The following is a 57,671-nucleotide window of genomic DNA, read 5'->3' as shown; positions in this document are numbered from 1 at the left end:
ATATTTGCTCCGCCGCCACAGCCGACGTCCAGAACTTCAGCATCAGACTTCGCGGAGATATTTGAGAATCCCCATTGCGATAATTTGGCGTGACCGCTGTTCATCATCTTCGTCATCAACTTTCCGCCGAAGCCTTGTGGCTTACGGGTATTTTCAAAAAATCTCATTACAGAATTCCTCCTCCACAAATACCGGTTTTCTTAATTCGACAAACCGGTATTGCTCAATCGTTTTTCTCCGTTAGGAGAATATACAATCCATAGATAAAAAGAACAAGGAATAAAACCGTAGGAATCAATAATCCATTTTCTAAAATACTTATAATCATTCTTCCAGGTGGCGTTACCCATGCAGTTGCTGGATTTTGCATTGCCGCTATTATCATTCCTACAATACCAACAACACTACTTAAGGTTAAAAAACCACCTTTTATATTTCTACTCATAATCATTACCTCCTCGTTAAATACCGATTTTAATGTCTCTATTATACCATAATGATACTATTATAAAAAAGGAAAAAGAGCTCCTTCGAGCTCTTTTGATTCAGTTCTGTAAACTTGAAGTTATAGTGCAATCTTTTTCCATTTTCTAATCTTGGTTCTAAAGGTTCCGAACGGAGCAACTGTATTAACATGTATGAATTTGTATACTTCCCAGACAGCTGTTTTAGTTGCTTCGTCAGCCCATTTTCTCATATGTGGTTTAAATAATTCTTCCTCACTCAGAGAATCAATCATTGCATAAATAGAGTTGATATTCTCATTCAATCTGTCTTTCAATTCTTGCAGTGACAGCTGAGCATATGTATCTGTGAACCATTGATATAATTCGCCAAGCTGATTCCACTTAAAATTATCCGAAGGAGTTTTAACAGGAATACCCTTTCTTTCGTCTGATTCCCATTTAATAACAAGAGTTGTCCAGCCAACCTGATAAGCAAGATTTTCTGCCGGAGTTCGATCGATCTCATCAATTCTCTTATCTTTTAAATGCTCCGGAATATCATTAAATTCTGAAATATATTTTGCAAAGCTTTTATTTATCTCGTTTTTAAGCTCGTCTTTATTCTCATATGTTCTCAATAGTCTATCTCCTCAGCTTCCGATTTTCCAGTTTCAAAAACAGGAATTTATCGTCTTGTTCCATTCTTATCAAAATTCTTTTTTAATGCTATTTCTGTTGGGAGAATAGATCCAATTAAAGGAATAAGTTGAACACCACAGATAATTCCTCCTATACTCCCAACACAATCTTCATTTTTTCCAATTACTAAAAGCATGAATATTACTGTTATCGGCAACATAACCATTCCACAGACATACCAAACTTTACCACAATATTTATGAGCAAATTCCCATGTGTCTTTGTTCTTCATAGACATCGAAGTCCGATATCCAAATACTGAATTTATTTCCTTTGGAGCCTTTTTCATAAAATATCTTCCAAAACCAATCATCGTAAATGGAAGAAGCAAATCCATAATCAACATAAAAATCCAAAACCCCATTGTAAACCTCCTTTACTACAACTTTCGATTTTACTTTGTAACTATGACTTTTCCTTCTGAATCCAGAAGAGGTGTAATAGCCGCTCCATATCCAGATTTCCAACAAAGATAGTTAACCCCAGTCTCCTTATCTACAAGGATTTGGCGAACTCCTTCATCCTTAAGCTGACTTCCGTCTCTAAATGTAACTTCAAATCTTTCTTCTTTCTTTGCCATGTTTATTTCTCCTTTTTTCAAGCGTTAAATTTAAATTTTCCAATTTAACAAACTTGAATTGAGATTTCATATATTCAAAGGGATTTAATAACTGTTATATTTTATTGTCAAATATCTCTCAATCCCTTGAAAACACTAAGTTTGTCGCAGGTGAGCTTTCCCTTATTGTTTCCCTTGTATTATATTGTCCCATGAGTGTTTACGAACTCTGATAAGGGAAAAAACAAGAGAAAGAAAATCTTATAAAACAGTATAACACAAAATAAAAGTGACATGGTGAACTGATTGAAATGCTTCTGATTTTTGCAACAAATGATTGATTGAACGATAAGGAGATTTGATACGATGAGAACGATATTTGCAGAATACAATCCACAACGCGACAGCATTGATGTTTATTCTTCTGCTGGCTATATGCTCCGCATTGACTGCTGGGAAGCGGAGAAGAATTTAACAACTACTCCCGGATCTGACTGTGCATTAAACGCACTTGCCATTGATGAACCACTTGAGTATGCAAGATTGTATCTTGATGGAACGATGCAAATGTGGATAGATGCGAAAGATTCCTTCTAGGTATACGCAAGAAACGGCGGCTCTGATTTTTCAAAACCGCCGTTAGGATAATAACTTAAAATAGGCGCGCAAATCACCTACCCCAGCCAGCGGTTTTTTTCTTTCCCCGTAGTTGGGGCAGGTTCATGCGCTATGCAATTATTCTTCTTTAGCTTCTATCAAGCCGATATTTTTTGCTCTGCGTTCCACATAGCAGCATATTTTCCGCCTTTAGCCAGCAATTCATCGTGAGTACCAGCTTCAGCAATCTTTCCGTCAGATACCACAAGGATTTGATCTGCATTTTTGACGATGGAAAGGGTATGAGCAATCATTACCACAGTCTTTTTCTCTTTCAGCAGATTGGCGATGGCCTGCTTTACTGCCAGTTCGTTCTCGATGTCAAGGGACGCTGTTGCTTCATCCAAAAGCAGGATGGGGCTATTTTTCAGGATGGCGCGGGCTATTGAAATTCGCTGACGCTCACCGCCAGAGAGAAGATTTCCATTCTCGCCAGTCGGCGTATCGTATCCCTTTTCCATCTTACGGATGAAGCTGTCACAGTTAGCCTCCCGGCAGGCAGCCTCGATTTCCGTGTCCGTAGCATTAGGACGAGCGTGTCGGATATTATCCCGGATGGTATCGTCAAAAAGAAATATGTCCTGGTCTACCATAGAAACTTGCTCCAGTACACGCTCTGCGGCAACATGGTTAATGGGTTTACCGCCAATAGAAATCGTCCCGCCCGTTGCTTCATAATATTTTGCAATCAGGTTCAAAATAGTAGATTTGCCGGAGCCAGAGTCTCCGACAATGGCCGTGAGCTTTTGATCTGGCACCGTAAAGGTGGCGTGTTTTAGTACCGGTTCACCGGGAACATATGCAAAATCTACATTGTCAAATGTGATTTCATGGGTAGCTGTGTGAAGCGGCTCCATGCTGCCAGTTTCCTCCGGCTCATTCATTACACTCAAGATTTTGTTTTTCGAGATCATCAGGTTCTTATAACTGGTAAGGTCTACAAAAATCGAGTTAGCCAGCTTTGCACAGAACAGGGGCAGCATACAAATCAAAAGGTAGTCCACCATGTTCAGTGTCCCTGCGACCCAGGGTGCATAGGCCAGCAAGATAACCAGCGGGCAAGACAGCCAACTCAAAATACCAAAGACCGCACCAATAGGAAGCACTTTTGATTCGTACACAAAGCTGATCCGGGAAAACTCCCGCATGGCGTTGATAACAGTTTTGTTCTTCATACCGCCTACACCATAAGCTCGGAAAGTCTGAATACCAGAAACATACTCAACAATGCTGCTGACGTTCTCCGCACAAATATCGTTCTTTTCTTTTCCATATTTCCGTACCATGCGGAAAGAAAGCCATAGGCCGGGGATTAAAAGAAGATCGGCTATCAGCAGGATAATTCCTGCCGGAACATAGAGCGTCATAACAAAGACAATCAACATCAATGACAGGGCAAAATTCTTTGCGAAATCTCCGACTTTATGGGTCAGGATTTTTTCGTAGTTGTTTACGTCGCTTGTAATGGTGTTGATATAATCGCCGGTCTGCCCCTGCGTAAAGCGGGACAGTGGGATGCGCTTCAAATGGTCACCCATAAAAAGCCGAATATTCTTACTGACCTCCGCACCGCCAATCTGCGCTTTGGTATAACCGTAGCTGTAAATCAGGATACGGAGAAGAAAAACCACTGCAATAATACCGGTCAGAGCCAGAACGCGGTTCATGTCAAATTGACCCGACCACAAAAACTGCATAACAGAGTAAAGCAGCATAAATAGGCTGCCGGAGAGAAGTCCTTCCAGAACAGTACCGCCAACACCAATATAGAAATTGTGATTCTTTTTTAATACATCGTGCTCATTCATACTGCTCGCCTCCCTCCAACTGATAAGTGATATTCCGGGCTGTTTCGTAGTCATCCCACGCTTTTCGATAGTAGGCGTTGGTCTTCCGAACTTCCTCATGGGTGCCAACATTGGTAATTGTATGGTTTTCCACTACAGCCACCCGGTTGCACATTTTCAAAGCACTCAAACGGTGTGCTACTACAATGACTGTTTTGCCTTTGCATAGATTTTGAATAGCTTTATCAATCTCCATCTGATTTTCCGGGTCAGAGGCACTTGTGGCCTCGTCCAAAATCAAGATAGGTGCATTTTTCAGAATTGCGCGGGCAATCGCGATCCGCTGTTTTTCTCCGCCAGAAAAACGGGAGCCGAAACTGCCCACTTTTGTTTCATATCCATCTGGCAGGGACATGATAAAGTCATCAATCTGTGCCTCTTTTGCAGCAGCCCGCACTTCTTCCAGAGTAGCGTTACTACCCATGCGGATATTTTCCAGCACGCTGTCACGGGTGAGGAAAGTCTTTTGAAATACGATGGCTATATTTTTCAGAATGGTATCGTAGTCAAGTTCCTTGACATTTTTGCCGCCAATCAGCACTTCGCCTTCCTGCACATCGTAGAACCGGGAAATCAGTTCAATCACAGTGCTTTTACCAGCACCAGATCTGCCCACAAGAGCCATGCGCTCACCATCATTGATTTTGAGGTTGACACCATGCAGTACATCGGTTTTGCCGTCATAAGAAAATCGGACATTCTGAAGTTCAATATCATGTTTTTGGGGGAAGTCTGTTCCACCCTCATAAATCGGAATATTCAGTATCTCTTTGGTCTTGGTAATAGCGTTCAGTACATTTGCAAAGTTTGTACCCAATTCCTGTAAAGGCCGAATTTCCGTCAGATACATAGAACCGACATAAACAAACAGCAGAAGCGCACTGGCTGTCAGTGAACCTTTCAGGAAAAACATCCCGCCTATCGGAACCATCAGCAGCATTCCACATTCAATGATAACGACAAACGCTGCATACGGAGGCCCCATACGTCGGGAAGTCTCATTCCACATGGCATTTTCCTCATGGATTGCGCCGGAAAATTTCTGGAAGGACTTGCTCCCCATGTTATAGGCTTTAATCAATTTCATTCCGCCGATATATTCGATCATAACAGAATTTAGTGTGGTAATGGATTGGTTGGCCCGTTCCATCAAATCATCGGTATTGCGGAACATCGCCCCCATTACAACTACAGCCAGAACCAGCGGAACAAGAGAAATCAACGCCAGTGGAACATTAACGGTCATCAAATAAATAAAGATGACCACCGGCCCAACCAGATAGCACACAAGGTCAGGAAGATTATGCGCCAGAAATAGTTCCAGTTTTTCAATATCTTCATTCAGAACCGTTTTAATATCCCCTGTGCACCGTTCATTTAGGGCACCCAAAGGCGCTCTGGCCATGTGTTCCGCCACCATACAGCGCACTTTGAACAGTGCACCATACGCCCCTTTATGGGCAGCCACGCCGGAACATCCGAACAGTACAAAACGCAGGGTGACAGCAGCGGCAATCATTGCCACAGTCTGCACCACAAGTTCTTTTGTGCAGGCATTGTTGAATGTGGCATCCATCAACCTGTAAATCCCAATGTATGGGACAATAATACACAGCCCGCTGCACATGGACAGCAGGATTGCCAGAAACAACCAAAATTTTTGTTCTCCTGCCCAATGCAGCAGCAATGCTACACTGTTTTCTTTTTTCTGCTTCATAGACTACCTCTCCTTTCCATCTGAACGGCCCAGGCCGCCCTCTCTGTCCCCTGCGGAGACATTCACCTTGACAGAGAAAAGCTCTCTCAATTTTGGGAGGGCATCCATTGTAACTAATACATCATCGGGTATTTCGCCTTCGTCAAAATGTAAGACACGGGAACAGGTGCGGCAGACAAACTCAAAATCATGGGTGACAATAAAAATGACTTTTCCCATATTGGATAATCGCCGGATCAGTCCCGCCACCTGCGTCATACTGTCAAAGTCAAGACCGCTGGTCGGTTCATCGAATACAAGCAAGTCTTTCCCACAAATCATGCTGACAGCCACTGCTACTCGTTGCTTTTGACCGCCGGAAAGCGTGTTTGGATGGCGCTTCCGGTATGGGGCAAGGCCCAATTCCTCCAAAGTTGCATTTACCAGTGTTTGATCTGGATTGCGTATACCAAAGGAACACTCTGCCTCCACACTGTCAGCGAAAAGTTCATAATTCACATCCTGCATAACCATGTAGGAGCGTTTTAGCCTTGCCTTACGCTCAATCGGCTTTCTTTCCCACAAGAATTGTCCATCACAGTCTTTGTGAAGCCCACAGAGAGCGCGGGAAAATGTAGTTTTTCCAGCTCCGTTATGTCCAACTACGCCAATCACTTCGCCCCTTCCGGCGGATAGCTCAATGTCATGCAAAATTGTTTGCTTCTTGTAACGGAGCGTCACATTCCGCAGCTCCAATACAGGGGTAGGCGCAGGCAAGTGGGCTTTTTGCGGGAATACCGCCTGTAGATCAACAGCTCGCAGCCCCATGTGTTCACGATCAGGTTCAGATAGCTGCCAAAATTCTTCCGGGGTGTATATTCCTTTGATTTCTCCTTTTTCCAGATAAACAATTCGGTCAGCCAACTCCATCAGGTAGTACAGACGATGTTCCGCTATCAAAACTGTTTTGCCCTGTTTTTTTATCAGCCGCAAATGTTCCTTTAGTTCCTGGATCGAAGTCATATCCAGATTAGAGGATGGTTCATCCAATAGATAAATCTGTGGGTTCATGGCATAAACAGAAGCAAAGGCGATTTTCTGCTTTTCTCCGCCGGACAACTCAAAAATATTTCTGTTTCGCAGCTTTTGAATATGCAAATCTTCAGTTGTCTGCTCTACTCGCTCAGCCAATTTCTCAGGAGGGCGAGCTTCATTTTCAATTCCAAAGGCAATCTCACTGTCTGTATCAACATTGAAAAACTGCGTCCGTGGATTTTGGAAAACGGAGCCAACCTTAGCGGCAATCTGATACATGGGGATATTGCTGATTTCCTGACCATCTACCAGCACACGGCCATGAAGTTCCCCCTGATAAAACTGAGGGATCAGTCCATTCACCAGCCTTGTAATCGTTGTTTTTCCGCACCCGCTGCGGCCACAGAACAGGACGAATTCTCCGTCCGAAATTTTCAAATTGATGTCGCGCAGCCCACCATGTTCCTGCCCCGTATAGGAAAACGATACATTTTCAAACTCAATCAACCGATCACACCTCCTCGCACACATAATTCAAAAATCAGATAAGCAACGGCAACGGCCATGACGCCCCAATCGGCAGCTCCGCATTTTATCTGGACAAGACAGGTGCGTGGATTGGGATTTTCAATTCCACGAGTGACAGAAGCAACAGAAAGATCATCCGCTGCTTTTGAAGCTGCCATTAACAAAGGCACATAAATACACTCAACCGTCATGCCTGGATGGGCTAAAAAGCCCGCCAGAGAAGGGGAAACATCTCTCATCCGCATAGCGTCCTTGATGTAGCGCCAGTCCTCTTGAATAGTTGGAATGTACCGCAGCATAACCGCCATAGGAATTACTAACTTTTTGGGTGCGTGGACACGATTCATAGCAGACAGGAACTCATTGACTTTTGTAGTAGTCAGAACAATCCCAGCCAAGATTCCGCACGCATAGACCTTATGAAACAATCCTAAAAAGGCAATAAACATTGTCCGCAGCGTGCCTGTCATTTCTGCCATGATCCAAACTGTCAGGGCACAGATGACCGCATAAAAGCATACAGCCTTAATGACATATTTCCACTTTCCAAAGAAAGCCCCCAATATCGCAATCAGCATAACAAGGAAAAATTGATATGCAAGTGAGGGAGCAAACATGGACGATAAAACACACATAAGAATAAGAAAGAGCTTTGCCCGTGGGTCGAGCCAAAGCCCTTTCTTGTGGCGTTTACCGCTCATGCTGTAATACCTGCTTTTTCAAACTGCTTTTTCAGCATTTTGCAGCCTACAAAAGCGCTGATCGCAGATGTAATGATAACAGCAGCAAACATGGCAATCAGGATGCCGGTATTTGCAGTTGCCTGCATGGTGTCGATGTAGCTCTGTTCAGTTCCATTTCCCAACATGGTCTGCGCCCAGCCGTTTGGGTCAACAAAGAACACGATATACGAACCAGTGCCGCCGAGAGAAAACAGTATATAAGACAGGCTGTTGAGTTTTTTGCTTTTGTACTGCCCTGCACCAGCAACAAAGTCCGCGACAATCGCCATGATCAGGTAGCCCAATGCAAAAGCCCAGTGCATACCAGTCACGAACCAAATAATACCCATGATAACGCCCATTATAGAAAGGCTCCAACGCTTATGCACTTTTGCAATCAGCAAAAGATAAATGGGGCCAGCAAGCAGCCCACCTCCTGCTGGCATGAAAAAAGTAAGTACAGGATTCGTTGCAAAAAAGACACCGCCCACCAATACAAAAACAAATAACAGTGCAGTAAAAATACCTGTTGTTACAAGGTCTTTCACTGTCAGACCTTTGTTCATAGAATTTACTTGATTACTCATTTTGACCTCCTACCTTTCATTGTCTTGACTCGACAAGTGGTTTGTGATATTCTTCGGTTAGATAGCTCTAATCTTCGTCTAATACAATACGCATTTATCAGACAACATTCAATAGGTTCCGGCGTTGTTCGTCTGTTCCTTTCAAAAGTTCGTCTAATCGTTGCAAAAAGGAGGCGGTCTGTTTTCATGTCTGAAATTATTGACCAGTTTTATACACCGCTACTGATTGAACACGGTTTTATCCGTGACCCAGACAACCAGCAATATGGGGCATTAGGTGACTGCTGGAAACTTTCTCCCGAAGTTGGAGAAGGCACCTACTGGACTTATGGACAGAAAGACTTATATGATATTAAAATCCATAACTTTTCCTTCCACGAAGATTTCATGTTGGAATGCTCCATGCCGGAATGTCTGAGTATCACTCGGTATGACTCTATTTCCGGGGAGGAATTATCTCCATACCGTAGGCTGTCTGCCGGTTGTATCAAAACATTTATTGGAGGCTACGCTCCATACAAGGCTTTGATACATAAAAATATTCCAATCCGTTCGGTTGGGATTGAGATTGCACCGGCATATTATGAGGACTACCTGAAAAAACTGTACCCGGAGGCACAGATCAATCCTGTGGATGCATTTCGGAAGATCGACCAAACTTCCGACTTTTCAGAAATGTCACGGTTACTCACAGAAATCAAAGACTATCGCGGGGAAGGGATTGCAGCAAAACTTTTTTATGAGGGTAAAGTCGCAGAAGCTGTTTCAATGGTGGTGGAATATCAGAAGAAACATCCTGATAAACCAGCCCATAAGCTCTCTCAACAGGATATTGAAAATCTCCAAATAGTTGCCGCTTATCTTAGCGACCACTATGCTTTTGATATTCCTCTGGATCGGCTAACACAGATTGCCTGTATGGGAACGACAAAGCTCAAAAGCTGTTTTAAGAAATACTACGACTGCACTATCACGGAATATGTTCAACAGCGGCGCATGAGCCAAGCAGAATATCTGCTGGCATATACAGAGCTAACAGTCGGACAAGTTGCCCAAACAGTAGGCTATTCCACTTCAAGCCGATTTGCAGAATTATTCCGAAAAAGCACGGGATTGTTGCCATTAGAGTACAGAAAAAACGCACAGCGAAAGTAAAATGAGCGCCAGAGGGAACTCTGGCGCTTGTAAAATTTTTCACCCACATTCTAGTCAAGCTTAGCCATGTGTTGTGGAATATATACGGAATGCATCGTCAATATTTCACTGCAGCTTGCGGTTGTTACCAAGATAGTGAGAGCTCATCTGAACACAAAGTTTCCATTGCCCTTTTTGTGACATCATTTCTTTCACTAATTCATAATTACTTTTTCAGTATTGATTGGAAATAAAATAATGTGCTTTCAGATTTGTCTTTAACCATATGTCAGCAACTCTATCGATATCTCCGTTCAGTAATTTTCTAATCATAACAAATATTCTCCACAACTACATCCTTTATGCTTTTCTCTTTTTTCCATTCTATCACAAGCTCACCATTATCATCAATTTTTTGATATTTTTTCTTTCCCCCCACTGTAAAACAGCCTCTGAGCGTTTCGTTATATAGAGGGGTACAAATAAGAGCAAGATCCACCCATGTTTAACAGTATTGCCGTTTGGCATCCTGTCATCCTATGGGATTTATCTTGATGGGGATCTCCCCATACCCTCTCAATAACAGACGTTTCACTCGTCTGTTGGTTCCACCTGAAGGTGTTCACAGCACTATTTCTAATATCGGAAGGGACAGCCGATATTGAAATACGTGGACTCCCGGTGGGAGGAATAGTCTCAGCGGAAGGAGGAGTATGAGAACAAAAAACAAAGATAAAGAACTGAATCACAGACATTTTATAGGATTACGTCTTACAGATGTCGAACTGGATTTATTAGACCAAGGCGCTGCTTGTTTATCTGTTAGCCGATCAGAATATCTGAGGAAACTTCTATTGGAAAAGCAAATCCATCATCAGATTGAAGTTGTTGCAGACATGAATGATCTCAGAAAACTGGTCAGTGAATATGGAAAAATCGGATCGAATCTCAATCAGATCGCCAAGCATTTTAACAGTGGTGGCAGTCAGTCTCGTGCTATAGAAAATGAAATCCATCAGTGCATCACGGACTTATTCCTATTGAGAAAAGAGGTACTGAAACTGGCAGGTGGTATGAATGGCAATCGTAAAACACATTAAAAGCAGAAATGCAAATTACTCGGCTGCTATCAATTACCTTCTATTTGAACATGATGAAAAAACCGGGGAAAAGATTGTAGATGAATCCGGACGAAGCATCCTACGAAAAGAGTTTTATATGGATGGACTGAACTGTGATCCGATGTCTTTTGACAAGGAATGTGAACTGACAAATGCTCATTTTCACAAAAATAAGAAACGTGAAGATATCAAAAGTCACCACTACATTATCAGCTACGATCCAGCCGATGTTACAGAAAACGGTCTTACCGGAGAGAGAGCACAGGCAATCAGTTTGGACCTTGCAAAGCAGATGTTTCCCGGATATCAGGCACTGGTGGTTACTCATACTGATGGTCACAATGAATCCGGAAATATCCATACTCATATCGTCATCAACAGTGTGCGAAAGACTGCAGTGGAAAGGCGGCCTTATATGGATAAACCACATGAGGAAGCCGCCGGTTACAAACATCGATCCACTGATAAATTCATGAACACTTTTAAGAAAACCGTCATGGATCGGTGCCAACAGGAAGGACTTCACCAAATAGATCTTCTTGCACCGGCTGAGAAAAAAATCACTCAGAAAGAGTATATAGCACAGAAACATGGCCAACAAAAACTGGATGAGATCAACCAGAAAATCATCGAAGATGGTCTCAAGCCAACATCCACCGTGTTCCTTACACAGAAAGAATATTTGCGAAATGCAATTGATGAATGTGCTGCCACATCCAATAGTTTTGATGAATTCCAATCCAAACTTCTGGAACAATTTCAAATCTCTGTGATTGAGCATCGTGGCAGATACAGCTATCTTCATCCTGATCGACAGAAGCGGATTACTGAACGTGCACTGGGAACACGATATGGAAAAGAATACCTGGAACAGACCTTCTTACGCAAGGATCCATTGGCCATTCTCTACATCAGATCTCACCTGCGCCTGGTTGTAAATCTCCAGACAAATGTGAAAGCAATGCAGAGCCCGGCTTATGCTCATCGGGTAAAACTTTCTAACCTGCAGCAAATGGCAAATACCATTATCTATGTGCAGGAACATGGATTTGATACGCAGTCAGATCTGAAAAACACACTGCTTGCCTCAAAGCAGGAACTAAAAGAAATGCAGACACAGGTTGCTCAGCATCGTTCCGATCTAAGGATCCTCAATGATCAGATTCGTTATACCGGACAGTATTATGCAAACAAGGAAATTTATTTCCAATTTTCAAATGCAAAGTACAAAGGAAAGTACCGAAAAGAACATGCTAAGGAAATTCAGAAATATGAAGAAGCCAGAGATTGGCTGAGATCCTTTTATCAGGATGGAAAGATGACAAGCCTAAAAACTCTGACTTTACAAAAAGAAAAACTGCAACAGCAGATAGCTTCCGAAGAAGAAGCAATAAGCAGCTTGAAAGAAAAATTAAAAGATCTGGATACTGCCGATCAGAATGTTGATGCCATTCTTCAGATGCAGATTCCGGAACCAGTGAGATCAAAAACCAAAGATCTCGAACGATAATTATCACATAACAAAGGAGGAACTATCACATGACACAAGAAGAATTTAATGTTGTATTTGAACTTCAGATGAGAAAATGTGCCGATATTCTGGCACATAAAAAGAAAGAATATACCGGTGACAATATTGACCGCCTCAGCGCATTCAAGATTGCTGCCGCATTACAGAACTGCGATCCAAAAGCAGCACTGGCCGGTATGATGTCGAAACATGTCGTATCCCTTTACGATATGTGTTATTCCACTCTGTTACATTTTGACATGGAACAGTGGGATGAAAAGATTACAGACTGCATCAACTATCTGATTCTTTTAAAAGCTCTGGTAAAGGAGGAACAGGCCTATGGATCACATTGAAACAGCTATCTTAAACTGCTATGGGATCCGGGAAGCAGAACAAAATATGGTCTTTGCTGCCAGACTCACACAACACGGTCATACGATCCAGAACATGGCAGATCTGATGGAGCTTTACCATCAGTCCTACAGTCAGAACACCGTAGAAAACATTGCAGGACTTCCCCATCCGACAGTACAGAAATTCATGGTCATTACCGTGGCTGTTGTCGGTGCAAGCAGACGCTTCCTGGCACAGATCACAAGGCATCAGAACGAAGTAAAGTACATGAGTGCATCTCTGCAGTACAGTAATTATTCCGGTCACGCTGCATTTGCTATTCCATATGGAATCATGAAAGCAAATAAAGAAATCCAGGATATTTACAAGAAAAGCTGTCAGTCAGATCTGGATCGTTATGCAGAGCTTTGTGAATTAGGTATTGATCATGATTCAGCCGGATATGCTACACCTCAGGGACTTCGAAACGTATTGATCATCAGCGCGACACCTTACCAGTGGAAGCATATGATTGGCCAAAGAACCTGCCGAAGAAATACGGATGAAACAAGGATTGTGATGCTACAGATCTGGCAAAGATTGTACAAATTAAGCCCAATCCTTTTTGCACCGGATCTTACCGGTCCATTCTGTCAGAGAGGAAGCTGCATGGAAAAACAGATGTCCTGCCAGAATCCCATTTCAAAGCTTTGGATACCGTCAGATATCTTAAAAGCAGATTATCCATTGCTCATCAGGAAGGAGGTGAGCAACCATAAAGATTAAACTGATTGACTTTGGTCTGAAAGCAGATCATCATCCCTTCCGGCCACATGAAAATGATGCCGGTGCTGATGTATTCATGCCTTATGATTGCGTATTAAAACCAGGTGAGGTTGCAAGAATTCCACTTGGATTTGGTCTCATCATCCCCGATGGATTTGCCGGATATGTCTTTCCACGAAGCAGCATGGCAGCAAAAGGACTGGTATGCGAGCTTCCACCGATCGACTCCGGTTACCGTGGTGAGATCCATGCCATTATCAGCAACGTAAGCACATCTTCTCAGACCATTCATAAAGACACACGCGTCGGTCAGCTGGTGATTACACCGGTCGTGATCGCAGATTTTGTTCTGGACCTTGGTAATGAACGAGGAACCGGGGCTTTTGGAAGTACAGGAGAATAATACTATGATTACATTTGGAAGAAAATTAAAACACTTAAGACAGAAAAATCATCTCACCCAGAAAGAACTTGGCATAGCTGTTGGATTTCCCGACAGCTGTGCTGATGTCCGGATTGCTCAATATGAAGGCGATGTCCGAACACCAAAAGAGGATCTTATGAAACTCTTCGCATCAACACTCGGTGTTCCGGTTGAACTCTTTACCGTACCAGTACTCTCAGAACCTAGAGAGTATGAAGCGGCAGAATATTGGAGGTATGAGTTAGGGGCGGAACTAGATTAATTGTCATAATACTGAAATGAGGCAACGGATTTTCCGCTGCCTCGCTTTTATCATTTTGAGGGTAATTGAAAATATCCTCCTGTGTTGAGCAATCCTCTTTTTCTGCGCTTTATCTGCATATCTATATATTTCATTTTATTTCTGTTCCATCGATAAAAAGCACATATTTATCCGGATTATGAACAAGATCATAATCTTTTCCATATTCAATTGGTCTAAATTCTATCTGCATAATGGATTCGCCATTTTCGATATCTTCTTTCCAAGAATATACGGTCATATCAAGGCTGGTTGCATATCCATGATCTGTAGAAAATTTTATTGAATGAAATGAATTCTCTTTATACATTTTTAAAAGCAGTCTTGCAAATGCTTCTTTATCAGAAATATTTTTTCTGTTAGCAACTACTGTAAGATTTTCATCTCTATTCATAGAAAAACTGCCAACTACATCTGGATTACCTTCTTTATACTTTAATAAGCTTTTTCCAATTATCATTCCAACAATAATCGAAAAAACGATAGCAACAAATACAAGTGTTATATTATTTTTCTTCATTTTATCAAGTTCCTCAGAATTATATATAAGTCTTTAGAACTACTATATCATATTTTCACGTTAAACCAAATAAAAAAGAAGAGCAATAAGCCCTTCCATCTTCTTATTCACGTATTTATTCCACCAATGCTCTCACTGCATTGATAATTCTCTGTTGCTTTTCTTTAGGTAGTTTCTCTATCATTTCAGATAATTCATTCGTAACGCCGCTAACCGAATGTGTCACAACATCAATCAATAGTGTATCTGCTGAAACATCTAATGCATTTGCAATCGCAATAAAAGTATCAAGTTTTGTTACTTTCAGTCCTCTCTCTATAACACTTACATGAGTTGGACTCAAGTTTACCAGTCCTGCCAATTCTTCTTGTGTAAGATTCTTAGCTTCCCTTGCAGCTTTTATTCTCTGACCAACCGCCTTTAAATCCATTGTGACACCTCCTTTAGAACGATAATTCGGTCTAAAATTAGTATAACGATTGATCTTTAAAACATACAGAATCTACAGATTGTTAACTTGTTCTTTAGAACTATTTTAAATTAAAAAGGCCCAAAAGGGCACTTTCCCTTTTGAGCCTATACACTTTATCAGCTAACGTATTTTGCTTTCATTTTTTCTCATGGTCATGAGGCTTTTTTCTCTTAAATCGCATTCTATGAATCCTTCGATTGCTCTTTCTGTTCTTCAATAATTCGTTCGGTTGCTTTATGAATTCTATCCTTGGAATAGGGTGGTCTTAAATTCAATGATAACCGCCCTTTTTTAATCATATACGTTTCACTACCATCCTCCGAAGATCCTTTCAACCAGCAATCATCCGGATACTTCTCCGCAAAAGACCTCAACCGTTTCTGCAAGCTCTGATTGAAGGTATACACATCATAGAATCCATCATCTTCATTAGTCAGAATAATCGTTTCTTTTTCACACTTTAACCTTCGCATATTCTATCCCCGCTTTCTTTCCATTTCCTGATCCAGGTACTTTGGTATCGGCTTTCCGGACCGGCGAGCAATGGCAATCTGTTTCTGATGCAGTCGTTTGATTACGGACCTTCGTTTCTTAGGTTTATTATTTTGTTGATTTCGGGACGTCTGTTTGTTGTTGCGTGCATCAGAAATTTTTTCCAGGTTCTTCTTCTGATTATTCACCAGACCGTCCACCATATCATAGTTAGCTTCTGTACCAGATTCTCTGCTTCGTTCATAAGTGCCGTTCTGGTAGAATTTCTGGTAATGTTCCAGACGGATTTTACCATCTTGTTTTAGCTGTTCGACCGGATTTAGCGGTACCTGCTGTTGGATGTAATCATGAATCTTTTGTTTTGTCTTTTCATCGAATTTCTTACATTCTTCGACAACCATTTTTCCATAAGCATCCAGGATAACACCCTGGGCCTGATCTCGGTATACCTGATGTTCCATCAAATAAAACTGTTTTCCATCAATAATGACGGTGTCTGTTGCAATCCAGTTCCCCTTTTTCCCATCAATCTGATAATTCTCAGTTTCCATAGTGATCAGTGCACCGGATGTGTTGATACGAATAAATCCGGCCAGATACTGTGGATAGTTCTCATCTACATAGTAGCAGCTGATTTCTCCATTCTTGTTCAATACGAGCACGTCACTGACTTCGCATTGATTTTTCGTCCGTTTCCAGATGTCAGCGACTTTTTCATTTTCCTGCATTTCATGAATCGAGATTAATCGGTAATTTTCGACAGTAATCGACACATTCTGCTGTCTTGCCTCTTGATATGGCAGATGCCACAGTGCTTTTCCTGCTGTCTGCTGATCTACTCGGTAGACTGCAAATTGATTAAGCTTCATAGGCATCATCCTCCAAGTTATTCAGATAATAATTCAGATCCAGAGAATAGTAGTATTTGTCTTCGATCTGCTGTAATTTTCCAACTGTAGAATTGATGATCTCAATTATTTCATCATTCTCAGGATCACTTTCTTCCTGTTCCAAAACTTCCAAAGCTTCTTTCAGTGTTTGGATTGTTTCTTCCTTTGTGTGCTGCTGGAAGATAGCAGTAATAGTCAGTTCGTTTTCTTCCAGGTTTACATTTCTCATAGGCTCATTTCCCCCCTTTTCTTTTTCGGTATTGGTTTCATCTGTATATTCAGCTCCTTCTCGTTTTTTTCTTCGCTTATATTTTTTTCGTTATCCACTTTCTTATTGGATTCCAGAGGATTTTCCACATTTGGATGTCTTTCTTCCAAGTATTTTTCCACACGACTGATTGCATTTTGCACATAAGAATTTTCTCTAAATCCAGGAATCGAATTCAAAAATTCTTTCTGTATTTTTCCTTCAATCATCAGACTCTGCATTCCTTCATAATCACTTCCGTCTTTCAGATCAAAGCCAACACATTTCAGTCCATGCATACGTTCTGATGGGATTTTCTCATAAGCTTCCAAGGCTTCTGGTAATGTCAGGTCATAATGTACTTCACCCATTACAGGAAATTCAGCACATTCAGCCGCATAAAAGCTGATACATGTAAGATCATTTTCATAATCCACATTTTCTATTTCCGGGACAATATCGAGTATTTTTTCTCTTTGTGCTGCAAAGTCTGGAAGTTCTGCAAATCCAAATCGATCCACGTAATATGCCTGCATATCCCCACCACGGTTTGTAATGATAACATCACTGACCGACATAGAATGTGCTTTATAATCTGCCGGTGGATTATCGTTGAACATAGCGTACAAATCATCCAGCTTTTCATTTTCATGTAATCTGCCAGAATAGACACATTTATAATTTTCTGCATCGATTGTAATTCCATCTTCTTTGACCATTGCCATATTCATAAATAAATGTTGTTTTCCCGGTGTGTCTTCATCCACATGATAAATCGCATAGAGGTCACCATTACCTCTGAACATTTCTTCCTCTAGGGTATAATCATACTTAAATGGGTACATAGCCCGATCAACTCTCTCCGAAACATCCGTCCCTTCTGCAATCGTATCTTCCAGCCAGTCTTTGATATCTCCCCATGATTCAAACTGCAAATACCCGGCAATTTCATGTGTCCCATCCGGTGCCAGTACAATATGTCCCGGTTCGCTTTCCCGATAATCATAACGGTATCCGGCTGCTTCCAGTGCATCTACCAGAATGCCGTATTTTTCATGTAATTCTGTTTTCTGTTTTTCTTCAAGAATGATTTCCAGTTCTTCTGTAAGCTGATCGATCATTTCACCGGCTGTCTTGCGGATCACATCCATAGATGCTTTCATTTCCTTCATTTCCCGGCTGCTGCTCCACCCTGCAATATAAGGAAAACTGTAATCCGATGTATCCAAACCAAAGGAAGAACACACACAGTAAGCAACAGATTCTGCTTCAACCTCTTTTGTCAGACGGTCTTTTTCTACACCCAGGCTTTCCATGATTTCCTTGTCATGCAGTTTAGCATGGACAGTTTCATGAATAGCAGTCTTTAAGGTCTGGCTTTCACTGAGTCCTTTTTTGATCACGATTTCCTTATCTGCATTGTGATAATATCCATTGGCATTGCCATCGATCTCATCGAATCGTATCGGCACTGGGGATATTTTCTGAATAGCCTGCATGAAAGAATCAAAATCCTGTACAGCTGCAGTCAGTAATTCCGGTGCCAGTGTCTGGATTGGTTCCCCGGATGTCTGAGCAATATCAAAGACGGTAACTGCTTTAAAATGCGGAACTGTAACTTCCACCTGTTCAGTCTTAGGTTTTCCATCGGTTCCCATGATCGGTCGCTGATTTTCATCCAGAACCTCTTTTTCCTTCATTTTCTTATATGGTGCCGGTGCAATGATTGTAATTCCTTTTTCGCCTTTCATGACCTGTCTACCCATGGACTGCCAGTTTTTGTAGCTGGTAACAAGTGTGGCATCCGGTCGCTGCATGGCGATCAGCATTGTATTATTAAAGGAATAATTGTGAAACTTTGCCATGGTTTTAAGAAATTCCTGATAGCGGTTACTTGTAAAAAGTTCTTCCACACCGGATTCCAGTGACTGCATAATGCTGTCCATATCTTTTCCCTGAACCGGTAATGGAATTGTTGCTGTCTGCACTGTTGGAATATCTCTTACGTCACCCTTTTCTTTTGTATCTGTTACTTCTTCATAGGGTGCGGTGGCTTCAGTCACCATTCCTTTAGTCAGATCAATATCTTCAACACGAGTAGAAAAACGAACCCTGCTATCTGGAAATTCTCCTTTATCTCGAAAGGAATAGTAATTCCCATTCCGTCCTGTAATGATGTGATCAACCAATGAAATCCCCATCAATTCCCCTAATTCCTGCATTCTTGCTGTAGTCTGGATATCCGATGTAGATGGTGTCAGATTTCCGGACGGATGATTATGAATGAGCATCATTGAATGAGCATTCGAAAGAATTGCACTCTTAAATATTTCTCTTGGATTAATTAATGCTTCATTCAGCGATCCTACAGATACGATATTCATATTGATCGGTGTTAAATCTGCCTGTAAATTAACAATACAAAAGAGTTCCCGATCCATCTGGGAAAGAAATTCATTCATAACACGAATTGCTACATCTGGATTATTCATAGGTTCATTACTATAAAGTGGTGGCTGTTCCACCATACGAATTGCTACCTGTTCTAATTTATCTGCCATCAGCAACACCTCCAATCGGCACATTTATAATAAATTCCTGATCATGTAACGTCTCAATTTGCTTCTTCAATTTTTTAAACGAAAATGTGTGTGATAATCTTTTTCGATACTGGCTGTATCTTAAGCTTGTATTTGTTTTAATGTTCTCTTTCGTCATAATCTTCTCCTTTTCAAAATGCCCCACGACATTTCCTTATGCCGCAGGGCGTTTGCTCATTTAACGGGTTTCATGCTTGATATTAGAGTTCCATATCGTGCTTCTTTGTTTTCGGTTTCTGATCCGGCTGTTCTTTTCCTGCTTTCTCTGTTTTTGCAGCCTGCGCTTCTTTTTCTTTCTGACGTTCTGTAAATCTGCCGGCTTTTTCAAAGACGTGATCCTTTGTGTCAAAGTGATATACATCATTGGTAAGGCGTTCTGCTGGTGCTACCTGAGTCGCATTGACTTCTTTTACCATATCTCTTAACATTTCTGCATCCACTTGCCCGTCATCTGGCAAGACCAGCATTTCATGGATGGATGATGGCAAAATGAAGAAATCATTTCCAAGAAGTTCCCCCATGCTATCCATGAATTCCGGATAAAAGATCACACCGGCTCCATCAATTCTGTCTGTATTCGTAACAACAAAGAATGTCGGCATCTCGCTTGATTCCTGCAATGTTTCCTGCAGCATTTCACGTTCATCCGGTGTCAGCATGAGAATATTTTTCTGGTACATTTCATCTATCAATGCACCTATACTTGATACCTCCGGAGCCATGACACGCGGTGAACTTTTCATCGCATCTTCATGAAGCTGTTCTGCAGAGATTCCATACTGTTCAAGCAGATCATTCTTGATAAACATGGAACTTAATCCATCCTGATCCTTGCCTACTGCCACATGATAGGTGATTGCGAGATCTTCCTTCAGATGGTGTGGCGCATTTTCGAGGACTTCCTTATTTGCTTCGGCTGATGATACACGGATAAACAGCTTGTCCTTCACATCTTCATAATTTAAAATGGATTTCAGATCAACCTGTATCGGTGCCTCAATGACTATATCTGCAATCTTTCTACATACAGTTTCCATTGTTACGCCAGGCTGTGCTTTATATGCTTCATACAGTTGGTTAAGATTAATTGTTGGAGTAAGCATCTCCCCTTCTTTTCTCACCATCAATCCCGTATAGGCACGGTTCAGTTTCTGACACTCCATCGTTGACACCTCGGCATTCTCATAATCCTTCGGTAAAAAGAGTCTGATATTGTCCTTTACTTCATTTACAAATTCATTAAAATTCATTCTTCGTTTCCTCCTCTAATCTGTTTTCTTATTTCTTTTTGCTTTTGTTTTTTGGTTTCTTTTTGGGAAAGGATAAAGAAAAATTCACCCTTCCGGTTTCATCTGCATCCATATGAAGATCTGCCTCAAAGTACATATTCTTCTTTCTGGAATACAGGTCTTTTACATGCACACATCCACTTTTCAGAAGTTCTGCAGCCATCTTTTTATCCATGGTTTTTTCCATGCTCTGCAGATAGCGGTTATCTTTCCAGAGAGCAAAGTGACAATCGTGGTTGCTACAATAGAAGTTGGTTTTGCTTTCATATACCAGGCTTCCACATACCGGACATGTTCCAATGCTTTCTCTGGTCTGAAATCTTCTTGTTTCTTCTTCGGAAATCGCATCGCATCCATTCAGCATCATGGTCAGCATGTTTTTGATCTCGGTCATAAACTGTTCCGGTGCAATCTCTCCATGCTCCATCAAGAGCAGCTGATTTTCCCATTCTGCAGTCATACTTGCAGATTTCAGAAAGTCTGGCAGGATCTCCACAAGGACTTTTCCATCATCTGTTGGAAGGATCTGTTTCCCTTTTCGGGTGGCATACTGGGAATAGATCAGTTTTTCGATGATACCAGCTCTTGTTGCCGGAGTTCCTAATCCTTTCTTTTCTGTGTCTTCATCGAATTCCTTATTTCCAGCAGTTTCCATTGCTGCAAGGAGAGTATCTTCACTGTATGGTTTTGGTGGCGATGTAAAATGTTCTGTCTTTTCTGCAGCTACAGCATAGAAAGTCTGTCCCTGGGTTACTTTCGGCATCCTCTCTTTCATTTCCTGATCCGGATCTACGATTGCCATGCGATCCTTATTCTTGAAGCAGTTTTCAAAGAGTTTCCATCCATCCTGCAACACAGTTCTTCCTTTTGCTTTGAAGATTTCTCCCTGGCATTCCACTTCAATCTCTGTTTCCTGGTAAATGTGATCCTTACTCATTGCCATGACCGTATGGACTGCAATCAGGAAAAGAATCTTTTCTTCCCAGGATTTCAATTCATCCAGATGGCAGGATGCAAGTTCCATCGTTGGAATGATTGCATGGTGATCTGTCACCTTGCTGTTATTCATGACTTTCTTCACATCTGGCTGCTCCGGCTGATCAAACGGACCTGTCAGTTGATATTTCTCATAAATCTGACGAACCACATTTCTTGCTGTCTGCTCCATATCTTCGGTCAGATACTGGCTGTCCGTTCTTGGATAAGTGATCAGTTTCTTTTCATACAGGCTCTGAGCGGTATCCAGTGTCTGTTTGGCTGTCATTCCGTAGATACGGTTTGCTTCTCTCTGCAGTGTGGTCAGATCATAAAGCTTTGGTGCTTTTACTTTCTTTTCCGTTTCTTTTACTGCTGTGACAATAGCTTCACTTCCCTGGCATCTACTTCTTAACTGTTCCGCCTCATCCGGATCAAAGATTTTTGGCTTTACAGCCGGAATTCCATCACAATCGAGTTCCACATTGAAATACTTTTCTTTCTGGAAATTGCTGATCTGTCCGGCACGTTCCACCAACATGGCAAGTGTCGGTGTCTGAACCCTTCCAACGGTCAGCTTTTTGAAGTACTTTGTGGTGTAAGCTCTGGTTGCATTCATTCCTACCAGCCAGTCAGCCTGAGAACGGCATACAGCAGCTTCGGCCAGATGTCGGTATTCCTCTGCGGATCTCAGATGCTGCATTCCATCAAGGATTGCTGAATCTTCCAGAGAACTGATCCATAATCGTTTCACCGGCTTTTTACTTCCGGATAAGTCATAGACATGTTTGAAGATTAATTCTCCTTCACGTCCGGCATCACAGGCATTTACGACGTATTCAATTTCCGGACTGTTGAGCAGTCTTTTTAAGATATAGAACTGATCTTTCTTATCTTCTGAGACTGTAACTTTCCAGTCTTTCGGGATGATCGGGAGATCTTCATATCTCCACTGGTTAAATTTCTCATCGTAAGCATCCGGTGAAACATATTCGGCCAGATGTCCGAAGCACCAGCTGACCATACAGTCGGTTCCTTGTAAATATCCGTCTTCTCGTTCCTGTGCTCCAATCACTTCTGCGATTGCTCTTGATACACTTGGTTTTTCTGCAATTACTAAATACATTATGTATTACCTCCTTCATATAACGAAACGGAGAGAGCATGTTTTACAGCCCCCTCCACTAAAAAAGTTTATTTATTTTTCATTTTCTTCAAAATCTTCGTCTTCAGACTCTTCCTCATCCGGAACTTCTTCCAGTCCACCTGTTTCCAAACCTTCCGGCTGATCATCCTCATCTTCCTCTTTTTTAGGTTTATAGATCTTGAAGTAGTAGTAAGCTGCCACACCGCCGAGAGCCAAAATCAGGATTGTTGCCATTGCACCCATATTGGTTTTTGCAGATGCTGTTTTCTCCGGATCAATGGTAGCTTCCTTGTCTACATCCTCATTATTTGTTTCATCCAGCACTACCTTTGATTTATCTGGCTGTGGTGTTACGACAGTAGCAGTGCTGTCTTTATCCAGAAATTCGGACAGATCATTCTCATCAATCTGGGATAACATATAGACATTCTGTGATGTGGCACTACGGTCGATCACGATATAGAAGGTGTTGTTATTTTTCGTTGTAACCGTAAGAAATTCCTTTGTGGAATCATCGGTAATGTCATCCTTGACTTCACCATTGCCAGGTGTCGTAAATGCAGTTCCCTTGTCTGTTCCATCTTCCGGCAGCACCTCGTTTGTGTTTGTCGCCTCGTCCTTTTTCTCTTCTTTGTCTGTTGACTGTTCCGTCTGAGTTGTCTCTACTTTGGATGCCTCTGCCGATTCATCCACATAGGCAAATGCTGTGGTTGATGCTGTAAAAAGCATCATGACTCCCAACAGCAGTCCTGCCATTTTCTTATTCATTTTCTTCCATTTCACCATTCTGATATTCCTCCTTATTTTCTTCTGTGAATACAAAGGAGCCTGAACCTTCATCGTCAGACTCCCTGCTTACCTGAAATTTAACTTTTCCACTCTGGATACCATCCAAAAGATCATATAACTGATCATTATCCATCTTCATACCACGGATGCACCTGATCATCTCATTGTCCTCTTCCTGCTTTAATGCAGCCTGGACACCCCTAAGATATTGCTGCAGATCCGCGATCTTTTTCTCTGTCTTGGCAATCTCATCCAGATATTTTTTAATCTTTTTATTCAAACTTTCACCTCCCTTCGTTCACCCCTTTATGGCAGTCTTCCAAAGCACATGAAATGTTGCTGCCAGTAGGATGTGCTGATATTTGAGTAATGGATCGGATCCCCGCAATGGATCATCATATTGTTACCGACATAGATACCCACATGGCTTGCACCGGATGTGTTATACGTTCCCTGGAAGAAGATCAGATCTCCTGGTTTTGCTTCTTGCGGTGATACATAAGTACATACGCCTCTTAATCCATCTGCGGTCAATCGTCCATAGTTCCAGCCATTACCACAGTGGTTAATGACATAAGATACGAATCCTGAACAGTCAAATCCGGACGGAGAGTAACCACCCCATACATAAGGTACTCCCAGATATTTTTCCGCTTCTCGGATCATCCGGGCAAATTCTTCATCCTGCAGTGCTTCCGGTGGAATCTCATAGCTCATTCCATTACCGCCTGATCCACTGGTCACATTGTTTACATCCCACAGATAATTTCTGTTTCCATAGGTCGTATTTAACGCATTGTAAATAATCAGCTGTTCTGCATTCAGATTGGCTCTTGCCACAGCATCAAAACTTCCATTTGTCAGTGTCACATACAGAATCTTCTTGGTGCTTGTACTGGTAACGGTTACTTCCTGACTGCCATTGTCATCTGCGATATAAGCTTCCCAGGTCTGGTGTCCATGAGCAGAGGCTGCAGCATGGTTATCATAGTAAACGTCAAACTGGACACCATATCGTGCAAAGGCTCCGGTATCCTCAACTGTGTATTCCACACCATTCATTACTACCTTAGTGCCAATCGGCACAAATGGATTGGAAGCATCTACAGCAATGGTATGGTTTGCAGTTGGATATGCACCACTGGCAGTTGGACCTCCGGACCATACACCACAACAGATTCGACAATTACAATATCCGCTTGTCACTACCTGTCCCAATGATTCTCCAACGCGAACATTTCTGGTTTCTGTCACCGTTTCTGTTCGACCTTCTGTATTCAGATGATATTGTGCTTCAAAAAGAGATTGCAGCTCGTTTTCAACATCTGAGTACGTCCAGTCCCCGTATTTTGCGGTAAGATACGAGATAAGATGGTATGGATTATGACCAATCTCAGCAATGTTGTACTGATACTCGTCATAATTTGGATGTCTTCGTTCCATCTCATTGATCTGCTGATTCAAGGCACTTTCCAAAGCGGCATATCTGTTTTCGGCAGCATAGATATCCTCGTCTGAACTTGGATACGTTGTAATACCGATCACAGATCCAGCACCCTCAATAGAGGCACTGCAGCTCCCCAGAGATACTGCTATGACAAGAAAAAGAAGCGCAAAAATACCGATGCCTGCGAACATGGCACGATTACGCTTTATAATCTCTTTCAAGGCAATCTTTGCTTTCACCGTCATGTTCTCGACACCGGTAATGGTTGTCGCTCCACCTAGACTGCCAGCGGATTTTCCGGCTCTGGCTGCCCGGTATGCATCCTTATATCGTTTTTTCTGAAAGAAGCGGTTATAGAAATGTCTCTTTTGCTCAGCGTTCTTTACCGATTCTGCATGTTTGACTCCTTCCATACTTTCTGCAGAACCAAATTTCAGTTTCTTTTCTACAGTAGCCTCACGATAACCTCTGCGATGGGTTTTCACATCCGTTCGTTTGCTGCGGATCTGAGCATGACGTAGGCCACGTAACGCAGCTTCTGTTTCACGCTCTGCAAGTCTGGCACTTTCCACACCTGCATTTTCATCTGTTTCTTCCTCTTCGGAAGTGACTGCTTTCATGCCAGATATACCAGCTTGTGTAGCAATGTATTTCCCGGCTGTCCCTCCCGGTTTCATGCCAGCACCTTTCACCATCTGATTTCCTTCATCATCAAAGGATAATCTTCCGGCTTTTGCCTGTTCTTTGGTCATCTGTTTTTGCAGCTGCTTCTTCCGAATGGATTTCTTTTGGCTGTTCAGATTGTTATCATCATCCGGGATTTTTTCATGGCGATGCAGTTTCTTTCGATATCTAGATACTTTTTCTTCCGGTGTAACTTCAACTGTATCCTCAACAGCTTCCTGCCGGACAGATGATTTCCGGATCTTTTCCATCTGCAGTCGTTTCCCTTTTCCCGATTTTGAATCTTCATTCCCAGCCTTTTTTCGTTCCCGTTCCGGAACAAATTCTTCTTTATTTTCCGGTCGCCCTCGGCTCCTGTGACTGATGTCTTTTACACTACCATCACGGAGATTTTCTTCTGTCAGACCATCTCTGGTCATCTTTGCGACCTTTTTATCTTTGCCTTTAAATTCTTTTCCGGCTATAGGTCATCACCTCCTGGCACAACTTTTCTTTCTGTACTCATTTAGTTCCTGGCGTCCAATAATCGGGATACCAGGATAACCATCTGCCTGTGTCCTGATTGCTGGAGAGCTCGCCTGGATATGAAATACCCAGTTCAATTCACTCGGATCTCTCGGCCAGAAACCATTGATCAGCATAGCCTCCTTGAACTGATTGTTGTGCAGATGGATCTGGGTACGTTTATACAAAACTTCTTTCAGATCATCACTGGTAAGATGCGGATAGATTTTCTGTGCCGGATAAAAATTCCAGAATACCCAGTCAAGGATAATGTTCTGTGTTTCCAGCGGAAGTTCATACAGATGATGATCATCATTGACTGTATGAACACGGTATCCAGGCTGTGCATTTTCCAGATTTTTCATCTGAATGTAAGGATTATCCTGGTTCCACTGCCTGATTCGGATCTTATCGATTTCCTTCATGCTTTTCCGCCTCCATTTCTTTCTCTCGTTTTTCAACTTCTTCCGGTTTTGTAGTCATCAAACTGTACAGCTTCAAGTTCTTATCGAACTTGTCCTTAAATGGAATAATTGTTGTTCCATAGAAAAGAAGTCCTTCTCCTTCCCTGGAATTCGTCACATAAGACAACTGATATGGGGAAATATTCAACTGTTTTGCAAGGATCTGTCTGTCACCTGCAGCCTGGTTCAGCATCAGGATAAAATCACTGTTCTCAAAGATATTTTCAATTTCCCTGCTGGCAAGAAGATCTTTGATATTCTGGGTGATACCACTTGGAATACCACCCCATTTTCTGAATCTCTTCCAGATTTCTACAGAATAAGCTGCTGTCTGTTCTTCTTTGAGCAGAAGGTGGAATTCATCGATATAGTACCTGGTAGATTTGATGCCACGGTTGATCGTAACTCTGTTCCATACCTGATCCTGGACGATGAGCATTCCGATTTTCTTCAGCTGCTTTCCAAGTTCCTTAATATCAAAGCAGACAATACGGTTATTCAGTTCCACATTGGTTCTATGGTTGAATACTTTCAGTGATCCATTTACATAGATTTCCAGTGCTGTTGCAATTCTCTGGGCCTGGGGTTCTTTCTGCTTTCTGAGGCAATCATACAGGTCACCAAGGACCGGCATATTTTCCGGTTTTGGATCTGCAAAGTACTTCTGATACACCAGTGGAAGACAACGGTCGATTACTGATTTTTCCTCTGCTTCAATACCATCCCTGCTTCCCATGATCAGCTCACATAAGGACAGGACAAAATCGGATTTTACACCAAGTGGATTGTCATCATCGGAATAATCCATATTGATATCCATCGGATTGATATAATCCTTACTGGTCGGTGAAATGTGTACTACCTGTCCGCCAAGTGCATGGACCAGTGGATAATACTCTCCCTCCGGATCTCCGATGATAATGTCATCCTTCGTAACAAAGAAAGCGTTGGTGATTTCTCTTTTTGCAGCAAAGGATTTACCGGATCCAGGTGTACCAAGGATTAGTCCATTCGGGTTTTTCAGCTTTTTACGATCCACCATAATCATGTTGTTGCTGAGTGCATTTAATCCGTAATACAGGGATTCTCCTGCCATAAAAAGTTCCTGTGTCGTAAACGGAACAAAGATTGCTGTACTGGTAGTCGTAAGAGCCCGCTTGATTGGGATATGATTTACTCCCAACGGAACACTGCTCATCAATCCTTCTTCCTGCTGATAATCCAGACGTTTCAGCACACAGTTATATTTCTGTGCAATACCGGCCGTCTGGAAGATGGCATTATCCAGTGCCTGTTTTGTCTTTGCAGTATTTAAAAAGAGCGCTGTTACAAGGAACATACGCTCATTTCGTGACTGCAGGTCTTCTAACAGACGCTTAGCTTCTCCGCCATACGTGTTCAGATCCGATGGAATGATATCCATATCGTATCCGGCCCGGACTGCTTTTTTCTGTTCTTCGATTTTCATACGGTTGATATCCGTCACTTTGCTTTTTACCAGCTTGATTGCCTTCATCTGATCCACAGACTGGACATGCAGGTTGACGATGAGATTCTTATCAATATCCAGAAATTCTGCCAGCATTTTATCTGTAAGCTCCGGTGCCAGGATCTGTAAATAAGAGACTGCTCCGATGGTATTTCCCATACGAAATGTATTTCTGTCCTTGAATACAAAACTGGTCGGTGCCACATAATCTTTGGTATTGAGTCCAGTACGGATCATGGAACCATAATCAAACTGGAAGTCTGTCATGATATCCGGATTGAAAGTCTCATACAAAATCTGCAATCTTTCCACTCCATTCAATGGATAGGCTGGAACTCCAAGGATCTTGAAGTTGTTCAGGATATCTGATTCAATACGTTCCAGCTTTGGCTTTGCTTCCCGGATATTATCCGCTTCGATGGAAAAGGTGATATATTTTGACTTCACCAGACCGTTGTTTCCTTTTGCCAGCTGCTGTTTCAACATCTTTGCGTATTCCATACGGACATCATCAAAAGCATCCTCCTGTGGTCGGATCCGGATGACCTGCTCAAACTCCTTCATGCTGCTCTTATGGTTGATAAAGCTCAGCTGAAAATGGATACTGGCATCAAAGTAATTGAGGAAATCACACCAGTTTTCAAAGATTGCATTTTTATCTTCGTTCTGAGCCAGCTGGTAGTTGATGTCATAGAAGCGGATGCACTTAGAATACGTTTTTCCCTGTACCCTGCAGATTCCATCTCTTCCCATTTCCTTATAAGCGATCGACTGCTGAACAGACAGTTTTTTCTGCCTGCGTTTTTCCTCCTGCTTTTCCTTTTTCTTTTTCTCTTTTCTGTCTACTTTTTTGTATCCGGTATCTGCGACAGTTTTCTTATTTTTCTTTTTTCGCAACCGTTTTTCCTCCTTTCAGTTTTCCTGTATCCGGAGACTGCTTGATCTGTTCCGGATCTGTCTCATAATAGTTTTCAGTTTCATATTTTCTAACGGGTGGACGAAGAAACTTCACCCGGATCATATGCATCAGAACATCTTCCAGATGCATCCCGTCTTTTTCGTACATGGCAAATAAAAATGCCGGTAACATCAAAAGCACCATGACCGTTGCTGCATTACTGTTTCCCATCACATTACGCAAGAGGAAATAGCTTGGAATTCCCATTGCAGCACCTATCCCGATACAGATTAGCTGTCTTTTGGTCAGGTTAAATGCTACTTTATTCTTTACCTTTGTTAAATCTTTCGGTACGCTGACATATGCCATGATTTTCACTCCTTCCTGTAATTTAGTGCGCGTTAAATATCGACTTACTTAAGGATGCCGTCTTAAAGAGGCTGTAACATAAGATCACTGTGTAAGCCATAACGCCAAATAATGAAGAACTCAGATTATCTGAATACTGGATACCTGCAACAAGCACTGCATAGATTGCAACGCATACCATCATCAGAAATGCCTGGAAAGCCAGGGCAAAGAGTCCTCTGAAATAATTCGTGCCGATCTGTCCCCATTCTCTGTTACTCATAGTTGCGAATGGAATCGGCGCAACTGAGGTATATAGGTAAATCTCTATCATACGTCCATACATGATCACTGTGATTAGTACAGACAGGATTCTCATACAGAAGCCGGCGATAAGGGTTTCCAGCGCCAATACAACAAGTTCTCCGATTTCCATACTTTCCAGTGTTGCGGAAAGATCCGTCAATGCCGAAGAAATATCAATGGCGGTACTTCCTGTGATAACACCGGCCGCAGAATTAACTACGTGCTGGCCCACATCGAATACCGCCATTGTGATCGTAAATGTGTTACTCACCAGATATACAGCGATCCACATTTTTACGAAGTACTTGAAAAACATCCAGGTATCAATATCATGCATGTTGTTGCGCTCGGTCAGCATAGAAATCAATTCGTAGCAGAGTACGAGTGTGATAATAATACCTGCGATCGGCATGATCACGGAATCCGATAAGTTCCGGATCATACTGAATATGCTGCCGTTCCACCCTTGCGGGGTCTGTCCAACCTGGGTAGCGATCTCACCAGTCTTTTGATTGACATCAGTAAACATCGTGTCCAAGTTGGAAGTGATCATCCCGGTTAAGAGTTCCCTCATCCATTCCTCAATCGCATCAAAAATCTGACTGAACATGGATCTCTACTCCTTTCTCTTAACCAAATAATCCACTCAGAAGCGGGATCAGTTGTGTTCCGATCAGGATAACACCACCACCGCTCATCAGCTGCTTAATTCCCTGGGATTTTGCACCCGGGTTGTCGTTTCCATAACCTTCCATCAGGTTGATTACGCCCCAGACACCAAGACCGGCACCGATTGCAACGACCAGTGTCTGAAGGATATTGATTGCACTGCTAAAAAAAGCCATAATCAAATGTATGAACAAACGCTTTTTCTTATGGTCTGTAAGCGTTTGGCTCTACTCCTTTCCCTTTTATTCAGACCTTTTTGTACCCTTATCAGTAGTAGCAGGGTGCTCGAATTCTTTCTTTCATATCAGTCCTCACCTTCCTCAGCTTCAATCGCTGATACATCTTCTTGTGTTACAGTTACTTCATACATTTCAAATTCTGTATCTTTCGACATCACCAGTCGGTGTGCCAGATATTTTTCGACATCAAACGCATTATTCTTATTGAAATCGGCAAGCTCTTTGTACCGTTTGTGCTTTGTGATGTCATATTTGTTGCTTAAAAACGGCCGGACTCCACGAAGCTGTAAGATACATTTTTCTCCATCCATGACCGCCAGCTCATCTCTACTCATCAGTTCTTTTCCAGTCTTTTGATAGTTCAGTCCATAGGACCGGTTGCTGCCTCTGGTGTCTGATGTGTTATAAAGATCAATGGTTTCCTTTCCCAGGGTTTCTGATATTTCTTTCAGTGTGGAGCTTTCCTTTCCGCCCAGGAAAAGAACGGTGTCATGAGGTAAGCTTCAGCTCATCCTTCGAAAAGGACTTGCATCCACTCCCTCCCAAACCGCACGTACACCTCTCGATGTATACGGCTTTCCGCTTATCATTTGCGGTGTTACGAATGAATTAAATTATGGCATTCGGGGCATACCACGAGTGTTTTCCTTCTCCTTTTTCGCATGAGAAGTACCCACTCTGTATTTCCCTTTAAATCTTTGAGTTTCTTAACTTGGTGTATTACCAGATTTCTACAGTCTTTTTGGCATAATTCACAAGTATGACGTTCCACTCTCTGTTTGAGAGTGTTAGTCTTGGCATATTTTGAAAACTGCGGAAGCTCGCTTACATTATCAAACTTTGTAGCACATTCCTTCCGTTTATAACCATCCCTGTAGAATGTTGTTGTTTTCATTCCCTGCCTTGTTTCATACGCAACTGTAAATAATTCGTTTCTGCAATATCTCCGCTTAATCTCATGAACATTCGTCTTATACTTGCACGCAAATGTTTTATACATGCTGTATTTCATTACATTGGCAAATCTCCCTATTTTAAAGGAGTCATTCGCTATGGAGTAATAATTATATAGTCCACGGACTTCTGCATTGTATCTTGCGAGAATTTCAATATCGCTCTGGTTTACCAGTTTTCCCCTATGAAGGGCTACAAATCTCTCTTTTTCGTTTTCGTTGATTTTGATTTTCATTGCTTTGTATTCAATTAACTTACCTACCCATTTTTCGCGTGGAACATACAGTTTAACAACTCCTGTCTGACATCTCTGAACCCTTCCGTTAGAAGCCTTCTGTAGCGTCTGCACTCTTGATACCGTAATGTCGTAACCTAGAAATCTTGCTCTGTCTCCAGTGTGCGTAACCTTTGTCTTAGTGTCTGACATTTCTAATTTCAATGCTTTTTGCAGGAATATTTTCACGTCTTTCTTGATAGCTTCTGCGTCTGCTTTGCTACCAATAACCCCGATGATAAAATCATCCGCATATCTCGTATACTGCACCCTTTTATAATTACTGTCGTTATAGACGTAAGGTGTTGTAGATTTTTCAATCATTTCCAGTTCCTTAAGATTTTTGCATCTGATTTTCTTTTCTTCATCAGACAGACTATCCCATATCTCTCTGCCCTTTTTCCTATATCTGTATGCCTTACCGACACTGGACTTATATGCAGTAGAAAAATGTTTCTTCTTGGCTTCTGTATTGAAGTTTTCTGCATAATTTTCCATAAATTTGTCCAATTCATGAAGGTAAATATTTGCCAGCACTGGACTGACTCCCGACCCCTGCGGCACTCCGCTATAGGTTCTGTTGAATGTCCATTGTTCCATATATCCTGCTTTTAGGAATTTCCATATAAGCTGGATAAATGCTTCGTCATCAATCCTCTTTTTCAAGAGGTCAATAACTACATGGTGGTCGAAACTGTCAAAACAAGCGTGTATATCTCCTTCCACAAACCAGTTCGCACCAGTAAAGGTGTTCTGTATCTGTTTCAGTGCTGTCTGACAGCTTCTGTTTGGTCTGAACCCATGTGATTTATTACTGAACACAGGCTCATAAATACTCTCCAAAATCATCTTAACGCCTTCCTGCACGAGTTTATCATCCCCCGACTGAATACCCAGAGGACGTTTTTTACTGCTGTTTTTCTTTGCAATATATTCTCTTCTTGCAGGCTTAGGATGGTAACTTCGGTCTTTTAAGGATAAAATAATCCTCTCAATTCTCTCGTTACCCATGCCATCAATCGTTGTTCCATCAGCTCCGGCAGTCATACTGCCATCATTTGCGTAGATATTTTTATACGCAAGCCAATAAAACTCCGGGTTGTACAGATTTCTGTATAATCTCTGAAATCTGTAAGTTTCATTCTTTGACTTTTCCATCAAATTTTTCAATACCTCAGTTGGATTTCTCAATGCCTCTCGCACCTTCCTTCATTTTAGTATTTTCTGATAAGCTGCTCCCCTTCGCCATGTGATCGTCATTAACGTCTCGGACTACTATGGGAGCTGTGTGACCATGCCTGTTACCAGGTTTAGGTCATCCCCAGTTAGTAAATACAGGATTAGCATTCAGTGTTGTCGGCACCGACTTTCGCCATTTATCCGCTGTCTTGCGGTTGCTCTTTCATGAGTATCGCTTGCTTTCATAACTGCGAAATGAAACCAACATGAAAAGCATACGTTTCAATCCTTTTCGTATGCGGGGCACGGGTTCCCCCACTCTGGCTATCGTTTAGGCAGTTTAGCTTTGTACCTCATACACTGATTTTTATTCTTAAATATTCTGACGCATAGGATTAGCGCCTTTCCTATTTACGTTCCAACTGGAACAACAACATGCTACACTCCCCTTCGGGTTTCCCCTCTCGGATAAGTTGTAGGATAATAGGTTGTGATTTTTTCATCACCTGATACTTTTACCTACCGCTTGCTAAAGGCGGTATCCTGTAAGTACCACGTCGCCAATTTATATTGCACTGGCGACTTCTGGGCGCACACAGTTACCTGTGATCGTCTCAGCAGCATCCTTATAGATAGTTTTCAGCTGAGATTGTGACTGCAAGATGATAGAAGCGGAGATTTCCCTGCTTCGGATCGTAGCAATCAATTTGTCGAATTTGGGAATCTGTCCGATATTACTGAACTCATCAAGAAGCAGCCGTACATGATAGGGAAGCCTGCCTCCATGCTCATCATCCGCTTTATCACAAAGCAGGTTAAAGAGCTGGGTGTACATAATCGCTACCACAAAGTTGAATGTGTCATCGGTATCACTGATGATGACAAACATGGCTGTTCTCTGATCACCGATCATATCCAGTTCCATTTCGTCATACGACATGATTTCTCTTAGTTCCTGAATGTCAAATGGTGCAAGTCTGGCACCACAGGAAATCAAAATCGATTTTGCAGTTTTGCCGGCTGCAAGCTTGTACTTGCGATATTGCCTTACTGCAAAGTGTTCCGGATTTTCTACTTCCAGTTCTTCAAACAATTCATCCACTGCATTTTTAAATTCTTCATCATCCTCCCTAGTCTCACTGGCATTGATAAATTCCAACAGAGTAGAAAAGTTCTGTTCTTCCTCTGGTGCCTCATACCAGATGTATCCGATCAGTGCAGAATACAATAGACGTTCCGCTTTGACCCAGAAATCTTCCGTTGATTTTTCGCCCTCACCCTTGGTATTTGCGATAATGGTATTGACCAGCTTTAAGATGTCTTTTTCACTCCGGATATAATGGAACGGATTGTAATGCATGGACTTTTTAAAGTTGATCGTATTTAATACCTTGATCCGGTATCCTCCATTTACCAGCATCTTCCCGCATTCAACGATGATCGTACCCTTTGGATCAGTGACCACATAGGATACGTGGTCCGTCATCTGCATAAGATTGGGTTTCACATAGAATCTTGTCTTACCGGATCCGGAACCACCGATGACAATCACATTCTTATTTCTGGCATACTTTGGTGCTTTTGGTCTGCTGTTCATGGTCAGACGTTCCGTTTCTGTGAGGATGACATTGTTTTCAAAAACCGGATCCATGAAGGGTTCGATATCTTTTCTATTTCCCCATCTTGCAGATCCATACTCCACACCCTGCCGGAACTTCTTTGCGTTTTTAGAACGATAGTAGACAACCAGTTTTAATGCACTTGCAACCAGAACACCTACTGTAAGGTCCTGCAAAGCGATACTTGGCAGCCAGCTTAAAAATGCCAGTCGAAAATTGACTAACATCACGCCAAGTCTCTGGACCATGCTTTCTCCCAGGCAATGCCGGTACAGCCAGGATCCTTTATCTGCTACATAGAAGATAAAGAAATATGGGAGATTTAAGATCACCAGCCGTTTGATCTGGACCTTCTGTAATTTCTCCCGCATCATCGTTCCTGACCTCTGGATTTTTGTCTCTGCTTCACACGCTGGCGGTGCTTTGCTTTTCTTTCTACAGATTTCTGCAGTTTCTTTCTGACAGATGGTTTCTTCACCTGTTTCTTTTTCAGTTCTACTCCGGCATATTCCCGGAAAGCCGCTGTCATCACATCCACATCTTTAGCCTTAAAGAAGACCAGATATTTTGGTGGATCCGCACCGACTTCTTTTTTCAGGCTGTAATCAATCCCGTACTTTCTTGCCACACGGTCAAAGGATTTGATATTTTCATCTGTGATCTTTATGTTGGAAAGCTGTACTCCCTGTGCATTCAGCTGCTTGATGGTCTGCTTTCCATGTGGCTTTTTCTTTTCAATCTTTTTTCGGGCTTTTTCCCTTCCTTTCTCCTGGGCCCGTCCGGTCTTTTCAGCCATTTTCACCTGCGTTGCTTTCTGTTTCCTCCGGTTGTCCATTTCCAGGAACTTCCGAATGGCTGCTTTTAGCACACTGGCAGTGATCTTGACTCCCTGGATGCTCAGGCTGATCACTTTCTGATTTACTTCTTCCTGCAATTACCCACGTCCTTTCTTTCCTTTCATTTCAGAATGAAGACGGGCAATACAATATCCGATGCATGGAACATGTTTTCCATACGGACAGCCACCACATGGTGTTGTTTTTACCGCTTTTTTCTTTTCAGGAAGCAGATAATGGCACTGCTTCAAGTTACAGCCTTTCTTTTTGCCTCCCCACCAGTAACAGTACTTACAGGACCATGGCTTTTCTTCGCTGTACTTTCTTCCTTCTATAGCTGCATTTGGTTCTATGATCAGATCTTTATTTGTCTTCATTCTGTTCTTCCTCTTTTCTCATGATTTCTGTCAGTTTTTTCTCTGCCTGACTTCCGGCAGCAATGAGACAATACAAAACTGTAAATATTGCCGCTGCTCCCAGAAGAGCAACAAAAATAATGATATTTCTCATGGTTTCTCCCATCTAAAAAAGCGTCCACAGATTCCTTTCGGTTTCCATGAACGCTCATTCTTATTTGATTAGTGTTTCTTTTTTCTCATAAATGCAAGGGCTCCTGTACCAGTCGCACCAATGCCGAGAAGCATAAACCACAGCCACAGATTGGTGTTATCCCCAGTCTTTGGTGAATCACTGACAGGTTTTCCACCTTCCGGTGTCTTTTCTGCCGGTTTTTCCTCATCTACCATGGTTACATGCTGTACTTCACTAGTATCCTTTACTTCGAATTCCACATCTTTTGCAACCAGATAGCCATCCGGTGCTGTTTCTTCACGGAGAGTGTATTTTCCGATTGGAAGCATTTCGATGTAATGTGCTTTCTCTGTACTGGTCCAGCTTTCCACAACTTTTCCATCCTGATCAAGGATCGTGAGTTTTGCTCCCGGAAGTTCTTTTCCGGCGATATCCTGTTTGGAGATTTTCACCTTCGTCACATCATCCTTCATCTCAACTTTCTGCACATCGGCAGTATCTTTGATGGTGAACTTCACGCTTTCAGCTGTCACATAACCATCGGCCGGTTTTGTTTCAACCAGTGCGTATTCTTTTCCGACAGTCAGCTCACGGATCACATGTGCTTCTTTACCGGAAGTCCATTCATCCACGATATTTCCATCGGCATCTACCACTTTCAGCTTACATCCTGGAAGTTCTTTTCCGGTTGTCAGACTGGATTTGGTAAATTCTACAACGGTTGGCTGATTCTCAAAGGTAAAATCATAGGTTACAGTCGGCTGATTCTCACCTGCATACTCAAAAGTAAATTCCTTTACTTCATCGTTGGTTACAAATCCGTCCGGTGCATAGAGCTCTTTTACATAGTAAGTTGCTCCTATTGGAAGATCTGCAACAAATGTGATCTTTCCTTCTTCATCCGTAGATTTCAGTTCAATGATCTCATCGGCTTCGATCAGGACTTTACCAGTTGTCTCAGACTTAATGTCTTCTTTGGCAAATAATCCAAAGATAGCTCCTTCCAGTGTACGGTCAGAATCTTTTTCCTTCTTAAGTACACTGACTTCTACTCTCTGACGGTTGTTCTGCCAGTCTTTGTCATAGACTACAACCGGTGTATCCTGATCCACGTAAGTCAGATCTACATGACGGATCTCACCATCCAGTACATGACCGTAAGCAGTTCCTGTTTCTTTCACATAGTATTTACCAAGTGGAAGATTTTCCAGTTTTGCAATACCGGTTTCATCTGTCTTGATCGTTGCAATCAGTTCATCCTTTTTATAGTAATCGTCACTGACGCCATCGGCAGCCTTAATGTCTTCCTCAGCATAGACTTCAAACGTAACATCTGTCAGTTTTCCGGTTACATAGTTGAAAATGTGTTCCACCACACCTTTGACCTTATCGGTCAGTGTAACAGAATCCAGAAATTCTCCCTTTTTGTTGATGATGAGTTCACCAACCGGTACCTCGTCCTTCATTTCCACTTTCTGAACCTCTCCGGTATCTTTGACTGTGAATGTCACATCATTGGCTACCAGATAACCATGCGGTGCAAACTCTTCATGTAGGGTATAAGTCTCACCCACCTTCAGATACTTGATCACATGCGGTGCATCTTTGGAAGATGTCCAGCTATCTACTATATTTCCATCTTTATCCGTTACTTTCAGATAAGCTCCATCCAGTTCTACACCGGTTGTTGCATCTGATTTTGTGATCTCAACAGTTGTCGGCTGGTTCTTCTTTACGGATTTTAATGTTACTGTCTGCACATCCTGCCCCTGATAAGAAGCATCAAATCTCAGTACTTCATCCGAAGATACGAATCCATCTGGTGCTTTCAGTTCTTTTACATAATAGCCTCCAAGTGGAAGATCCAGTGTACATGCTGCCTGACCTTTTTCATCAGAAGTCATTTCCTGTAAAAGAGTATCTGCTTTGACGATCACTTTTCCATCTTTCGTCTGAATGTCTTTTGCATTGTAAATACCGAACACTGCTCCGGCTACTGTATTGCCTATCTCAGCATCCTGTTTTTCGACAGTAATCGACACTTTCTGTCGTTCATCTGTGACAGAGATTTCTTTCTCGATCACTGCAGTATCCTGATCCGCATAAGCAAATTCGACATTTTCCGGCACAGTATTTAATACATAAGTGTCCGGTGCATTCTTCTCTTTGACATAGTATCTGCCAAGTGGAAGATTCTTTACGGTTGCATAACCATCTGCATCCGTTGTGACGGTTGCTACCAGTGCATCCTTTGCAAAATACAGAGTTCTCTGTCCATCTGCATCTACCTGATGATCGGCAGTATAGATATCCTCTGCCGCATAGACTTCGAATTCTGCTCCTGCAAGTCCGGCCATTTCATACTGGAAATCCTTATCAAATCCTTTTAACATTTCCCCCTGTTTATAGATCTTTAACTGACCTTTGACTGGGGCATTGGTATATTCCACATCAATGACTGCATCTCCTGTGACAGGATCGGTCAGATAAGCAGTATCTGTATCAACGGCAACTGTCACATAGTTTTTGGATATCGTGTACCCATCGGGTGCCGTCACTTCCTCAATCCGGTAGTTACCAGGTTTCAGATTCTTTGGCAGTACCAGGTATCCTTCCTCATTTGTGAAATAAGATTTGTGTACTGTTGGCTTCGGATAGGATGTTGTCTGTTCCACATATTTCTGATTATCCAGGTCGTATACCTTGAACTCAGTATTAGCCAGGAGTACAGATTTCTGTGTTTCTGCATCCTTTTTGATGATCTTTAATTTTGCTTTGAATTCTTTATCCAGCAGCACTCGCCATGTCTGCGGTGTATCCGGATAATTCTCTGTGATCTTCACTACAAAATCATCGACCGGTGCATAGTTGTGTTTGCTTGTGGTCTCTCTTACCACATAAGTTCCATATGGAAGCGGAATCGATCTTGCATATCCTTTTTCATCGGTAAACATTTCTGTCTGGCCATCTGCAGTCAGTACAACTGGTCTGGCTGAATCAAAATCATAACTTCCATCTGCTTTTACTTTCAGATCACTGACAAGCCATGCCGAAAAACCAACTCCCTGCAGAAGGTCTGCATCGGTCTTCCCGTTGTTTGCTGCCTTGATAATCTGGAACGGCTGCTTGATGACGGTTTCTTTACATACAGAAGTTCTTTCTACTGTCGGAACAGTAGCACCTTCGTAAGTACAGTCCACCTCATGTTCTGTCGGATCCAGTACGTATCCCACCGGAGCACTAAGCTCTTTCAGATAATACTTTCCAAGATAGAGATCCGATACAGAAGCTTCGCCATTCTTATCCGTTGTCAGGGATGTGATCAGGCTGTCTTTCTTATGGATCGTTCCGGTTCTTCCATCCGGATGAACAATATCTTCCCTTGCATAAAGGCCATATACTGCACCTTCCAGCGTTGCATCCCCCTGTGCTGCATTCCCTGTCTCAGCATCCTGTTTTGCAATGTTGATCTTTGCATTTACACGTTTGTCTGTTACATTTTTAGTCGTTGTCTTTCCGATAGCAAGAGTCACATTATAAGACTTTGTATCAATCTGATATCCTGTTGGAACAGAGATTTCTTTCAGATAAACAACTTCCTGTGTCTTTTCCATTGTGAGCTGTGAAGCACCATTCTGATCTGTTGCAGGCATCTCTGCAATCAGTTTTGTACATGCAGCATCGGAATAGATCCCGTACACTGCACCAGCCAGTGCATTGCCTGTATCCTGGTCTTTCTTTACAATGGATACCTTACATTCTTTTGTCCAGGTTACTTTAAAATCCACATATTTCTCATTTCCGACACCTTCACCGAAAACAAGAGCCAGGTCCTGTGTTCCAGATCCTGTTGTGATCTTATAGGCTGAATATTCCTTATCAATACTTCCTTTCATCTTAGAAGAGAAAGTAGCACTGACATTTTCTGCCTGATTAAGTGGTGCTGTCAGATAGAACTTTGTACCACCGGAAATCTCCACATTAGCCCCTGCAGCACTTGTTTTTCCGGTTGTCACATTTACAAGTTTTACACCTTTCGGCAGCTTGAAAGTGATCGTCTGCAGTTTATCCGCTTTGAATATGATCACACTTGTTCGCTGGCTGTTTCCTTCCACATAAGCCTTTACATTAGATTCGGAAAAGCTCATATCTACAGACGGAATGTCCGGCATATTTACACAATAATTGTAAAGTTCCATTGCCAGGTTCTTTCCTGTTGCATTGGTTCCGGATGCCCAGTCACTGGATCCATTTGCATAAGCCGCTGCAAGATGCGTAATGATGAATCTCTTTCCTGCCGGAAAATCCGGATGTTTCTCATCGAAAAAACCATTCTCATCACTTGCTTTTGTTCCGTAATAGCAGACCTTCGCAAGTGTTTTTCCATCGGCAAGTTTCTGGATCGTATAAGTTCCATTTCCCGGTCCTTTTTTCGATGGTTCAACACAGTATGCTGTCGCATTGATGCTTCCCCATTTCACATAATATGGACAAGTCAGATAAGAACCTAATCCATAATCTGCGTAATAGTACCAGGAACCGGCTGTGACGGTGACTGATTTTGTTCCTGTTTCACCGGAAGCAAGCATCATTGGCATATCAAAAGTAATACTTTCGCCTGCTTCAAGATCTGCAAGAGCAACTTCCTGGTCAACCGCTTCCTGCATAACCTCTGAGAGTGTGATCCCTGTTTCCGGATCAACGGTCTCCTGATCCTCCGTTGCTTCGATCTCTGCATCAAATTCTTTTTCTGTCAGTTCTGTTTTGCTCTCCGTTTTAGCATCACCAGTTTCCTCTGTAGACGAGCCAGCCTCAGAATCCTCTGTTTCTGTCTCATCGGAAGAACCAGCATCCTGATCAGAAGAACTTTCTGACTGCGAATCTTTCTGCTGATCCGCTTCTTTTACCACGATCTTTCGATTGATCTGGTAGGTTGGGTGATCCGTTGTCTGTGGTTCTACATAATAGACTGCCTTATAGGAATTGGCATAATCGGTAGAAAAGTCATTCCCGTCCGTATCTTTTGCTTCCTGAAATGTAACTTTTACTTTGCTGTCATCCTGGATCGTAAGACCGGTATAATCACTCTTTACATCGAAATTGTCTCCAACCTTGATCTCATAATCCTTTGCAGTTACCACTTCATCTTCATCCAACTGATCCTTGATCTCCTCATAATACGGAATCTTTTTTACAGATCCGGCATCATCAGAAGCATAGGCAACAGCGGGAGAGAGTACCGTCGATAGAACCGTTACTGCAGTCAGTAAACCGGACATCACCCTGCGTGCTTTCTTTTTCACGTTCATTCTCTTAAATCCTTCCTTTCTGATTTTTTTGTGTATGGTTATCTGTTCGTGTCTGCGTATTATCTTTTATACGAAGATGATCGCCTCCTTTCCTGAAATTTGCGCTATTTGGGACAGTCAGCACAAGCTGAGATAACAGCACAAATATATGGCGGTACCTGTTTGTCACAAATACCGCCACATGATTTCTACTGTCATCCTCTTTTCAGATTCAGACATTTTATTTTGATTTAAGATTTAAGCGTTTTCCTGTTTTCTTTCCCGGATCCGTTCCTATATCAGTTTCCATCTCTGATACGTTTTCTTCTGGCAGACACGCAGCTTTTCGCTCTATGCATGTTCAAACCGAATATCACTCCGGGCAGGCTATTCATTTTTCAAGGTACATGAAGGTGTTCTATGCAAACCCTTCATATAACGAAACGCTCAGAGCCTGTTTTACAGTGGTCTAATTCAATTTTTTTAAAATTCTTCGTTTTCCGCCTTTTTTTTCATCGTTTTTAATGCCCTGTTCAGGAGGTCATTTACACTCTGCTGTTTGATTCCCAGATAATCTGCAACATCCTGCTGACGCATTTCCTCGAAATAAACCAGATTGAGTACCGTCTTTTGTCTCTCTGTTAACTCTTTGATCAAAGCGTTTAGAATTTCTCTGTCGATAACATCGTCAACAAAATCTTTTGAAGATCCTCTCATAATCTCCGCATCATCTGTAACATCGCTGTTAGAAAACACACCATGATTGGTGCTGATTTTGCTCTGGCTGTATGCCATACGGTCTTCAGCCTCCATCAGCAGACGGATATACCAGTTTTCATTATCAAAGAACTCTTTATTGAATTCCTTGTTATCGCCAGTTACACTCACATATTCATAGTCATCACAACTATGAAGCGGAAATACGGTTGATTGATTTCCTGCTGTATAAAGTACATATCCGTGATCATAAACAGAGATTGTTGTATCTGCATTGATCATTTCCTTTACTACAACTTTGTGTTCCTTCAAGGATTTCACGCTTGGGATTCTCTTCTCCACATCAGCAACTTTCACGATTTTTTTCAGTTCTTTTAATGTCAACATAAAGACCACCTTTCTGCCTTTCGGCTCCGGGTGGTCCATTCCATCTTTTATGAAATTTCTGCACAGACATAAAGAACTGCAGTACAAGAGGTCACGAACTCACCCGTTTTTTTTGAACGGGAGTCCGCGACTCCTTTGTAACGCATGTATCTGCGTTTAGATTAAGTTTGCCAGATTGCCTGGCTTATTCAGTTGATATGTGCATCTTCTGATTCATTCTCTGTTTGCTCTTTGCGAAACATGGAATAATCGCCCATAGCATCGTAAGGACAATGCCTTACAAATTCCTGGTATTCGATTTCAGTCATCTTTGCTTCCTCCTTTGTGTCATATTATCAAAATCTCTCTCTGCAATTATTTTTGCAGAAGAGAATTCAACCTCTATATAACGAAACGCTGAGAGCCTGTTTTACAGTGGGGTACGACAAAAAATTTAAAAATTTTTTGAAATACATCAAAAAAGCCCGACAAAACAAATACTTCAACAATCTCCAAAACCAGAAAATACTTCTGATCTTGCAGTGTATCCGTAAATGTTTTGCCGGGCTCTTAGTGATTCCAGTCAGATTCAGCTCCTTGACAAACTCTTACTGTCTGGTGCGTTCTTGATGGTTCCTGCCAAATCCAACGCTTACTACAGACAGCTCATTCTATTCTGTTATGATCCCTGATTCATCATCTTTCGGGAATACGTCCGCATCCTGGACTTTAATTGTTCATCTCTGATGTGGATCGGACGAACCGACACCATATCATCCTTTACAAATATCTCCAATGTACTGCGACATTTTTTGCACTCCACTTCTGAATCGCTTTGTGCGCTCTTTTCAATAAATGCTCCGCATACAGAGCAGTGTACATGCCATTTAATAGCACCTGATCCCATATAGGCTTCCTCCTTTAAGCAATAAGATATTTCTCCATTTATTACTCAACGGACCAAAGGGAAATCAAATCCGCCTTATGAGCATCATGCCATCCATTCCGTAAGTGCCAAAGCTACACGAACAGCACGATTTTTATTCTGATCAGATCTGCTTTGTCGATCTGTGCATCCTTTTTTATCCTTCCACCAGCTACCACACACTCTTTCCGGTATAAAAAATTCCGCTGTGATTAATTAACATGATATTTCAATAGTTTCAAATACATCACCAGTCAGATCACAGATGTCCTGGATCTGAATCTCGGTATCATCAATCCGTAAGTGGACTGATGGATCAAAAAATTCTACGGTTCCGGATAATGTATGGTACTGTCCAACTGACGGATCCTTCCAGGATTTTTGAAAATAAGTTGCCTGTATCTTCATCCCATATGCCAGGATCCTTAATTTCATATCCAACTCATTTTTCTTTTCCTCAGATAAATCTCTTTTTGGTTCATAAATGATTTCCTGTTGCCGGATTGTTTCATCCAGTCCACGAAGTGCCGCAAATGGAGCAAACTGTTTTGCCCTGCGTCCTACATCCATGGGATGTCTCCTGGAAACCGGTCTTGGTAAATATAAATACGGTTGATATGCACTTGCCAGCACTTTTTGCACCTCCTCTAAGCACGGTGACCACCTATTTGTTCATTGCGTTCTCGATACGTAGAACACTCTAGCAGGTTAGATCCACGCATGATTGCATTCTTTCCATAACGCTGCTTTACATTCAATACTGCTTCCTGTAAATGTCGTTCCTTATCGGTCTGTTTTGGATCATCAAACAGGCTGTACTGCACATAACTTTCAGGAGCAACCCTGTTCGCACACACCTCGATTCTTCGAATTCCGATATATCTGTCTGCAATCCTGAGATATAAATCTTCCACTGCATCCATGATTTTTTTTGAACTGTTACTTTCTCTTTCGAGTTTTACAGTTCCTTTGGATGCCTCATGCTCATACCTGTGGTCATATGCGATCCATAAGGTGAGGGAGCTTGTTACCAATCCTTTTTCAAACAGATCCAGAATCAGGTTGTCTGTCATTTCCCTTACAATCACAAGGGCCTCTTCAAATGAGTAATTTCGCATCAGCACCTGGCCATTTGAAAGGCTGTGTTCCTCCGAATGATAGTTCTTGATGTCACTCATCCGGCATGTTTCATAGCCCCATGCATGATCGATCAACAGCTCTGCATCAATCCCAAACATCTTATACAGCCAATCCTCGGATCTTAAAGAAGCCATTGCAATATCGCCCATCGTATGGATCCCGTAACCGGCCAGTTTTTTTTCAGTCCGAGACCCAATCCTCCAGAAATCACTTAATGGTTTATGATCCCATAGCTGCTCTCTGTAAGAAAATTCATTCAGAATTCCGATATGGTCATCCACATGCTTTGCTACGATATCCATTGCAATCTTAGCAAGGTACAGATTGGTTCCCACTCCTGCGGTTGCAGTGATACCAGTTTTCTCCATGACCGCCTGCATAAGCTTTACCGCCATTTCTTTTGCAGTGAGATGATAAAGCTGTAGATAATTGGTCACATCAATAAAACATTCATCGACACTGTACACATGGATATCTTCTTTTGAGACATACCGCAGATAGATTCCATAGATCTTTGCGGAATAATCCATGTACAGCTGCATCCTCGGCATGGCTGTAATATACTTCACACAATCCGGTATCTCATGGATCCGGCACCGGTTCTTGATGCCAAGAGCCTTCATAGCCGGAGTGATTGCCAGGCAGATTGTTGACTTTGATCTGGTCGGATCTGCAACCACCAGGTTTGCTTTAAACGGATCCAGTCCACGTTCTACGCATTCTACAGAAGCATAAAAGGACTTCAGATCAATACAGATAATAGAAGTCTGATCCTGACTCACATTGCCACCTCCCATACGTCTTTCCTCTTTTTGTAACATGTATCCCATTTTGACTGTCAATGACTGTGTATCCTTCCTGTTTTCTTTAAAATATAGGAAATTCATTCCACATATTCATTGACAAAAGAGGAAATATTGTGTATCTTATAGGAAAGATGTTTCCCTTATCTGTGATTCACATTATAGGAGAGATATTTCCCTTTGTCAAGATTAATTTTTAATTTTTAGGAGACACATTTCCCGTTTTGCCTTGAGGCGGCTAATGAAACTTATAAGACAAGGCTTAGAAAGAGGTATGTTTATGACATTCGGTGAAAAAGTAAGATCATTAAGAAAAGAAAAAAAGATGAGTCAGCAGGAACTGGCCAGTATGGTTGGTGTTTCATATAGGACCATTCGATCCTGGGAAGTAGAAGGACGTTTTCCAAAACAAAATGTTCTGTATCAGAAACTGGCAGATGCATTACAGTGTGACGTTTCTTATCTCATGAGTGAGAATGAAGCTTTTATCACAGAAGCATCCGAACAGTTTGGTAACCGTGGTGCCAGACAGGCTCAGCAGATTCTGGAACAGGCTGCAGCTATGTTTGCCGGTGGATCACTGACAGACGAAGATAAAATAGCTTTTATGGATGAGATCCAGAGCCTTTATCTGGATTCCAAAAGACGTGCAAAGAAATTTACACCGAAAAAATATCTGAAAAACCAAGAGGAAAAATAATAGAAGGCGGGATTATTGTACACCTAATCTGTTACCTTATAGTTACAAGGATATTTCTGCCCTTTTTATTTTTTACTTTTGAGGTGATTTATTTGAGAAACACTTACATATATACAGAAACAAAGAAATTAATCAAGAAATATGGAACCCGAGATCCATTTGAGATCATGGATCAGATGAACATTGTGGTCGGTGAAACTTCCAGATATAAGACACTGAAAGGATACTGTTTTATGAGCTGTAAGACAATCTATGTCATGATCAGCAGTTCCCTTTCAGAAGAAGAAAAGATGATCGTTGCCGCCCATGAATTAGGGCATATCATCCTGCATCGTTCCCAGCTGAAAATGGCTCCAATGCAAGATGATACCCTCTACAATATGACGGATAATACAGAATACCAGGCCAATCTGTTTGCTGCCGATCTTCTGATTGATGATGAGGAGATTGAAGATATGGTTCAGAACGAAGACCTGGATTATTTCGGACTCTGCAGCTCTTTGAATGCGACTCCGGAACTCATGAGCTTTAAACTATACAGCCTGACAAAACGAGGCCAGGCTTATCATATGCCGATGGAGATACAGAGTAATTTTCTGGCGAAATAATAGCGGATAAGATTATTCTACAATAGAAAAACTATAGATTTATCTCACTGAAAGGAGGATCATTTATGTCAAGACATCATATAGAAAAGGTAACTTGTCCTTCCTGCCATCATGAGGGAGATTTTGAGCTCTGGGACAGTATTAATACTGCACTGGATCCTGAAATGAAAGAGAAGGTACTTAATCAATCTATTTTCCTTTATACCTGCCCGAGCTGTGGAGAGACCTTTCGTTTAAACTACTCCACACTCTATCACCAGATGGAAGATCTTGTCATGATTTATCTGGTTCCTGAATCAGAAGTAAAGAAGACATATGAAATATTTTATGAAAAAAATGCTTTGGCTGATTATCGTACCGAAAAGTACTTATACCGGATTGTGACATCAGCAAATCAGCTCGTTGAAAAGATCCAGATCTTTGATGCAGGTAAAGATGACAGGGTAATGGAACTTGTTAAATTACTTGCGACAGATTCTATTCTCAAAAATGATCCCGATATAGAATTTGATGAACTGCGCTTTGCTGTCGACGACGACGGAACAAATATTCTTGTAATCATTAATAAGGGTGAGATTACTGGTGCAGTTGACATTGACAATATGTATGAATTTGCTTCTTCACACTGCAATGATTTCAAGGATCTCCGCGATGATGATGAAATAGTTATCAATAGGGAGTGGATCCTTAACAAACTTGCCGAAGCAGAAAACGAATAGTATATTTGGTGGCTACACCCCCAAGCCCCTGTAGAATAAATAACGCCAGTACTGGATATCAAAAATCCCGCACCGGCGTTATTTATTAAAATATTTTGTTTTTTAATCTTCAACACTCTCTACTGAAACTTCTTTTTTCTTCCTACTTTTACCAGAAATCATCTTGTGTCCTGTATAAATAGCCATAATCATGCAAAGCAAAGAACTTGCTGCAAAGTACTTATGGCCTTCTTTTGATCCCTTATAACCTGTATAAAAAGTTCCAAGCATTGTAATCAGTGCACCGATAGACCAATATTTATGTGATTTCATTCAGATACCTCCTGCCGTTTTTCTTAATCATATACCTTTTAAAAGATATATACAAACTGGTATTTTGAATCAATCGACAAGCAGCTCGGATCTTCCACTATAAATTCATACCTTCAGCAAATAGGATATGGCAATAAAAATATATCCGGAGATTTCTCTTCCTACTGGATGCAGTCATCCTTAAAGATTTCACCAGTAGAACAAGTTGAACTTTTGAAAAATTTATATCGAAACAACTTCAACTTTACTCCTGCTAATATTCATGCCGTCAAAAATTCCATCCATCTTACCGCCTCTGAAAATGGAGAATTTATGGAAAAACCAGAACCGGACGAGTGAACGGGCAGGATATAAATGGCTGGTTTATAGGTTTTATAGAAAGCCAAAATAATACATACTTTTTCTCCACAAATATTCAAAGCGAACAACGTGCAACTGGTAGTAAAGCATCAGATGGTGCTTTATCTACTCGTATTGATTCGTCACATAAATATAAGCATCTTCCAACGTTGCAGGAATTGACATACACTCCAATTCTGGCTGTATTTCAGAAATCACTCTTAACTGCAATCCCCCCTCAACATACTGTTTAGATGTAATACGATACTTCTGTTCCACTTCTCTTGCTTTTCTCTCATCAGGTACTTTGCAAATCCAGATTTTCCCCTGTGCTTCTTCTGTCAAATTCTTCATAGAACCCGCATACAGAAATCGACCTTTATGCATAATTGCAAGCTGATTGCAGGTGGCAGCTAAGTCTTCTACCACATGAGTTGAAAACAAAACCGTTCTGTTTTCAGAAAAATCTACTAACAAATTGCGGATGCGAATACGTTCCTCCGGATCTAAACCGGTAGTTGGCTCATCCACAATTAAAAATTCCGGTTCATTTAAAAGCGCCTGCACCAATCCTACCCGTCGCTTCATACCGCCTGATAACTGCTTCATTTTCTTCTTACGATGTTCTATAAGACTGGTCTTTTTCAAATAATAATCTATCCGCTTTCTACATTCTGCTTTCGGAACACCTGCCAGATCTCCCATATACTCCAAACACTCCTGAACCGTCAAATTAGGATACAGTTCAATTTCCTGTGGTAAATACCCTATCTTTCTTTGGATTTTTTCATAGTTTCCTTCGCTATACAAAATTCCGTCTAATGTAACCATTCCGTTTGTAGGTTTAAGCACAGTGGTCAAAACTCTCATCAAAGTTGTCTTTCCCGCTCCATTTTCTCCCAATAGTCCAAATATCCCATTTGGTATATCTAAATCTGCATGGTCGATTGCTGTGACACTATTCTTAAATCTTACCGTTAAATCCTCAATATGAATACTCATAAATTTACCCTCTCTTTCTTACGATCTTCGGCAATGCCAGTAACAAAATCAGTCCGATACAAATACACAAGCCTTTCCCATACAGCCATGTAATATCGGCAGTATTTTCTATATCTCTAAAAGAATAAGAAAACAGATTCCATGCTCCAAAAAGTTTATCTCCACCTGTGGAATTTGTTGCTACCCATATCAAAAGACTGCTTCCAATTCCCATCCACATATTGCGAAAAAGCATAGACAATGTATTAGCCAATATTCCCCAAAAGAAAATAGTTACTACAATCGCCCCAAAACAGGTAATAAACTGAAGTATTTCACTTTCTGTTACTGGATGTGTAATTGGTTTCTGAAACGCAAAAAACAATCCATATCCAAGAACAGCGAGCAGCAGCAAAAAAGTTCCCTGTATCATCAGTCTCTGTATAATAGAATAGATTCTCTTTTTTATCTGATACAGTCTCTGAACTTCGGAACGGTTGCTTGTAATTTCCTGCACATAAGTATCTGCACAAAAAACAGCAGTCAATATCGCAAAAGGCGGCTCTATGGATAGTCCTATTTCATACGTGAAAACAACTGCACGAATCACACTTAAAATTACAACAAAGGATACTGCATAAGCAATTTTATAAAATGGCAGAACAATCTTCATTTCCTTCTTCATTTATATTCGCCTCCGCTTCCAAATCTGTATCGAAATCAGTATAATTACTACCGATACAATAATAAGAAAACTTTGATTTAAGAGCGCCATCGGAGGCGGTGTCGTATCAAAAAGCTGCCCCGGAAATCGTACCATGATTGCCAAAGGTTTGCCCCAATATCCGTAAACTCCCTCTGCATTAGTTCCGCCCAAATTGGAATACACCATATAAAGAATCAAAAGTGGTACACCCGGAAGTGGATTTTTAAATATGAGTGAAATCAATGTATATATACTCACAATCATCAGCATATTAGGCAATATATAAAGTACCGTAGAAGCCACAAAATCCCATAGTCGCACTTCAAATCCACTATCCTTTGTATAGATGCGGCACAATACCCAAAACAGTATATTCAAAATAGTTAGCACAAGCAAACAAATTGTAAATCCTGCACTCACTTTTCCCATTACATACTTCCCGGCAGTCACAGGCTTTGTATGCAACAATTCATAAGTATGCTTTTTTGTATCTTGTAAAAATAAAACCGCCAACATAATAATTGCAAAAAACACCATATACAGACCCGCAAAATCAGCAAATTTTCTTGCGTAATAAAAAGAAAATGTCTTATCTTCCAATTTTTTATCTAGATATGCGTTGATTTCTTCTGCCGTTCCCTTATAATACGTACTGTCCTCGTATAAATACCTTGCCCCGTACCAGTCATATTCCTGCTCCAAATACGCATAGGCCTCTTTTAAATTCATGCTTTCCAGCTTTTCAATGACATTCTGTGCTTCTGAATCCGTCAATCCAAACACATCCGTTAATTTTATTTTTACCTTTTCATGCCATACCTCTCTGTGCTTTTCAGGCGTGGCTGGAATATAGCCCTCATACACTTCTCCTTCAACCGAAGTGTTGGACTGATCATTGATGATTTCCTCCCCCGTTGTAAGATAATGTGTGGTTAAATATGGACTTGTCGCATTAAACACACCATAAATCACAAGCAGAACACCTACCCAAAATAACGGTCGCTTTAGATAATTCCTAATCTCTCTTTTAAAAATAGCAATCATACGTATTCCTCCTTTCCTTCGTTATAGACATCATAAAATATAAATCACAACAAAAAGACAACAGCATAAAAAAATCGGACCGCTCATGCAATCCGATGAAATACTGCTGTTATTACAGCTCCACTCTGTTTTTCATTTTCTATCAATAACTGACCACCATGCTTTTCACAATACAATCTGCTGATATACATGCCCATTCCTGAATGTTTCAAACTGTCTTTCACATTTTGCTGATAAAAAAGCTCTGTTGCCTTTTGCTTATCTATTGTAAATCCCACTCCATCATCCTTTATTCTGATCTGTAATTCAGAACAGGTAAGAAACACTTCCATTTCCACTTTTGTCTTGGCGTAACGAAAGGCATTTGACAAAAGGTTTTCTATAACCTCTAAAATCACTTCCTTATCTCCTGAAAATTTTTCTTCTGTTTCCGAACATTCTAATTCATATAGCTTTCCAAATTTTTTCCTAAACACGTTCATCTCTGCCCGTACGTCTATTTCTACCTGTTTACTGGTAATTTCTTCTGCTACTAACTCCCTTGTATCTAAACTGCTCATCTTTCGCATAGTTTCCACAAAGATATCCATACGTTCAATCTGTTTTTTGCTTTCATTTACCATTTCTAAGGCTTGCTCCATATTTATCTCTTTCTTCGGAAGATATTCTGAAAGCATTTCCTGATACCCCTCCAGCACAGAGAGCGGAGAACGTATATCATGTGCAATGGCAGCCCGCAAAGCCTTTTCTTCCTCAAGCATTTTCCATAACTGTTGATTATTCTCTGCCAGCTGTCCTCTCATTCGTTCAAACTCTTTGCACAATCCGCCCATCTCATCTTCATTTTCATAAGTGATATGGAAATCTAAATTATTTCGACCAACTTGTCGGGAAGCCAGTTCTAATTCTTCGATAGGGCATTTCAGTTTATGCTTATAAAAAAGAAATACCGCTATAATACTCCCTGCAACAGATACGATAAGCACTGTAAATGTCTGAAGAAAATCACATATTTCCGATACATGATAATCAAATTCTTTCATTTCATAAGAATGTGGTCTCGGAACATCTGGCAAATACCTTCTACCATCCCCTTCAGCCATTTCAAAATATTCTTCTTGGTCTACATAATTCCACCAAATGTTGTTTTGTACTGTGCTTGCTATTCGCATAATTAGTGCTGAAAGATAAAAACTAATTATTAAACTAATTATCATATACAAAACAATGGTTTTCCTTAACGAAAGATTTTTTATTTTGCCCATTTATATCCCCTCCCCCATACCGTTGCAATATATTCGTGTTCCGAATACATTTTCATTTTCTTGCGGATTCTGCGAATCAACTCCGTAACCACCCGGCTGTCCCCTTCTGCATCATATCCGCCAATCTTCTCATAGATTCGTTCTTTATCAAATACCATTTCAGGGTTCATAGACAAAAATTCTATGATCTCATACTCTAATTTCGTAAGCTCTAAAGCATTCCCTTTAATATGTACACATTTACTGGCATAGTCAATCACTAATTCTCCATAAAACCTTTGTTCTTTTTTCCTATGTAAACGTTCTTCACGTTTCAAATGGGCAATAATTCTAGCATCTAATTCTTTCAAACTGAATGGTTTTAAAACATAATCATCACCACCAGACAACAATCCCATTACTCGATCCTGTTCTTCTACTTTTGCAGTCAAAAAAATAATCGGACAGGAAACCATATCTCTGATTCTTCTGCACACTTCAATTCCGTCCATTCCCGGCATATTTACGTCCAATAAAATAATATCGGGATTTGCACTTATCTTTTCCATTGCTTCTATGCCATTTTCTGCAATCATTACCGTATAATTCTTCAATGTAAAGTATTGATTCAGCATTTTTAGCAATTCTCTATCATCATCAACCATTAAAATTTTATAGTTCATAAATTTCACCTCTGGCTCTAATGTTATCTTTTCCTTATAGTATAGCTTATAAAAAACAACAAATAAACAACAATTCCTAAAAGGCAACAGCCTTTCTAAACTGCCGCCTTTTCTCCTTCATTTTATTTCCATTTTTGGGACAACATCATACAGGGTTGGTGCCTGATGACTTAATTTTACTCCATTTTCATTTGCATCTTTAAGCAGATTCTTAACTTTTTCTCTTGAATTCTCCGGTACTTTCATGTACTTCCACATAAATGCTACCACATCAGATGGTGTGTCTTTTTTTAGTGGTGGTAACTGAATATAATCATTGTTTTCACTCATTTTCATATTCTCCTCACGATATAATAAAATCAATAATACGTTCTCTTGTCATGTCCAGTACAGTATCTACGAACACTCCTGCAAAAAGGATCAGATACAGAATAACACTCAGCGAAAACAGGAATGCAACCTGTACCCAATCATGGTAACAGTATGCAGTCGCTATGATCAATAAAGTGAATATAAACCCAAGGATTCCTCTGACAACCGCATAAGTCTGTACTGTCATTTTTACTGCCAAGCCGATCACAAAAAGGATCAGCCATACCGGCAGTAATAATATCTTCCCAACAAGTTTTAAAATAAACATGTGCACCTCCTATCTTACCAGTCCTGGCATATCATGGTTCACCTCTGCCTGATAATACCCGTTCATCGTTGACGGTGCATTAAACAAAGCTGCTAACAAATATTTCTTGATGTTCTTCACCTTTGTGGTGTTACCACTCATACAGTGTAAGACATACTCGATATGTGAATAGGTCAGCATCAGAAATTTTTTCTTCACCAGTGATGCCGGATACCAGTTGCTGGCAATCAAGATCTTGTCATTTTTACACATCACAGTCTCTACGATCAGGTTCACGATTTCATCTACCTGTCGCATATCGTCATGATGGGTTACTTCCAGTGATTCATAATCAATGGTCTCTTTGACAAGGTTTTCATAAGCCTGATAATCCTCAGAGCGATTATCGCTATCAAATCTTTTCTCATCCACAGATATGATAGGATTAGATTTATTATCATTCATTTCAGTATCACTAAGATTAGTATTATTAGGGTTTGAAATGTAAACTTCTTGAAGTTTGTTTTCGGGACTTCTAGAAGTTTGATTTTGGGACTTCATGAAGTTTGAATTGTAAACTTCTGTAGATTCCTCATTTTCCACAGAAGTTTGTTTTTTAAACTTCTCTAATTCCTCTCCAAATTTTTTCTCATCTGTTTTCTCAAGCATAAAGGTTTTCACGTAGATGACGTTCACCTTTCCAAATCCCTGTCTGCGTTTTTCAATCAAACCAATTCCGGTTTCATCATCCAGTTCTCTCATGGATTTGATGGCTTTATTTCTGCCACAGTTCAGTAATTCCATGATATCTTCGATGGAAAAGTAGATATATGCTCTGTTTTTGTCATCAAACCACTGATTTTTGATGGAAAGAGACATTCGATCCAACATCAGTCCATATAAAATTTTAGCATCGCTTGATAAATCTTTAAAATAGCTGTCTGTAAATAATGCTTTTGGTATGCGGTAGAAGCTGAACTGATCAGCTTCGGTACCATAAAAATAATTAAATGTCATTTTTTTCTCCATAATTTCCTCCTTTCATTTTCTGCTAAGAAGTCCTTTTTTTAAACTTCTTTGACATTGTTTTCTTAGCTTTTTCTCTCCTTAACAGGACTGTTCCTGCATCCACTTTTCTAATAATGATTCAATCACCTGCTCCATATCTTTGGCTGTATAATCATCCGGAAAATACTTTGTCAGTTTCTTTTCTGAGAAAGTAAGAGACCGGGATACTTTCTTTGCTATCACACAGTTATTGAAAATTGATAACATCTGAATCTGATTGATTGGCCCATCATTCAGCTGATTTCTGAGTGCTGCAATCTGCTTTGGCTTAATAAATCCAGTGTCACTAATATATTCGTAAATCCATTCTTGTACTTCCTTATCGATGTAGGAGATATCAATAGCAACTGTAAATTGGAGCTTTTTCTTATCTACCAGATCTAAAAGTTCTGGTATTAATTCCGTGAGACGAATATATCTTTGAACCTGTCGTCCACTTTCTCCATTATCCTTTCCAATGAGATCTGCCGTCTCATAATTCCCGACATTTTGTCGGGGATTTTCTTTTGTCGGACGACCTGCTGTTCTTCTCATAGCATCCATTTTCATCTTATATGCAAATGCTTTCTCACTCGGTAACAGTTCCTCTCGCTGAATGTTAGCGTCCACCATCGCAATCACGGCATCATCATCCGATAATTCTCTTACGATTGCCGGAATAGTCGTAAGTCCTGCAAGCTGTGCTGCATGCATTCTTCTATGACCGGATACCATTTCATATTCTTCATTATCATCCATTCGAAGCAGTACCGGTGTCAGTACTCCATTGATCCTTACACTTTCAACCAGATCCTGCATCTTTTCATCATCCAGCACCTTGAACGGATGATTTTTAAACGGATGGATCTTACTGATTTCTATCTCCATTGCAGATTCTTCATTTACCACACCCAGCAGTTCATCAATGCTTGCCAGTTTAATCTTTTCGCCACTTCTATTTTTCATTTTTCAAAACCTCCTGTGTTAAGTTCTTATATGCTTCGGCAACTTTTCCTTTCGGGCAGTGCATGTAGATGCTTTTTCCCTCTGCACTGGTCTCAGCAGCTTTTACAGACATCGGGATCACATTTTCAAATACCTCGATCTGACTTCCGTAGGTTGTATGTACTCTCGATGCAATATCCCTTGCGTAATTGGTTCTGAAATCTACCATGGTCAGGAGAATGCCCTCAATCGCCAGTTTCCGGTTCAGTCTTTTCTTTACTGTAAGAATGGTCTTGATCAGCTGCTGAAGTCCTTTCACCGGCAGATATGCGGCTTGCACAGGTATCAACACAGAATCGGAAGAGACCAGTGCATTGATTGTCATCATACCAAGGCTCGGCATACAGTCGATCAGGATATAATCGTATCGGCATCGTATCGCATCGATATATTCTTTCATGATCATTTCTCTGCTCATAACATTTCCCATCGTTACTTCCAGTGCGGAAAGCTCAATATTTGCCGGGAGAAGATCTACATTTTCCTGGTGATGTAAAATCCCATCTTCCAGAGAGATTTCTTCTTCGTTGATGACATCCATCATGATCGTTGCCAATGTGATGCGAAGATCATCCGGTTCCTCATATCCAAGACTTGCGGTTAAACTTCCCTGTGGATCCGCGTCAATCAGCAACACTTTCTTACCTTCTCTTGCCAGTCCAATGCCTACATTTACGGTTGTGGTGGTCTTTCCGACGCCACCTTTCTGGTTTACTACGGATATAACTTTACACATGATTTCTTCCTCCTTTAACTTTCCCATGATTCTTTTTTCCATAATTTCAACAGTGCCAGTATTTCCCGTTTCATCATTGCCGGTGTATAAGAATTTGGAAAATACTTGTGCAACTGCTCGTTTGTGAATGCCACTCTTGTGATCTCACCCTTTTTCACTTCACACATGATCTCTTCCATCTTTTCCAGTGACAACTGTTTTTCTTTACTCAGTTGCCGGATCCTCTGGGCCTGTGAGAGTGATGGGATTGCCTGTGCATACTCCATTGCTACAAGCAGTTCTCTTTGTTCTTTTTCACTTAATGCAGCTATCTCTACAGCCGGACAAAAAGAAATAATCTCATCATCCAGTTTCTGCAACATTTCCGGTATCAGTTTTGTCAGTGAGATATAACGCTGCACTTGTTTTGGGCTATCACCACAATCTTCACTGATGATTTCTATTGCCCGCTTTCTTGGTGTTTTGTGGTCAACTTGGCTCTTTTTTCGACCACTTTTTCTTTTTAATACGTCATTCTTCAGTTTGTAAGCAAAAGCTTTTTCACTGTAGCTAATCCGTTCTCTGTGAAGATTGGAATCTACCATGCTCAAGATGGAATCATCTTCACTTAATACCCGGATGATTACCGGTACTTTACGGTATCCCAGTTTCTCCGCAGCATGTTTTCTTCTGTGACCGGATATGATCTCATAGTATCCATCCGGTACTGGTCTGACGATTAGCGGATTTAAAATTCCATACTTCTCAATGCTTTCCTGCAAAAGAAACATTTCCTTATCATCTTTTACCTGAAACGGGTGCTCTTTGAACGGACGAAGACGCTCAATCTCAATTTCTATGATTCTTTCTTCGTTTTCTCCTGATTGTCTGTTTGGCTCAGTCATCTTGACTCCTTTCCTCCAGGATTCAGGAAATAAAAAATGCCTGCCTGGAACTTTTATAGATAGTAAAGTTCCAAACAGACATTGCTGTTTGACCATTAGCTGTAGCTAATAGAATTGAATACTGTTTCAGCTAATTCATGTTTGCAAGTTTGGGAGAGATTGTTTCTTTTCCCGCCTTTTCTCTGATTTGCATCCCCGAATAAGAGGTGACAACGGAGCGGAACCCAAATGTTAGCTGGACTTCTTAAAACCCATGTTTGCAAACCGGTAATTTTGATTAGCTGTCAGCTAACAAAAATCGGATTGCGTTAGCTGGAAATTGATCATTTTGAATGGAATTTTGTGTCACGAACGTGATTTGAAAATAACAAAAGCGTTCGTTGTCAGCTAATCCAGCTAACATTTTCGAACGCTTTGAAGCCCGTCGCCAAGAGGATTTGAACCTCCGACCCCTCGCTTAGGAGGCGAGTGCTCTATCCAGCTGAGCTATGACGACACATGCCGCAAACCCTTGATTTTACTGGGTTTCTGGGATTTTTCCCTTCGGCCATATAT

The 57,671-nt window shown here is 41.2% G+C and carries 58 protein-coding genes, 1 tRNA gene and 5 pseudogenes (1 of these 64 running past the window's edge); 12 read left to right on the top strand and 52 right to left on the bottom strand.

The window, feature by feature from the left end; genetic code table 11:
- The 5 genes from PG418_RS11025 to PG418_RS11005 all read right to left on the bottom strand — a co-directional run.
- On the bottom strand, nucleotides 1-167 hold the 5' portion of the coding sequence (locus PG418_RS11025) for a class I SAM-dependent methyltransferase (RefSeq protein WP_118521771.1). Its footprint begins 445 nt before the window's first position; the window shows 167 of its 612 coding nt (coding positions 1-167); it begins with the start codon at nucleotides 165-167; the stop codon falls past the left edge of the window.
- Nucleotides 168-223: 56 nt separating this feature from the next.
- On the bottom strand, nucleotides 224-445 hold the full coding sequence (locus PG418_RS11020) for a hypothetical protein (protein ID WP_044960621.1): 222 nt from the start codon (nucleotides 443-445) through the stop codon (nucleotides 224-226).
- Nucleotides 446-565: 120 nt separating this feature from the next.
- On the bottom strand, nucleotides 566-1,084 hold the full coding sequence (locus tag PG418_RS11015) for a ClbS/DfsB family four-helix bundle protein (RefSeq protein WP_002304342.1): 519 nt from the start codon (nucleotides 1,082-1,084) through the stop codon (nucleotides 566-568).
- A 47-nt stretch (nucleotides 1,085-1,131) separates the two neighbouring features.
- Nucleotides 1,132-1,509 (bottom strand): SdpI family protein, encoded by a 378-nt coding sequence (locus tag PG418_RS11010; RefSeq protein WP_003864540.1) that lies wholly within the window; start codon nucleotides 1,507-1,509, stop codon nucleotides 1,132-1,134.
- 30 nt (nucleotides 1,510-1,539) lie between these two features.
- Entirely contained in the window at nucleotides 1,540-1,725 is a 186-nt protein-coding gene (locus PG418_RS11005; protein ID WP_005342831.1) for a DUF6440 family protein, read from the bottom strand.
- Nucleotides 1,726-2,070: 345 nt separating this feature from the next.
- Here PG418_RS11005 and PG418_RS11000 point away from each other — a divergent pair, with 345 nt between their 5' ends.
- A complete protein-coding gene (locus PG418_RS11000) occupies nucleotides 2,071-2,301 on the top strand; it encodes a DUF6061 family protein (protein ID WP_118609158.1) in 231 nt (76 codons plus the stop codon).
- 158 nt (nucleotides 2,302-2,459) lie between these two features.
- On the opposite strand, the gene PG418_RS10995 is transcribed toward PG418_RS11000, so the two are convergent.
- From PG418_RS10995 to PG418_RS10975, 5 genes are read right to left on the bottom strand one after another with little or no spacing between them, the layout of a single operon-like run.
- Nucleotides 2,460-4,169, bottom strand: coding sequence for an ABC transporter ATP-binding protein (locus tag PG418_RS10995; protein ID WP_128868069.1), 1,710 nt, complete (start codon nucleotides 4,167-4,169; stop codon nucleotides 2,460-2,462).
- On the bottom strand, nucleotides 4,162-5,925 hold the full coding sequence (locus tag PG418_RS10990; protein WP_128868070.1) for an ABC transporter ATP-binding protein: 1,764 nt from the start codon (nucleotides 5,923-5,925) through the stop codon (nucleotides 4,162-4,164). Before PG418_RS10990 ends, PG418_RS10995 begins: the two co-directional genes overlap by 8 nt.
- A gap of 3 nt (nucleotides 5,926-5,928) precedes the next feature.
- Nucleotides 5,929-7,446, bottom strand: coding sequence for an ABC transporter ATP-binding protein (locus PG418_RS10985; protein ID WP_498837376.1), 1,518 nt, complete (start codon nucleotides 7,444-7,446; stop codon nucleotides 5,929-5,931).
- Nucleotides 7,443-8,168 (bottom strand): energy-coupling factor transporter transmembrane component T, encoded by a 726-nt coding sequence (locus tag PG418_RS10980; RefSeq protein WP_128868071.1) that lies wholly within the window; start codon nucleotides 8,166-8,168, stop codon nucleotides 7,443-7,445. The genes PG418_RS10985 and PG418_RS10980 overlap by 4 nt, the downstream gene beginning before the upstream one ends.
- Nucleotides 8,165-8,776 (bottom strand): MptD family putative ECF transporter S component, encoded by a 612-nt coding sequence (locus PG418_RS10975; protein WP_117535496.1) that lies wholly within the window; start codon nucleotides 8,774-8,776, stop codon nucleotides 8,165-8,167. Before PG418_RS10975 ends, PG418_RS10980 begins: the two co-directional genes overlap by 4 nt.
- A 186-nt stretch (nucleotides 8,777-8,962) precedes the next feature.
- Here PG418_RS10975 and PG418_RS10970 point away from each other — a divergent pair, with 186 nt between their 5' ends.
- On the top strand, nucleotides 8,963-9,931 hold the full coding sequence (locus PG418_RS10970) for an AraC family transcriptional regulator (RefSeq protein WP_128868072.1): 969 nt from the start codon (nucleotides 8,963-8,965) through the stop codon (nucleotides 9,929-9,931).
- A 216-nt stretch (nucleotides 9,932-10,147) separates the two neighbouring features.
- On the opposite strand, the pseudogene PG418_RS10965 reads toward PG418_RS10970, so the two are convergent.
- Nucleotides 10,148-10,243 (bottom strand): annotated as a pseudogene (locus PG418_RS10965) (GNAT family N-acetyltransferase); the annotation flags it as partial.
- Between the two features lie 380 nt (nucleotides 10,244-10,623).
- Between PG418_RS10965 and PG418_RS10960 the strand changes: the two are divergent.
- From PG418_RS10960 to PG418_RS10935, 6 genes are read left to right on the top strand one after another with little or no spacing between them, the layout of a single operon-like run.
- Nucleotides 10,624-11,010: a plasmid mobilization protein gene (locus tag PG418_RS10960; protein ID WP_005334781.1), complete on the top strand. Its 387-nt coding sequence runs from the start codon at nucleotides 10,624-10,626 to the stop codon at nucleotides 11,008-11,010.
- On the top strand, nucleotides 10,988-12,541 hold the full coding sequence (locus tag PG418_RS10955; protein WP_498837375.1) for a relaxase/mobilization nuclease domain-containing protein: 1,554 nt from the start codon (nucleotides 10,988-10,990) through the stop codon (nucleotides 12,539-12,541). The genes PG418_RS10960 and PG418_RS10955 overlap by 23 nt, the downstream gene beginning before the upstream one ends.
- A gap of 29 nt (nucleotides 12,542-12,570) precedes the next feature.
- The gene (locus PG418_RS10950; RefSeq protein ID WP_029471619.1) at nucleotides 12,571-12,897 is read left to right on the top strand and encodes a hypothetical protein; all 327 of its coding nucleotides are present in this window, start codon (nucleotides 12,571-12,573) and stop codon (nucleotides 12,895-12,897) included.
- On the top strand, nucleotides 12,884-13,663 hold the full coding sequence (locus tag PG418_RS10945) for an FAD-dependent thymidylate synthase (RefSeq protein ID WP_101872518.1): 780 nt from the start codon (nucleotides 12,884-12,886) through the stop codon (nucleotides 13,661-13,663). Before PG418_RS10950 ends, PG418_RS10945 begins: the two co-directional genes overlap by 14 nt.
- On the top strand, nucleotides 13,653-14,066 hold the full coding sequence (locus PG418_RS10940) for a dUTP diphosphatase (protein WP_040015613.1): 414 nt from the start codon (nucleotides 13,653-13,655) through the stop codon (nucleotides 14,064-14,066). The genes PG418_RS10945 and PG418_RS10940 overlap by 11 nt, the downstream gene beginning before the upstream one ends.
- Before the next feature lie 4 nt (nucleotides 14,067-14,070).
- Complete coding sequence (locus tag PG418_RS10935; protein ID WP_005334794.1) at nucleotides 14,071-14,349, top strand: helix-turn-helix domain-containing protein; 279 nt, start codon at nucleotides 14,071-14,073, stop codon at nucleotides 14,347-14,349.
- Between the two features lie 130 nt (nucleotides 14,350-14,479).
- On the opposite strand, the gene PG418_RS10930 is transcribed toward PG418_RS10935, so the two are convergent.
- The 28 genes and pseudogenes from PG418_RS10930 to PG418_RS10795 form a co-directional block, all read right to left on the bottom strand.
- A complete protein-coding gene (locus tag PG418_RS10930; RefSeq protein WP_128868074.1) occupies nucleotides 14,480-14,908 on the bottom strand; it encodes a hypothetical protein in 429 nt (142 codons plus the stop codon).
- A gap of 115 nt (nucleotides 14,909-15,023) precedes the next feature.
- Entirely contained in the window at nucleotides 15,024-15,338 is a 315-nt protein-coding gene (locus PG418_RS10925; RefSeq protein ID WP_005334796.1) for a helix-turn-helix domain-containing protein, read from the bottom strand.
- Between the two features lie 224 nt (nucleotides 15,339-15,562).
- On the bottom strand, nucleotides 15,563-15,853 hold the full coding sequence (locus PG418_RS10920; protein ID WP_005334797.1) for a hypothetical protein: 291 nt from the start codon (nucleotides 15,851-15,853) through the stop codon (nucleotides 15,563-15,565).
- A gap of 3 nt (nucleotides 15,854-15,856) precedes the next feature.
- Nucleotides 15,857-16,741: a YodL domain-containing protein gene (locus PG418_RS10915; RefSeq protein WP_005334798.1), complete on the bottom strand. Its 885-nt coding sequence runs from the start codon at nucleotides 16,739-16,741 to the stop codon at nucleotides 15,857-15,859.
- A complete protein-coding gene (locus PG418_RS10910) occupies nucleotides 16,731-16,991 on the bottom strand; it encodes a transposon-transfer assisting family protein (protein ID WP_003864553.1) in 261 nt (86 codons plus the stop codon). The genes PG418_RS10915 and PG418_RS10910 overlap by 11 nt, the downstream gene beginning before the upstream one ends.
- The gene (locus PG418_RS10905) at nucleotides 16,988-19,570 is read right to left on the bottom strand and encodes a JAB domain-containing protein (protein WP_033126089.1); all 2,583 of its coding nucleotides are present in this window, start codon (nucleotides 19,568-19,570) and stop codon (nucleotides 16,988-16,990) included. Before PG418_RS10905 ends, PG418_RS10910 begins: the two co-directional genes overlap by 4 nt.
- Nucleotides 19,560-19,727, bottom strand: coding sequence for a hypothetical protein (locus PG418_RS10900; protein WP_005423587.1), 168 nt, complete (start codon nucleotides 19,725-19,727; stop codon nucleotides 19,560-19,562). Before PG418_RS10900 ends, PG418_RS10905 begins: the two co-directional genes overlap by 11 nt.
- Nucleotides 19,728-19,809: 82 nt before the next feature.
- Nucleotides 19,810-20,859, bottom strand: a complete 1,050-nt coding sequence (locus tag PG418_RS10895; protein ID WP_128868076.1) for a DUF5688 family protein — start codon at nucleotides 20,857-20,859, stop codon at nucleotides 19,810-19,812.
- A gap of 28 nt (nucleotides 20,860-20,887) precedes the next feature.
- Nucleotides 20,888-22,999, bottom strand: coding sequence for a DNA topoisomerase 3 (locus tag PG418_RS10890; protein WP_117569914.1), 2,112 nt, complete (start codon nucleotides 22,997-22,999; stop codon nucleotides 20,888-20,890).
- Nucleotides 23,000-23,071: 72 nt separating this feature from the next.
- Nucleotides 23,072-23,806 carry a CD1107 family mobile element protein gene (locus tag PG418_RS10885; RefSeq protein ID WP_005334804.1) on the bottom strand — a complete coding sequence of 245 codons (735 nt, stop codon included), beginning with the start codon at nucleotides 23,804-23,806 and terminating at the stop codon, nucleotides 23,072-23,074.
- A complete protein-coding gene (locus PG418_RS10880; RefSeq protein WP_005334805.1) occupies nucleotides 23,781-24,089 on the bottom strand; it encodes a DUF4315 family protein in 309 nt (102 codons plus the stop codon). The genes PG418_RS10885 and PG418_RS10880 overlap by 26 nt, the downstream gene beginning before the upstream one ends.
- Nucleotides 24,090-24,115: 26 nt before the next feature.
- Nucleotides 24,116-26,359 (bottom strand): C40 family peptidase, encoded by a 2,244-nt coding sequence (locus tag PG418_RS10875; RefSeq protein ID WP_498837374.1) that lies wholly within the window; start codon nucleotides 26,357-26,359, stop codon nucleotides 24,116-24,118.
- Between the two features lie 51 nt (nucleotides 26,360-26,410).
- Nucleotides 26,411-26,869, bottom strand: a complete 459-nt coding sequence (locus PG418_RS10870; RefSeq protein ID WP_003864573.1) for a hypothetical protein — start codon at nucleotides 26,867-26,869, stop codon at nucleotides 26,411-26,413.
- A complete protein-coding gene (locus tag PG418_RS10865; protein ID WP_052084040.1) occupies nucleotides 26,853-29,294 on the bottom strand; it encodes a VirB4-like conjugal transfer ATPase, CD1110 family in 2,442 nt (813 codons plus the stop codon). The genes PG418_RS10870 and PG418_RS10865 overlap by 17 nt, the downstream gene beginning before the upstream one ends.
- Nucleotides 29,275-29,664: a PrgI family protein gene (locus tag PG418_RS10860; RefSeq protein WP_033126086.1), complete on the bottom strand. Its 390-nt coding sequence runs from the start codon at nucleotides 29,662-29,664 to the stop codon at nucleotides 29,275-29,277. Before PG418_RS10860 ends, PG418_RS10865 begins: the two co-directional genes overlap by 20 nt.
- A 22-nt stretch (nucleotides 29,665-29,686) precedes the next feature.
- The gene (locus tag PG418_RS10855) at nucleotides 29,687-30,559 is read right to left on the bottom strand and encodes a VirB6/TrbL-like conjugal transfer protein, CD1112 family (RefSeq protein WP_015514791.1); all 873 of its coding nucleotides are present in this window, start codon (nucleotides 30,557-30,559) and stop codon (nucleotides 29,687-29,689) included.
- A gap of 19 nt (nucleotides 30,560-30,578) precedes the next feature.
- On the bottom strand, nucleotides 30,579-30,794 hold the full coding sequence (locus tag PG418_RS10850) for a Maff2 family mobile element protein (RefSeq protein WP_005334815.1): 216 nt from the start codon (nucleotides 30,792-30,794) through the stop codon (nucleotides 30,579-30,581).
- A gap of 128 nt (nucleotides 30,795-30,922) precedes the next feature.
- Nucleotides 30,923-31,348: pseudogene (locus PG418_RS10845) on the bottom strand (TraM recognition domain-containing protein); the annotation flags it as partial.
- 107 nt (nucleotides 31,349-31,455) lie between these two features.
- Nucleotides 31,456-33,276: a reverse transcriptase/maturase family protein gene (locus tag PG418_RS10840; RefSeq protein WP_498837373.1), complete on the bottom strand. Its 1,821-nt coding sequence runs from the start codon at nucleotides 33,274-33,276 to the stop codon at nucleotides 31,456-31,458.
- Between the two features lie 583 nt (nucleotides 33,277-33,859).
- Nucleotides 33,860-35,257: pseudogene (locus PG418_RS10835) on the bottom strand (VirD4-like conjugal transfer protein, CD1115 family); the annotation flags it as partial.
- Nucleotides 35,254-35,817, bottom strand: coding sequence for a PcfB family protein (locus PG418_RS10830; protein ID WP_003864610.1), 564 nt, complete (start codon nucleotides 35,815-35,817; stop codon nucleotides 35,254-35,256). The gene PG418_RS10830 and the pseudogene PG418_RS10835, both read right to left, overlap by 4 nt.
- Nucleotides 35,818-36,096, bottom strand: a complete 279-nt coding sequence (locus PG418_RS10825; RefSeq protein WP_055297478.1) for a hypothetical protein — start codon at nucleotides 36,094-36,096, stop codon at nucleotides 35,818-35,820.
- On the bottom strand, nucleotides 36,083-36,229 hold the full coding sequence (locus tag PG418_RS10820; protein WP_162290843.1) for a hypothetical protein: 147 nt from the start codon (nucleotides 36,227-36,229) through the stop codon (nucleotides 36,083-36,085). Before PG418_RS10820 ends, PG418_RS10825 begins: the two co-directional genes overlap by 14 nt.
- A gap of 68 nt (nucleotides 36,230-36,297) precedes the next feature.
- Entirely contained in the window at nucleotides 36,298-41,559 is a 5,262-nt protein-coding gene (locus PG418_RS10815) for a SpaA isopeptide-forming pilin-related protein (RefSeq protein ID WP_498837372.1), read from the bottom strand.
- A 462-nt stretch (nucleotides 41,560-42,021) separates the two neighbouring features.
- Nucleotides 42,022-42,681 carry a sigma-70 family RNA polymerase sigma factor gene (locus tag PG418_RS10810; RefSeq protein WP_033126083.1) on the bottom strand — a complete coding sequence of 220 codons (660 nt, stop codon included), beginning with the start codon at nucleotides 42,679-42,681 and terminating at the stop codon, nucleotides 42,022-42,024.
- A gap of 619 nt (nucleotides 42,682-43,300) precedes the next feature.
- Nucleotides 43,301-43,528: a hypothetical protein gene (locus PG418_RS10805; protein WP_005334838.1), complete on the bottom strand. Its 228-nt coding sequence runs from the start codon at nucleotides 43,526-43,528 to the stop codon at nucleotides 43,301-43,303.
- 234 nt (nucleotides 43,529-43,762) lie between these two features.
- Nucleotides 43,763-44,116: a hypothetical protein gene (locus PG418_RS10800; RefSeq protein WP_055183038.1), complete on the bottom strand. Its 354-nt coding sequence runs from the start codon at nucleotides 44,114-44,116 to the stop codon at nucleotides 43,763-43,765.
- A gap of 77 nt (nucleotides 44,117-44,193) precedes the next feature.
- A complete protein-coding gene (locus tag PG418_RS10795; protein WP_330653280.1) occupies nucleotides 44,194-45,483 on the bottom strand; it encodes a Y-family DNA polymerase in 1,290 nt (429 codons plus the stop codon).
- Nucleotides 45,484-45,730: 247 nt separating this feature from the next.
- Here PG418_RS10795 and PG418_RS10790 point away from each other — a divergent pair, with 247 nt between their 5' ends.
- From PG418_RS10790 to PG418_RS10780, 3 genes are all read left to right on the top strand, one after another.
- A complete protein-coding gene (locus PG418_RS10790; RefSeq protein ID WP_005423558.1) occupies nucleotides 45,731-46,189 on the top strand; it encodes a helix-turn-helix domain-containing protein in 459 nt (152 codons plus the stop codon).
- A 92-nt stretch (nucleotides 46,190-46,281) separates the two neighbouring features.
- Nucleotides 46,282-46,797, top strand: coding sequence for an ImmA/IrrE family metallo-endopeptidase (locus PG418_RS10785; protein WP_498837371.1), 516 nt, complete (start codon nucleotides 46,282-46,284; stop codon nucleotides 46,795-46,797).
- Between the two features lie 65 nt (nucleotides 46,798-46,862).
- Nucleotides 46,863-47,516 carry a CpXC domain-containing protein gene (locus PG418_RS10780; RefSeq protein WP_029471597.1) on the top strand — a complete coding sequence of 218 codons (654 nt, stop codon included), beginning with the start codon at nucleotides 46,863-46,865 and terminating at the stop codon, nucleotides 47,514-47,516.
- Between the two features lie 102 nt (nucleotides 47,517-47,618).
- On the opposite strand, the gene PG418_RS10775 is transcribed toward PG418_RS10780, so the two are convergent.
- Nucleotides 47,619-47,828: a DUF6219 family protein gene (locus PG418_RS10775; RefSeq protein WP_008392833.1), complete on the bottom strand. Its 210-nt coding sequence runs from the start codon at nucleotides 47,826-47,828 to the stop codon at nucleotides 47,619-47,621.
- Nucleotides 47,829-47,882: 54 nt separating this feature from the next.
- On the opposite strand from PG418_RS10775, the pseudogene PG418_RS10770 reads away from it, so the two are divergent.
- Nucleotides 47,883-48,307: pseudogene (locus PG418_RS10770) on the top strand (penicillin-binding transpeptidase domain-containing protein); the annotation flags it as partial.
- On the opposite strand, the gene PG418_RS10765 reads toward PG418_RS10770, so the two are convergent.
- The 12 genes and pseudogenes from PG418_RS10765 to PG418_RS10710 form a co-directional block, all read right to left on the bottom strand.
- Complete coding sequence (locus PG418_RS10765) at nucleotides 48,294-49,169, bottom strand: ABC transporter ATP-binding protein (protein ID WP_015521697.1); 876 nt, start codon at nucleotides 49,167-49,169, stop codon at nucleotides 48,294-48,296. The pseudogene PG418_RS10770 and the gene PG418_RS10765 overlap by 14 nt on opposite strands.
- Nucleotides 49,170-49,173: 4 nt before the next feature.
- Complete coding sequence (locus PG418_RS10760) at nucleotides 49,174-49,833, bottom strand: hypothetical protein (protein WP_015521696.1); 660 nt, start codon at nucleotides 49,831-49,833, stop codon at nucleotides 49,174-49,176.
- Nucleotides 49,834-50,898: an ABC transporter permease gene (locus PG418_RS10755; protein WP_022037030.1), complete on the bottom strand. Its 1,065-nt coding sequence runs from the start codon at nucleotides 50,896-50,898 to the stop codon at nucleotides 49,834-49,836. It lies immediately after the preceding gene.
- An 83-nt stretch (nucleotides 50,899-50,981) separates the two neighbouring features.
- Complete coding sequence (locus PG418_RS10750) at nucleotides 50,982-52,163, bottom strand: HAMP domain-containing sensor histidine kinase (RefSeq protein ID WP_025580964.1); 1,182 nt, start codon at nucleotides 52,161-52,163, stop codon at nucleotides 50,982-50,984.
- Nucleotides 52,151-52,825: a response regulator transcription factor gene (locus PG418_RS10745; RefSeq protein ID WP_025580965.1), complete on the bottom strand. Its 675-nt coding sequence runs from the start codon at nucleotides 52,823-52,825 to the stop codon at nucleotides 52,151-52,153. Before PG418_RS10745 ends, PG418_RS10750 begins: the two co-directional genes overlap by 13 nt.
- A gap of 123 nt (nucleotides 52,826-52,948) precedes the next feature.
- Nucleotides 52,949-53,161, bottom strand: a pseudogene (locus PG418_RS10740) (hypothetical protein); the annotation flags it as partial.
- Between the two features lie 7 nt (nucleotides 53,162-53,168).
- Nucleotides 53,169-53,465, bottom strand: a complete 297-nt coding sequence (locus PG418_RS10735; protein ID WP_005349852.1) for a hypothetical protein — start codon at nucleotides 53,463-53,465, stop codon at nucleotides 53,169-53,171.
- Between the two features lie 9 nt (nucleotides 53,466-53,474).
- Nucleotides 53,475-54,473, bottom strand: coding sequence for a replication initiator protein A (locus PG418_RS10730; RefSeq protein ID WP_055160133.1), 999 nt, complete (start codon nucleotides 54,471-54,473; stop codon nucleotides 53,475-53,477).
- Nucleotides 54,474-54,551: 78 nt separating this feature from the next.
- On the bottom strand, nucleotides 54,552-55,457 hold the full coding sequence (locus tag PG418_RS10725) for a ParB/RepB/Spo0J family partition protein (protein ID WP_055183005.1): 906 nt from the start codon (nucleotides 55,455-55,457) through the stop codon (nucleotides 54,552-54,554).
- A complete protein-coding gene (locus PG418_RS10720) occupies nucleotides 55,447-56,232 on the bottom strand; it encodes a ParA family protein (RefSeq protein ID WP_055148854.1) in 786 nt (261 codons plus the stop codon). The genes PG418_RS10725 and PG418_RS10720 overlap by 11 nt, the downstream gene beginning before the upstream one ends.
- Before the next feature lie 14 nt (nucleotides 56,233-56,246).
- Entirely contained in the window at nucleotides 56,247-57,212 is a 966-nt protein-coding gene (locus PG418_RS10715) for a ParB/RepB/Spo0J family partition protein (RefSeq protein WP_055160129.1), read from the bottom strand.
- A gap of 326 nt (nucleotides 57,213-57,538) precedes the next feature.
- Nucleotides 57,539-57,612, bottom strand: a tRNA-Arg gene (locus PG418_RS10710).
- Between the last annotated feature and the right edge of the window lie 59 nt (nucleotides 57,613-57,671).

It is taken from the genome of Bariatricus sp. TF06-38A (assembly GCF_027690675.1).
GTDB classification, from domain to species: Bacteria; Bacillota; Clostridia; order Lachnospirales; family Lachnospiraceae; genus Allocoprococcus; species Allocoprococcus comes.
The sequence above is the reverse complement of the archived record's forward strand: the minus strand, read 5'-3'. Positions and strand labels throughout refer to the sequence as shown.

What these genes read in the sequence shown, in the direction of transcription:
- PG418_RS11020 (WP_044960621.1), bottom strand. Translation starts at nt 445, where the DNA reads ATGAGTAGAAATATAAAAGGTGGTTTTTTAACCTTAAGTAGTGTTGTT.
- PG418_RS11010 (WP_003864540.1), bottom strand. Translation starts at nt 1,509, where the DNA reads ATGGGGTTTTGGATTTTTATGTTGATTATGGATTTGCTTCTTCCATTT.
- PG418_RS11005 (WP_005342831.1), bottom strand. Translation starts at nt 1,725, where the DNA reads ATGGCAAAGAAAGAAGAAAGATTTGAAGTTACATTTAGAGACGGAAGT.
- PG418_RS11000 (WP_118609158.1), top strand. Translation starts at nt 2,071, where the DNA reads ATGAGAACGATATTTGCAGAATACAATCCACAACGCGACAGCATTGAT.
- PG418_RS10995 (WP_128868069.1), bottom strand. Translation starts at nt 4,169, where the DNA reads ATGAATGAGCACGATGTATTAAAAAAGAATCACAATTTCTATATTGGT.
- PG418_RS10990 (WP_128868070.1), bottom strand. Translation starts at nt 5,925, where the DNA reads ATGAAGCAGAAAAAAGAAAACAGTGTAGCATTGCTGCTGCATTGGGCA.
- PG418_RS10980 (WP_128868071.1), bottom strand. Translation starts at nt 8,168, where the DNA reads ATGAGCGGTAAACGCCACAAGAAAGGGCTTTGGCTCGACCCACGGGCA.
- PG418_RS10975 (WP_117535496.1), bottom strand. Translation starts at nt 8,776, where the DNA reads ATGAGTAATCAAGTAAATTCTATGAACAAAGGTCTGACAGTGAAAGAC.
- PG418_RS10970 (WP_128868072.1), top strand. Translation starts at nt 8,963, where the DNA reads ATGTCTGAAATTATTGACCAGTTTTATACACCGCTACTGATTGAACAC.
- PG418_RS10960 (WP_005334781.1), top strand. Translation starts at nt 10,624, where the DNA reads ATGAGAACAAAAAACAAAGATAAAGAACTGAATCACAGACATTTTATA.
- PG418_RS10955 (WP_498837375.1), top strand. Translation starts at nt 10,988, where the DNA reads ATGGCAATCGTAAAACACATTAAAAGCAGAAATGCAAATTACTCGGCT.
- PG418_RS10950 (WP_029471619.1), top strand. Translation starts at nt 12,571, where the DNA reads ATGACACAAGAAGAATTTAATGTTGTATTTGAACTTCAGATGAGAAAA.
- PG418_RS10945 (WP_101872518.1), top strand. Translation starts at nt 12,884, where the DNA reads ATGGATCACATTGAAACAGCTATCTTAAACTGCTATGGGATCCGGGAA.
- PG418_RS10935 (WP_005334794.1), top strand. Translation starts at nt 14,071, where the DNA reads ATGATTACATTTGGAAGAAAATTAAAACACTTAAGACAGAAAAATCAT.
- PG418_RS10930 (WP_128868074.1), bottom strand. Translation starts at nt 14,908, where the DNA reads ATGAAGAAAAATAATATAACACTTGTATTTGTTGCTATCGTTTTTTCG.
- PG418_RS10925 (WP_005334796.1), bottom strand. Translation starts at nt 15,338, where the DNA reads ATGGATTTAAAGGCGGTTGGTCAGAGAATAAAAGCTGCAAGGGAAGCT.
- PG418_RS10920 (WP_005334797.1), bottom strand. Translation starts at nt 15,853, where the DNA reads ATGCGAAGGTTAAAGTGTGAAAAAGAAACGATTATTCTGACTAATGAA.
- PG418_RS10915 (WP_005334798.1), bottom strand. Translation starts at nt 16,741, where the DNA reads ATGAAGCTTAATCAATTTGCAGTCTACCGAGTAGATCAGCAGACAGCA.
- PG418_RS10910 (WP_003864553.1), bottom strand. Translation starts at nt 16,991, where the DNA reads ATGAGAAATGTAAACCTGGAAGAAAACGAACTGACTATTACTGCTATC.
- PG418_RS10905 (WP_033126089.1), bottom strand. Translation starts at nt 19,570, where the DNA reads ATGGCAGATAAATTAGAACAGGTAGCAATTCGTATGGTGGAACAGCCA.
- PG418_RS10900 (WP_005423587.1), bottom strand. Translation starts at nt 19,727, where the DNA reads ATGACGAAAGAGAACATTAAAACAAATACAAGCTTAAGATACAGCCAG.
- PG418_RS10895 (WP_128868076.1), bottom strand. Translation starts at nt 20,859, where the DNA reads ATGAATTTTAATGAATTTGTAAATGAAGTAAAGGACAATATCAGACTC.
- PG418_RS10890 (WP_117569914.1), bottom strand. Translation starts at nt 22,999, where the DNA reads ATGTATTTAGTAATTGCAGAAAAACCAAGTGTATCAAGAGCAATCGCA.
- PG418_RS10885 (WP_005334804.1), bottom strand. Translation starts at nt 23,806, where the DNA reads ATGGTGAAATGGAAGAAAATGAATAAGAAAATGGCAGGACTGCTGTTG.
- PG418_RS10875 (WP_498837374.1), bottom strand. Translation starts at nt 26,359, where the DNA reads ATGACCAGAGATGGTCTGACAGAAGAAAATCTCCGTGATGGTAGTGTA.
- PG418_RS10870 (WP_003864573.1), bottom strand. Translation starts at nt 26,869, where the DNA reads ATGAAGGAAATCGATAAGATCCGAATCAGGCAGTGGAACCAGGATAAT.
- PG418_RS10860 (WP_033126086.1), bottom strand. Translation starts at nt 29,664, where the DNA reads ATGGCATATGTCAGCGTACCGAAAGATTTAACAAAGGTAAAGAATAAA.
- PG418_RS10855 (WP_015514791.1), bottom strand. Translation starts at nt 30,559, where the DNA reads ATGTTCAGTCAGATTTTTGATGCGATTGAGGAATGGATGAGGGAACTC.
- PG418_RS10850 (WP_005334815.1), bottom strand. Translation starts at nt 30,794, where the DNA reads ATGGCTTTTTTTAGCAGTGCAATCAATATCCTTCAGACACTGGTCGTT.
- PG418_RS10825 (WP_055297478.1), bottom strand. Translation starts at nt 36,096, where the DNA reads ATGAAGACAAATAAAGATCTGATCATAGAACCAAATGCAGCTATAGAA.
- PG418_RS10820 (WP_162290843.1), bottom strand. Translation starts at nt 36,229, where the DNA reads ATGAGAAATATCATTATTTTTGTTGCTCTTCTGGGAGCAGCGGCAATA.
- PG418_RS10815 (WP_498837372.1), bottom strand. Translation starts at nt 41,559, where the DNA reads ATGAACGTGAAAAAGAAAGCACGCAGGGTGATGTCCGGTTTACTGACT.
- PG418_RS10810 (WP_033126083.1), bottom strand. Translation starts at nt 42,681, where the DNA reads ATGGACCACCCGGAGCCGAAAGGCAGAAAGGTGGTCTTTATGTTGACA.
- PG418_RS10805 (WP_005334838.1), bottom strand. Translation starts at nt 43,528, where the DNA reads ATGGGATCAGGTGCTATTAAATGGCATGTACACTGCTCTGTATGCGGA.
- PG418_RS10800 (WP_055183038.1), bottom strand. Translation starts at nt 44,116, where the DNA reads ATGGATGTAGGACGCAGGGCAAAACAGTTTGCTCCATTTGCGGCACTT.
- PG418_RS10795 (WP_330653280.1), bottom strand. Translation starts at nt 45,483, where the DNA reads ATGGGAGGTGGCAATGTGAGTCAGGATCAGACTTCTATTATCTGTATT.
- PG418_RS10790 (WP_005423558.1), top strand. Translation starts at nt 45,731, where the DNA reads ATGAAACTTATAAGACAAGGCTTAGAAAGAGGTATGTTTATGACATTC.
- PG418_RS10780 (WP_029471597.1), top strand. Translation starts at nt 46,863, where the DNA reads ATGTCAAGACATCATATAGAAAAGGTAACTTGTCCTTCCTGCCATCAT.
- PG418_RS10775 (WP_008392833.1), bottom strand. Translation starts at nt 47,828, where the DNA reads ATGAAATCACATAAATATTGGTCTATCGGTGCACTGATTACAATGCTT.
- PG418_RS10765 (WP_015521697.1), bottom strand. Translation starts at nt 49,169, where the DNA reads ATGAGTATTCATATTGAGGATTTAACGGTAAGATTTAAGAATAGTGTC.
- PG418_RS10760 (WP_015521696.1), bottom strand. Translation starts at nt 49,833, where the DNA reads ATGAAGAAGGAAATGAAGATTGTTCTGCCATTTTATAAAATTGCTTAT.
- PG418_RS10755 (WP_022037030.1), bottom strand. Translation starts at nt 50,898, where the DNA reads ATGATTGCTATTTTTAAAAGAGAGATTAGGAATTATCTAAAGCGACCG.
- PG418_RS10750 (WP_025580964.1), bottom strand. Translation starts at nt 52,163, where the DNA reads ATGGGCAAAATAAAAAATCTTTCGTTAAGGAAAACCATTGTTTTGTAT.
- PG418_RS10745 (WP_025580965.1), bottom strand. Translation starts at nt 52,825, where the DNA reads ATGAACTATAAAATTTTAATGGTTGATGATGATAGAGAATTGCTAAAA.
- PG418_RS10735 (WP_005349852.1), bottom strand. Translation starts at nt 53,465, where the DNA reads ATGTTTATTTTAAAACTTGTTGGGAAGATATTATTACTGCCGGTATGG.
- PG418_RS10730 (WP_055160133.1), bottom strand. Translation starts at nt 54,473, where the DNA reads ATGGAGAAAAAAATGACATTTAATTATTTTTATGGTACCGAAGCTGAT.
- PG418_RS10725 (WP_055183005.1), bottom strand. Translation starts at nt 55,457, where the DNA reads ATGAAAAATAGAAGTGGCGAAAAGATTAAACTGGCAAGCATTGATGAA.
- PG418_RS10720 (WP_055148854.1), bottom strand. Translation starts at nt 56,232, where the DNA reads ATGTGTAAAGTTATATCCGTAGTAAACCAGAAAGGTGGCGTCGGAAAG.
- PG418_RS10715 (WP_055160129.1), bottom strand. Translation starts at nt 57,212, where the DNA reads ATGGTCAAACAGCAATGTCTGTTTGGAACTTTACTATCTATAAAAGTT.